This window comes from Bacillus sp. B1-b2, from assembly GCF_009183415.1.
GTDB lineage: Bacteria > Bacillota > Bacilli > Bacillales > Cytobacillaceae > Niallia.
The window spans coordinates 1-56,688 of record NZ_WEHU01000022.1; the positions used below are offsets into that span (position 1 = coordinate 1).

General features: G+C 36.9%; 71 protein-coding genes, 1 rRNA gene and 2 other annotated features. Of the genes, 70 read left to right on the top strand and 2 right to left on the bottom strand.

What is annotated here, in order from left to right:
- Positions 1–6: 6 nt before the first annotated feature.
- The 66 genes from rrf (at position 7) to rpsI (ending at position 52,419) form a co-directional block, all read left to right on the top strand.
- A 5S ribosomal RNA gene (rrf, locus tag F9279_RS18175) occupies positions 7–123 on the top strand.
- A 357-nt stretch (positions 124–480) separates the two neighbouring features.
- Positions 481–942, top strand: a complete 462-nt coding sequence (locus F9279_RS18180; protein ID WP_152115623.1) for a CtsR family transcriptional regulator — start codon at positions 481–483, stop codon at positions 940–942.
- A 32-nt stretch (positions 943–974) separates the two neighbouring features.
- Positions 975–1,523 (top strand): UvrB/UvrC motif-containing protein, encoded by a 549-nt coding sequence (locus F9279_RS18185; protein WP_152115625.1) that lies wholly within the window; start codon positions 975–977, stop codon positions 1,521–1,523.
- 1 nt (position 1,524) lies between these two features.
- A complete protein-coding gene (locus F9279_RS18190) occupies positions 1,525–2,589 on the top strand; it encodes a protein arginine kinase (RefSeq protein WP_152115627.1) in 1,065 nt (354 codons plus the stop codon).
- Positions 2,590–2,615: 26 nt separating this feature from the next.
- Positions 2,616–5,063: an ATP-dependent protease ATP-binding subunit ClpC gene (clpC, locus tag F9279_RS18195; RefSeq protein ID WP_152115629.1), complete on the top strand. Its 2,448-nt coding sequence runs from the start codon at positions 2,616–2,618 to the stop codon at positions 5,061–5,063.
- Positions 5,064–5,186: 123 nt separating this feature from the next.
- A complete protein-coding gene (gene radA, locus F9279_RS18200; protein ID WP_152115631.1) occupies positions 5,187–6,566 on the top strand; it encodes a DNA repair protein RadA in 1,380 nt (459 codons plus the stop codon).
- Positions 6,567–6,797: 231 nt separating this feature from the next.
- A complete protein-coding gene (locus tag F9279_RS18205; RefSeq protein ID WP_152115633.1) occupies positions 6,798–7,871 on the top strand; it encodes a PIN/TRAM domain-containing protein in 1,074 nt (357 codons plus the stop codon).
- Positions 7,872–7,890: 19 nt separating this feature from the next.
- Entirely contained in the window at positions 7,891–8,595 is a 705-nt protein-coding gene (gene ispD / locus F9279_RS18210; RefSeq protein ID WP_152115634.1) for a 2-C-methyl-D-erythritol 4-phosphate cytidylyltransferase, read from the top strand.
- Between the two features lie 4 nt (positions 8,596–8,599).
- Positions 8,600–9,082: a 2-C-methyl-D-erythritol 2,4-cyclodiphosphate synthase gene (gene ispF, locus F9279_RS18215; RefSeq protein WP_152115636.1), complete on the top strand. Its 483-nt coding sequence runs from the start codon at positions 8,600–8,602 to the stop codon at positions 9,080–9,082.
- A 179-nt stretch (positions 9,083–9,261) separates the two neighbouring features.
- Entirely contained in the window at positions 9,262–10,719 is a 1,458-nt protein-coding gene (gltX, locus tag F9279_RS18220) for a glutamate--tRNA ligase (protein WP_152115638.1), read from the top strand.
- Between the two features lie 48 nt (positions 10,720–10,767).
- Positions 10,768–11,022: a binding site (T-box leader), on the top strand.
- Between the two features lie 168 nt (positions 11,023–11,190).
- On the top strand, positions 11,191–11,841 hold the full coding sequence (gene cysE / locus F9279_RS18225) for a serine O-acetyltransferase (RefSeq protein WP_152115640.1): 651 nt from the start codon (positions 11,191–11,193) through the stop codon (positions 11,839–11,841).
- Entirely contained in the window at positions 11,841–13,241 is a 1,401-nt protein-coding gene (gene cysS / locus F9279_RS18230) for a cysteine--tRNA ligase (protein ID WP_152115642.1), read from the top strand. The genes cysE and cysS overlap by 1 nt, the downstream gene beginning before the upstream one ends.
- A gap of 3 nt (positions 13,242–13,244) precedes the next feature.
- On the top strand, positions 13,245–13,652 hold the full coding sequence (locus tag F9279_RS18235; protein WP_152115644.1) for a Mini-ribonuclease 3: 408 nt from the start codon (positions 13,245–13,247) through the stop codon (positions 13,650–13,652).
- A gap of 12 nt (positions 13,653–13,664) precedes the next feature.
- Positions 13,665–14,408, top strand: a complete 744-nt coding sequence (rlmB, locus tag F9279_RS18240) for a 23S rRNA (guanosine(2251)-2'-O)-methyltransferase RlmB (protein ID WP_152115646.1) — start codon at positions 13,665–13,667, stop codon at positions 14,406–14,408.
- A gap of 1 nt (position 14,409) precedes the next feature.
- Positions 14,410–14,919 carry an NYN domain-containing protein gene (locus F9279_RS18245; protein WP_152115648.1) on the top strand — a complete coding sequence of 170 codons (510 nt, stop codon included), beginning with the start codon at positions 14,410–14,412 and terminating at the stop codon, positions 14,917–14,919.
- 70 nt (positions 14,920–14,989) lie between these two features.
- On the top strand, positions 14,990–15,649 hold the full coding sequence (sigH, locus tag F9279_RS18250) for an RNA polymerase sporulation sigma factor SigH (RefSeq protein ID WP_152115650.1): 660 nt from the start codon (positions 14,990–14,992) through the stop codon (positions 15,647–15,649).
- A 95-nt stretch (positions 15,650–15,744) separates the two neighbouring features.
- Positions 15,745–15,888 carry a 50S ribosomal protein L33 gene (gene rpmG, locus F9279_RS18255; RefSeq protein ID WP_152115652.1) on the top strand — a complete coding sequence of 48 codons (144 nt, stop codon included), beginning with the start codon at positions 15,745–15,747 and terminating at the stop codon, positions 15,886–15,888.
- A 48-nt stretch (positions 15,889–15,936) separates the two neighbouring features.
- The gene (secE, locus tag F9279_RS18260; protein WP_152115654.1) at positions 15,937–16,119 is read left to right on the top strand and encodes a preprotein translocase subunit SecE; all 183 of its coding nucleotides are present in this window, start codon (positions 15,937–15,939) and stop codon (positions 16,117–16,119) included.
- Positions 16,120–16,274: 155 nt separating this feature from the next.
- Complete coding sequence (gene nusG, locus F9279_RS18265) at positions 16,275–16,808, top strand: transcription termination/antitermination protein NusG (RefSeq protein WP_152115656.1); 534 nt, start codon at positions 16,275–16,277, stop codon at positions 16,806–16,808.
- A 166-nt stretch (positions 16,809–16,974) separates the two neighbouring features.
- Entirely contained in the window at positions 16,975–17,400 is a 426-nt protein-coding gene (gene rplK, locus F9279_RS18270; protein ID WP_141434103.1) for a 50S ribosomal protein L11, read from the top strand.
- 111 nt (positions 17,401–17,511) lie between these two features.
- Positions 17,512–18,201 (top strand): 50S ribosomal protein L1, encoded by a 690-nt coding sequence (gene rplA / locus F9279_RS18275; protein WP_152115658.1) that lies wholly within the window; start codon positions 17,512–17,514, stop codon positions 18,199–18,201.
- A 57-nt stretch (positions 18,202–18,258) separates the two neighbouring features.
- Positions 18,259–18,408, top strand: a sequence feature (ribosomal protein L10 leader region).
- 33 nt (positions 18,409–18,441) lie between these two features.
- A complete protein-coding gene (gene rplJ / locus F9279_RS18280) occupies positions 18,442–18,942 on the top strand; it encodes a 50S ribosomal protein L10 (protein ID WP_152115660.1) in 501 nt (166 codons plus the stop codon).
- A 55-nt stretch (positions 18,943–18,997) separates the two neighbouring features.
- Entirely contained in the window at positions 18,998–19,357 is a 360-nt protein-coding gene (gene rplL, locus F9279_RS18285) for a 50S ribosomal protein L7/L12 (protein WP_016204548.1), read from the top strand.
- A 118-nt stretch (positions 19,358–19,475) separates the two neighbouring features.
- Entirely contained in the window at positions 19,476–20,081 is a 606-nt protein-coding gene (locus tag F9279_RS18290; RefSeq protein WP_152115662.1) for a class I SAM-dependent methyltransferase, read from the top strand.
- Positions 20,082–20,328: 247 nt separating this feature from the next.
- A complete protein-coding gene (gene rpoB / locus F9279_RS18295; protein ID WP_152115664.1) occupies positions 20,329–23,889 on the top strand; it encodes a DNA-directed RNA polymerase subunit beta in 3,561 nt (1,186 codons plus the stop codon).
- 206 nt (positions 23,890–24,095) lie between these two features.
- Positions 24,096–27,695, top strand: coding sequence for a DNA-directed RNA polymerase subunit beta' (rpoC, locus tag F9279_RS18300; RefSeq protein WP_152115666.1), 3,600 nt, complete (start codon positions 24,096–24,098; stop codon positions 27,693–27,695).
- Between the two features lie 145 nt (positions 27,696–27,840).
- Positions 27,841–28,089: a 50S ribosomal protein L7ae-like protein gene (locus tag F9279_RS18305; protein WP_152115668.1), complete on the top strand. Its 249-nt coding sequence runs from the start codon at positions 27,841–27,843 to the stop codon at positions 28,087–28,089.
- A 98-nt stretch (positions 28,090–28,187) separates the two neighbouring features.
- Entirely contained in the window at positions 28,188–28,610 is a 423-nt protein-coding gene (gene rpsL, locus F9279_RS18310) for a 30S ribosomal protein S12 (RefSeq protein ID WP_152115671.1), read from the top strand.
- A gap of 42 nt (positions 28,611–28,652) precedes the next feature.
- Entirely contained in the window at positions 28,653–29,123 is a 471-nt protein-coding gene (gene rpsG, locus F9279_RS18315; protein ID WP_152115673.1) for a 30S ribosomal protein S7, read from the top strand.
- A 47-nt stretch (positions 29,124–29,170) separates the two neighbouring features.
- Positions 29,171–31,246, top strand: coding sequence for an elongation factor G (fusA, locus tag F9279_RS18320; RefSeq protein ID WP_152115674.1), 2,076 nt, complete (start codon positions 29,171–29,173; stop codon positions 31,244–31,246).
- Between the two features lie 119 nt (positions 31,247–31,365).
- The gene (tuf, locus tag F9279_RS18325) at positions 31,366–32,553 is read left to right on the top strand and encodes an elongation factor Tu (protein ID WP_152115676.1); all 1,188 of its coding nucleotides are present in this window, start codon (positions 31,366–31,368) and stop codon (positions 32,551–32,553) included.
- Between the two features lie 435 nt (positions 32,554–32,988).
- On the top strand, positions 32,989–33,297 hold the full coding sequence (rpsJ, locus tag F9279_RS18330; RefSeq protein ID WP_009336571.1) for a 30S ribosomal protein S10: 309 nt from the start codon (positions 32,989–32,991) through the stop codon (positions 33,295–33,297).
- 39 nt (positions 33,298–33,336) lie between these two features.
- The gene (rplC, locus tag F9279_RS18335; RefSeq protein WP_152115678.1) at positions 33,337–33,966 is read left to right on the top strand and encodes a 50S ribosomal protein L3; all 630 of its coding nucleotides are present in this window, start codon (positions 33,337–33,339) and stop codon (positions 33,964–33,966) included.
- A 29-nt stretch (positions 33,967–33,995) separates the two neighbouring features.
- Positions 33,996–34,619 (top strand): 50S ribosomal protein L4, encoded by a 624-nt coding sequence (gene rplD / locus F9279_RS18340; RefSeq protein WP_152115680.1) that lies wholly within the window; start codon positions 33,996–33,998, stop codon positions 34,617–34,619.
- Positions 34,619–34,903 (top strand): 50S ribosomal protein L23, encoded by a 285-nt coding sequence (gene rplW, locus F9279_RS18345; RefSeq protein WP_152115682.1) that lies wholly within the window; start codon positions 34,619–34,621, stop codon positions 34,901–34,903. Before rplD ends, rplW begins: the two co-directional genes overlap by 1 nt.
- 31 nt (positions 34,904–34,934) lie before the next feature.
- Complete coding sequence (gene rplB / locus F9279_RS18350) at positions 34,935–35,765, top strand: 50S ribosomal protein L2 (protein WP_152115684.1); 831 nt, start codon at positions 34,935–34,937, stop codon at positions 35,763–35,765.
- Between the two features lie 60 nt (positions 35,766–35,825).
- The gene (gene rpsS / locus F9279_RS18355; protein ID WP_152115686.1) at positions 35,826–36,104 is read left to right on the top strand and encodes a 30S ribosomal protein S19; all 279 of its coding nucleotides are present in this window, start codon (positions 35,826–35,828) and stop codon (positions 36,102–36,104) included.
- Positions 36,105–36,122: 18 nt separating this feature from the next.
- Positions 36,123–36,464 carry a 50S ribosomal protein L22 gene (rplV, locus tag F9279_RS18360; RefSeq protein WP_127742413.1) on the top strand — a complete coding sequence of 114 codons (342 nt, stop codon included), beginning with the start codon at positions 36,123–36,125 and terminating at the stop codon, positions 36,462–36,464.
- A 3-nt stretch (positions 36,465–36,467) separates the two neighbouring features.
- Positions 36,468–37,124: a 30S ribosomal protein S3 gene (gene rpsC / locus F9279_RS18365; RefSeq protein ID WP_152115688.1), complete on the top strand. Its 657-nt coding sequence runs from the start codon at positions 36,468–36,470 to the stop codon at positions 37,122–37,124.
- A gap of 1 nt (position 37,125) precedes the next feature.
- A complete protein-coding gene (gene rplP, locus F9279_RS18370; protein WP_152115690.1) occupies positions 37,126–37,560 on the top strand; it encodes a 50S ribosomal protein L16 in 435 nt (144 codons plus the stop codon).
- A complete protein-coding gene (gene rpmC / locus F9279_RS18375) occupies positions 37,550–37,753 on the top strand; it encodes a 50S ribosomal protein L29 (RefSeq protein ID WP_003351417.1) in 204 nt (67 codons plus the stop codon). The genes rplP and rpmC overlap by 11 nt, the downstream gene beginning before the upstream one ends.
- A gap of 20 nt (positions 37,754–37,773) precedes the next feature.
- Complete coding sequence (gene rpsQ / locus F9279_RS18380; protein ID WP_152115692.1) at positions 37,774–38,037, top strand: 30S ribosomal protein S17; 264 nt, start codon at positions 37,774–37,776, stop codon at positions 38,035–38,037.
- A gap of 38 nt (positions 38,038–38,075) precedes the next feature.
- Positions 38,076–38,444, top strand: a complete 369-nt coding sequence (gene rplN, locus F9279_RS18385; protein WP_152115694.1) for a 50S ribosomal protein L14 — start codon at positions 38,076–38,078, stop codon at positions 38,442–38,444.
- A 35-nt stretch (positions 38,445–38,479) separates the two neighbouring features.
- Positions 38,480–38,791, top strand: a complete 312-nt coding sequence (gene rplX, locus F9279_RS18390) for a 50S ribosomal protein L24 (protein WP_152115696.1) — start codon at positions 38,480–38,482, stop codon at positions 38,789–38,791.
- Positions 38,792–38,817: 26 nt separating this feature from the next.
- A complete protein-coding gene (gene rplE / locus F9279_RS18395; protein ID WP_152115698.1) occupies positions 38,818–39,357 on the top strand; it encodes a 50S ribosomal protein L5 in 540 nt (179 codons plus the stop codon).
- Between the two features lie 25 nt (positions 39,358–39,382).
- Entirely contained in the window at positions 39,383–39,568 is a 186-nt protein-coding gene (gene rpsN, locus F9279_RS18400) for a 30S ribosomal protein S14 (RefSeq protein ID WP_009499044.1), read from the top strand.
- Between the two features lie 30 nt (positions 39,569–39,598).
- A complete protein-coding gene (gene rpsH, locus F9279_RS18405) occupies positions 39,599–39,997 on the top strand; it encodes a 30S ribosomal protein S8 (RefSeq protein WP_152115700.1) in 399 nt (132 codons plus the stop codon).
- Between the two features lie 31 nt (positions 39,998–40,028).
- Positions 40,029–40,565 (top strand): 50S ribosomal protein L6, encoded by a 537-nt coding sequence (gene rplF, locus F9279_RS18410; RefSeq protein WP_152115702.1) that lies wholly within the window; start codon positions 40,029–40,031, stop codon positions 40,563–40,565.
- Between the two features lie 32 nt (positions 40,566–40,597).
- Complete coding sequence (rplR, locus tag F9279_RS18415) at positions 40,598–40,960, top strand: 50S ribosomal protein L18 (RefSeq protein ID WP_152115704.1); 363 nt, start codon at positions 40,598–40,600, stop codon at positions 40,958–40,960.
- Positions 40,961–40,984: 24 nt separating this feature from the next.
- Positions 40,985–41,485 carry a 30S ribosomal protein S5 gene (gene rpsE, locus F9279_RS18420; RefSeq protein WP_152115706.1) on the top strand — a complete coding sequence of 167 codons (501 nt, stop codon included), beginning with the start codon at positions 40,985–40,987 and terminating at the stop codon, positions 41,483–41,485.
- Between the two features lie 13 nt (positions 41,486–41,498).
- Entirely contained in the window at positions 41,499–41,681 is a 183-nt protein-coding gene (rpmD, locus tag F9279_RS18425) for a 50S ribosomal protein L30 (protein ID WP_152115708.1), read from the top strand.
- A gap of 33 nt (positions 41,682–41,714) precedes the next feature.
- On the top strand, positions 41,715–42,155 hold the full coding sequence (gene rplO / locus F9279_RS18430; protein ID WP_152115710.1) for a 50S ribosomal protein L15: 441 nt from the start codon (positions 41,715–41,717) through the stop codon (positions 42,153–42,155).
- The gene (gene secY, locus F9279_RS18435) at positions 42,155–43,450 is read left to right on the top strand and encodes a preprotein translocase subunit SecY (protein WP_152115712.1); all 1,296 of its coding nucleotides are present in this window, start codon (positions 42,155–42,157) and stop codon (positions 43,448–43,450) included. The genes rplO and secY overlap by 1 nt, the downstream gene beginning before the upstream one ends.
- A 70-nt stretch (positions 43,451–43,520) precedes the next feature.
- Positions 43,521–44,171 (top strand): adenylate kinase, encoded by a 651-nt coding sequence (locus F9279_RS18440; RefSeq protein ID WP_152115714.1) that lies wholly within the window; start codon positions 43,521–43,523, stop codon positions 44,169–44,171.
- Between the two features lie 851 nt (positions 44,172–45,022).
- Positions 45,023–45,241 (top strand): translation initiation factor IF-1, encoded by a 219-nt coding sequence (gene infA, locus F9279_RS18445; RefSeq protein ID WP_016204578.1) that lies wholly within the window; start codon positions 45,023–45,025, stop codon positions 45,239–45,241.
- A gap of 37 nt (positions 45,242–45,278) precedes the next feature.
- Positions 45,279–45,392, top strand: a complete 114-nt coding sequence (gene rpmJ, locus F9279_RS18450) for a 50S ribosomal protein L36 (protein ID WP_000868344.1) — start codon at positions 45,279–45,281, stop codon at positions 45,390–45,392.
- Between the two features lie 22 nt (positions 45,393–45,414).
- A complete protein-coding gene (rpsM, locus tag F9279_RS18455) occupies positions 45,415–45,780 on the top strand; it encodes a 30S ribosomal protein S13 (protein WP_152115716.1) in 366 nt (121 codons plus the stop codon).
- A gap of 22 nt (positions 45,781–45,802) precedes the next feature.
- Positions 45,803–46,192: a 30S ribosomal protein S11 gene (gene rpsK, locus F9279_RS18460; protein WP_152115718.1), complete on the top strand. Its 390-nt coding sequence runs from the start codon at positions 45,803–45,805 to the stop codon at positions 46,190–46,192.
- 171 nt (positions 46,193–46,363) lie between these two features.
- Positions 46,364–47,308 carry a DNA-directed RNA polymerase subunit alpha gene (locus tag F9279_RS18465; protein WP_152115762.1) on the top strand — a complete coding sequence of 315 codons (945 nt, stop codon included), beginning with the start codon at positions 46,364–46,366 and terminating at the stop codon, positions 47,306–47,308.
- A gap of 60 nt (positions 47,309–47,368) precedes the next feature.
- Positions 47,369–47,731 carry a 50S ribosomal protein L17 gene (gene rplQ, locus F9279_RS18470; protein WP_152115720.1) on the top strand — a complete coding sequence of 121 codons (363 nt, stop codon included), beginning with the start codon at positions 47,369–47,371 and terminating at the stop codon, positions 47,729–47,731.
- A gap of 406 nt (positions 47,732–48,137) precedes the next feature.
- Positions 48,138–48,977 carry an energy-coupling factor ABC transporter ATP-binding protein gene (locus F9279_RS18475; RefSeq protein WP_152115722.1) on the top strand — a complete coding sequence of 280 codons (840 nt, stop codon included), beginning with the start codon at positions 48,138–48,140 and terminating at the stop codon, positions 48,975–48,977.
- Complete coding sequence (locus F9279_RS18480; RefSeq protein ID WP_152115725.1) at positions 48,953–49,825, top strand: energy-coupling factor ABC transporter ATP-binding protein; 873 nt, start codon at positions 48,953–48,955, stop codon at positions 49,823–49,825. The genes F9279_RS18475 and F9279_RS18480 overlap by 25 nt, the downstream gene beginning before the upstream one ends.
- Entirely contained in the window at positions 49,825–50,619 is a 795-nt protein-coding gene (locus F9279_RS18485; RefSeq protein ID WP_152115727.1) for an energy-coupling factor transporter transmembrane component T family protein, read from the top strand. The genes F9279_RS18480 and F9279_RS18485 overlap by 1 nt, the downstream gene beginning before the upstream one ends.
- Before the next feature lie 10 nt (positions 50,620–50,629).
- Positions 50,630–51,373 (top strand): tRNA pseudouridine(38-40) synthase TruA, encoded by a 744-nt coding sequence (gene truA / locus F9279_RS18490; protein WP_152115729.1) that lies wholly within the window; start codon positions 50,630–50,632, stop codon positions 51,371–51,373.
- 193 nt (positions 51,374–51,566) lie between these two features.
- Positions 51,567–52,004, top strand: coding sequence for a 50S ribosomal protein L13 (gene rplM, locus F9279_RS18495; protein WP_152115731.1), 438 nt, complete (start codon positions 51,567–51,569; stop codon positions 52,002–52,004).
- A 22-nt stretch (positions 52,005–52,026) separates the two neighbouring features.
- Positions 52,027–52,419: a 30S ribosomal protein S9 gene (gene rpsI, locus F9279_RS18500; protein WP_152115733.1), complete on the top strand. Its 393-nt coding sequence runs from the start codon at positions 52,027–52,029 to the stop codon at positions 52,417–52,419.
- A gap of 116 nt (positions 52,420–52,535) precedes the next feature.
- On the opposite strand, the gene F9279_RS18505 is transcribed toward rpsI, so the two are convergent.
- Entirely contained in the window at positions 52,536–53,687 is a 1,152-nt protein-coding gene (locus F9279_RS18505; protein WP_047943732.1) for a site-specific integrase, read from the bottom strand.
- Between the two features lie 13 nt (positions 53,688–53,700).
- Positions 53,701–54,249 (bottom strand): helix-turn-helix domain-containing protein, encoded by a 549-nt coding sequence (locus F9279_RS18510; RefSeq protein ID WP_051641032.1) that lies wholly within the window; start codon positions 54,247–54,249, stop codon positions 53,701–53,703.
- A 134-nt stretch (positions 54,250–54,383) separates the two neighbouring features.
- Between F9279_RS18510 and F9279_RS18515 the strand changes: the two genes are divergently transcribed.
- Genes F9279_RS18515 through F9279_RS18530 form a run of 4 tightly spaced genes read left to right on the top strand, consistent with a single transcriptional unit; the run spans position 54,384 to position 56,678 of the window.
- Positions 54,384–54,635 carry a helix-turn-helix transcriptional regulator gene (locus tag F9279_RS18515; protein WP_031540231.1) on the top strand — a complete coding sequence of 84 codons (252 nt, stop codon included), beginning with the start codon at positions 54,384–54,386 and terminating at the stop codon, positions 54,633–54,635.
- Between the two features lie 4 nt (positions 54,636–54,639).
- A complete protein-coding gene (locus F9279_RS18520) occupies positions 54,640–54,912 on the top strand; it encodes a helix-turn-helix domain-containing protein (protein ID WP_031540233.1) in 273 nt (90 codons plus the stop codon).
- A gap of 15 nt (positions 54,913–54,927) precedes the next feature.
- Positions 54,928–55,788 carry a hypothetical protein gene (locus tag F9279_RS18525; protein ID WP_051641033.1) on the top strand — a complete coding sequence of 287 codons (861 nt, stop codon included), beginning with the start codon at positions 54,928–54,930 and terminating at the stop codon, positions 55,786–55,788.
- A gap of 11 nt (positions 55,789–55,799) precedes the next feature.
- A complete protein-coding gene (locus F9279_RS18530; RefSeq protein ID WP_047943733.1) occupies positions 55,800–56,678 on the top strand; it encodes an ATP-binding protein in 879 nt (292 codons plus the stop codon).
- Positions 56,679–56,688: the final 10 nt, after the last annotated feature.

Genomic DNA, 56,688 nt, shown 5'->3' on the forward strand with positions numbered 1-56,688 from the left:
AAATAGTCTGGTGGCGATAGCGAGAAGGTCACACCCGTTCCCATACCGAACACGGAAGTTAAGCTTCTCAGCGCCGATGGTAGTTGGGGGCTCTCCCCCTGTGAGAGTAGGACGTCGCCAGGCTGTCAAAAAGTTCTGAAAGCAATTAAGCTTTCAGGGCTTTTTTTATATCTTTTTTTCTAAAATATATATATTTATCCTTTTTTACTACCTCAATATAATGTAACCTCTATTTTTCCCTTTTTCTTAACCTAACTCCATAGTTAAACTAAATTATTGTTAAAACTTGAAAATTATAATAAATCAGACTATAGTTAATATAATATTTTAACCCCTCTTATACTAATAAATAGCAAAAACAATATAGGTTTGGAATTGACGGAAATTGGGAAAATTAATAAAGCGTCATTCTTGCTAAACAATCTTTTTATCATGTATAATATTAGTCAAATATAGTCAAAGTCAGAAGGGGGAGGCTTGGTGAGAAATATTTCTGATATTATCGAGCATTACTTAAAAGAAGTATTAGAAATGAGCGAAAGATCATTAGTGGAGATAAAACGAAGTGAAATTGCTGATAAATTTGAATGTGTTCCATCACAAATCAATTATGTTATTAATACCCGGTTTACTATTGAAAAGGGGTATATAGTAGAGAGTAAACGTGGTGGAGGCGGCTTTATTCGAATTATGAAGGTTCAAACACATGATCATGCTCATTTAATTGACCAAATACTTTCCCTTATTCAAATACGTATATCTCAAAGTAATGCCGAGAATATGATATATCGCTTAGTAGATGAAGAAGTCATTAATAAAAGAGAAGCAAAAATAATGTTAAGTGTAATAGACCGCTCCGTATTATATTTGGAGCTGCCATATAGAGATGAACTACGTGCAAGAATTTTAAAAGCTATGCTGACTACGTTGAAATATAAATAGACATTATTTGGTTTGTAATAGAGGTGAAAAACATGATGTGTTCGGAATGTAAGGAAAGACCTGCTACTATTCATTTTTCCAAGAATATTAACGGAGAAACTACCGAGTTTCACTTATGTGAACATTGTGCAAAGGAAAATAGTGATATTAATCTATTTAATGGTTCGTCCGCTTTTTCCATAAACAACTTGTTAGCAGGATTATTAAACATAGAGCCAAGCTTTCAGCATATTAAAGAAGATTCATATAAAAAGCAGCAACACTTAAAATGTGAAGCTTGTAATATGACATTTTCCCAGTTTAGAAAATTAGGTAGGTTAGGTTGTCCTCATTGCTATGAAACGTTTAAAGAACAATTACAGCCTTTTTTCAAGAGGTTACATGGTGGCAATATAGAACATAAAGGAAAAATACCTGAACGAATTGGTGGACATTTCCTTATAAAAAAAGAGATAGATCTATTACGAAATAACTTAAGAGAATTAATTGATAATGAGGAATTTGAACAAGCAGCTGTGATTAGAGATGAAATTAGACAAAAGGAAAAACTCCTAACTTCCTTTAGCAAGGAGGTTGAATAAAATGTCGATAGAAAAATTCATGAGCAAAGCTCGCACCTCTTGGATGTGCTCAGAAGGACCAGAATCAGACATAGTTTTAACATCTCGGGTAAGATTAGCAAGAAATATTCAAAATATAAAATTCCCACTTTTGTATTCTAATGAAGAAGCAACAGAAGTATATACTCAAGTAGAAAATCAATTAATAAGTCAGACAGTAGAACCTTTTGGACAATTAGAATGTTTGCGTATGAGTGAATTAAATCAATTAGAAAAAAGAGTGTTGGTTGAAAAACACCTGATTAGTCCTCAGCTTGCTAACGACTCCTCTTATGGTGGAGTAATACTATCAGAAAATGAAGAGATAAGTATTATGATAAATGAAGAAGATCATATACGAATTCAATGTATAAAGCCTGGTCTTCAAGTGTTAGAGGCACTAGAGGAAGCTAATCAAATAGATGACATTATAGAAGAGTCTATAGATTATGCATTCCATGGAGAAATGGGCTATTTGACTAGCTGTCCTACTAATATTGGAACAGGTTTAAGAGCTTCCGTGATGATGCATTTGCCCGGCATGGTGCTTACACAACAAATGAATCGTATTATTCCTGCCATCCAACAGCTTGGTTTAGTGGTAAGAGGAATATATGGTGAGGGCAGCGAAGCATTAGGTAATATATTTCAAATTTCTAACCAAATTACTTTGGGTAGGACAGAACAAGACATTATTGAAGATTTAAAGAGTGTTGTAACCCAATTGATTGAACAGGAAAAAGTAGCAAGGAATGCATTAGTGAAAACCTCTAACATACAATTAGAAGACAGAGTTTTCCGTTCTTATGGAATCCTTCTGAATAGTCGTATTATGGAGACAAAAGAGGCAGCTAAATGCTTGTCAGATGTTCGATTAGGAATAGATCTAGGCTATATTAAAAATGTCTCTAAAAGCATACTTAATGAACTAATGATTCTTACTCAGCCTGGGTTTCTACAGTTATATGCAGGCGAACAAATGAATCCAAATGATCGCGATATTCGTCGCGCATCCTTAATAAGAGAAAGACTAAAATTAGAAAACTAATAAATGATTTTAAGGAGGATGAAAGTATGATGTTTGGACGATTTACGGAAAGATCTCAAAAGGTTTTAGCTCTATCCCAAGAAGAGGCAATGCGACTTGGTCATAACAATATAGGAACAGAACATATCTTACTTGGTTTGGTACGAGAGGGAGAAGGTATCGCTGCTAAAGCTTTACAAGCTTTAGGCTTAGAAGCTGAGAAGATTCAAGAGGAAGTAGAGAAACTGATTGGTAGAGGTCACGAGGCTACTGCAGTTCCACACTATACCCCAAGAGCGAAAAAAGTAATTGAGCTCTCCATGGATGAAGCTAGAAAATTAGGTCATTCCTATGTTGGGACAGAACATATCTTGCTTGGTTTAATAAGAGAGGGAGAAGGGGTTGCTGCTAGAGTATTAAATAACTTAGGAGTTAGTTTAAATAAAGCTCGTCAGCAGGTACTTCAATTATTAGGAAGCAGTGAGTCGGGAAGCCATCAGGGTGGTTCTGCTGCAAGTGCAAATACTCCAACTCTAGATAGTTTAGCACGCGATTTAACGGCTATTGCTAGAGAAGGTAGCTTAGACCCTGTAATTGGCCGAAGTAAAGAAATTCAACGTGTTATCGAGGTATTGAGTAGACGTACAAAAAATAACCCAGTACTCATTGGAGAACCAGGTGTAGGGAAAACAGCTATCGCAGAAGGTTTAGCACAACAAATTATTCAAAATGAGGTTCCTGAAATCCTTCGTGATAAACGAGTAATGACCCTTGATATGGGTACGGTTGTTGCAGGCACAAAATATCGTGGTGAATTTGAGGATCGTCTGAAAAAAGTGATGGATGAGATTCGTCAGGCTGGTAATATTATTCTGTTTATTGATGAATTGCATACATTAATTGGTGCTGGTGGAGCAGAAGGAGCAATAGATGCTTCCAATATCCTTAAGCCTTCTTTAGCAAGAGGAGAACTTCAATGTATAGGGGCAACAACACTAGACGAATATCGTAAGTACATTGAAAAAGATGCTGCATTAGAAAGAAGATTCCAGCCTATTACAGTAGATGAACCAACTAGTGAAGAATCTGTTCAAATTTTAAAAGGGCTAAGAGATCGTTATGAAGCACACCATCGTGTATCTATAACAGACGAAGCTATTGAAGCTGCTGTTAAATTATCTGATCGCTATATCTCTGATCGCTTTTTACCAGATAAAGCTATTGATTTAATTGATGAAGCTGGCTCGAAAGTGCGCTTAAAATCGTATACAACTCCTCCAAATTTAAAAGAGCTAGAGGTAAAACTAGAGGAAGTTCGCAAAGAGAAGGATGCTTCCGTTCAAAGTCAAGAGTTTGAAAAAGCGGCATCTTTACGTGATACAGAGCAGCGATTAAGAGAGAAGCTAGAAGAAACGAAAAAGAGTTGGAAAGAAAAGCAAGGACAAGAAAATACAGAGGTTACTGTAGAGGATATTGCTAGTGTTGTATCTAGCTGGACCGGAATACCCGTATCTAAGCTTGCACAAACAGAAACAGATAAATTACTAAATATGGAGAACATCTTACATGATCGAGTAATTGGTCAAGAAGAAGCAGTTAAGGCTATCTCTAAGGCAGTAAGACGTGCTAGAGCAGGTTTAAAAGATCCTAAGCGTCCAATAGGCTCCTTTATATTCCTTGGTCCAACTGGAGTAGGTAAAACAGAGCTAGCTCGTGCGTTAGCAGAATCTATGTTTGGCGATGAGGATGCTATGATTCGAATCGATATGTCTGAATACATGGAAAAACACTCAACTTCTAGATTAGTGGGATCACCTCCAGGTTATGTTGGATATGAAGAAGGTGGACAATTAACAGAAAAGGTAAGAAGAAAGCCATATTCTGTTGTTCTTCTTGATGAGATTGAAAAGGCACATCCTGATGTATTCAACATTCTTCTACAGGTATTAGAAGATGGACGTTTAACAGATTCTAAAGGAAGAACAGTTGATTTTAGAAATACAGTCTTAATCATGACTTCTAACGTCGGAGCTTCAGCATTAAAACAAAACAAATATGTTGGTTTTAATGTACAAGATGGAGATCAAGATTATAAAGACATGAAAGGCAAAGTGTTGGAAGAGTTAAAAAGAGCATTCCGTCCTGAATTTCTTAACCGTATAGATGAAACAATTGTTTTCCATGCTTTAGAGAAGAAGCATCTAAGAGAGATCGTTACATTAATGGCTGATCAGTTAGTGAAACGTCTGAAAGAACAGGATATTCATTTAGCAATAACAGAAGCAGCTAAAGAGAAAATTGCGGAAGAGGGATATGATCCTGAATATGGAGCAAGACCACTACGTCGTGCTATTCAAAAACATATTGAAGACCGTCTATCCGAGGAACTCTTAAAAGGCACTATTTTAACAGGACAACAGGTTGATCTAGATGTTGAGAATGGCGAATTTATAGTAAAGCTGCAGAATTCGGATGCAGTCAACCTTCAAAAATAATTATCATTACCATAAAGTGACACACGTATTTTATTTATTTACGTGTGTCATTTGTTTATTATAGAAAAATAAGAGAAAATGAAGTTATTATTTTTCTAACTAGATATAAATGGAGGTTTAAGTTTGGCTAAAAGAAAAACAAAATTTATGTGTCAGGATTGTGGATATGAATCAGCCAAGTGGATGGGAAAGTGTCCTGGTTGTGGTAATTGGAACACAATGGTAGAAGAAGTAGAAAAGAGTTCTGGACAAAGAAAAGGTGCTTTTGCTCATACAGCTACCAGTACTATTGCAGCAAAGCCAATACCTATTACGAGCATCGAAACCGTTAATGAACCACGAATATATACTGAATTAGCAGAATTAAACCGTGTATTAGGTGGAGGCATTGTACGAGGATCTCTCGTATTAATTGGGGGAGATCCAGGGATTGGGAAATCAACTTTGCTACTACAGGTATCTTCTCAGTTAGCGCAGAAGAGACATTCTGTTTTATATGTATCGGGGGAAGAATCGCAGAAACAAACCAAGTTAAGAGCAGATCGTTTAGGAGTAATGTCAGAACACCTACTTGTTTATTCAGAAACAAATTTAGAGGAAATAAGCCGAACTATTGAAAATACCAACGTAGAGTTTGTTGTCATTGATTCCATACAAACCATCTATCACCCAGAAGTCACTTCAGCGCCAGGTAGTGTTTCTCAAGTAAGAGAGTGTACAGCAGAGCTAATGCGTATAGGGAAAACCAAAGGAATTGCTATTTTTATAGTTGGACATGTGACGAAAGAGGGCTCTATTGCAGGACCAAGGCTCTTAGAGCACATGGTGGATACTGTATTATATTTTGAAGGGGAACGCCATCATACTTATCGCATTTTGCGGGCTGTAAAGAATAGATTTGGATCTACTAATGAGATGGGTATTTTTGAAATGAAGGAATTTGGTCTAGAGGAAGTAGAAAATCCATCAGAGATTTTTCTAGAAGAGCGCTCACAAGGTGCGGCAGGTTCCACAGTTGTAGCATCAATGGAAGGTACAAGGCCAGTCTTGGTTGAAATTCAAGCTTTAATTTCTCCGACGAGCTTTGGTAATCCAAGGAGAATGGCTACAGGAATCGATCATAATAGAGTTCCACTCTTAATGGCTGTATTAGAGAAAAGAGTAGGTATGCTATTACAAAATCAAGATGCCTACCTGAAAGTAGCAGGTGGAGTAAAACTAGATGAACCTGCTATTGATTTAGCCATTGCCGTTAGTATTGCTTCAAGCTTTAGAGATAAGCCAACAAGAGCTACAGATTGTATTATTGGAGAAGTTGGTTTAACCGGTGAGGTAAGAAGGGTTTCTCGCATTGAACAAAGAGTACAGGAGGCTGCTAAGTTAGGGTTTGAGCGTGTGATTGTACCAGCTAATAATATAAGTGGATTTAAACCTCCTAAAGGAGTAGAAGTGATTGGAGTAAATACAGTGGCAGAGGCATTAACTGCTGCTCTAGGTTATTAGTAGATTACCTTTTATAAAGAAAAAAGCCGTTGAAGTGGAAAAAACTATGTGTTAAAATGGATTATTTAATTATTTGACATTAACTTGTTTTGAATGATAATCTAGTTTTATCCAATGAATTCATAAATTACTTATAAAAAATTAACTTTTTCATTACAAATAAAAAATTCCTGTAATAATAGGTTTCAAATTTAGGAATTTGTTTATAATGTGGAAGAGGAGGTGGAAGTATTGTTAAAACGCATTGTTCAGGCTTGTTTCTTAATTATCGGAGGAACAATTGGATTTTTATTTATTCCTGATTTATTTTCAGTGATGTCCATTAATTATGAGTTAATTAATAACGTATATGTGTCAGCAATACTTGGAGCCATTATATTTTATTTTATTACTTTCTGGGCGATTGATCACATCGTTAACTTTATTAAGTTATTAGAAGAAAAGATAGTAAAAGCTCCTATTACCGATATTATCTTTGGTGGTGTTGGAATAGCTTTTGGTTTAACCTTGGCTTTTTTAGTAGCGTATACTTTATCTTCTGTTCCAGTATTAAATACAGTTGCTCCTATTCTTTTAGCTTTACTTTTTGGTTATTTAGGGTTTCAAGTTGGATTTAAGAAAAGGGATGAATTACTGAATCTATTTACTGCTAGACGGAAGAAGTCAACAGAAGAAGAACCAGTTAAAGTAGAGAAAAGTGATTTAAAGATATTGGATACTAGTGTTATTATTGATGGAAGAATAGCAGATATATGTCGAACAGGATTTTTAGAAGGAACAATCGTTATTCCACAGTTTGTCTTGGGCGAGCTTCAGCATATTGCTGATTCATCAGACGCATTGAAGCGAAATCGAGGTAGAAGAGGATTGGACATTCTTAATAAAATCCAAAAGGAACTAGCAATTAAGGTAGAGATCTATGAAGGGGATTTTGAAGAAATCGCTGAGGTAGATAGCAAACTAGTTAAATTAGCTAAGTTGACAAATGGCATAGTCGTTACAAATGATTTCAATTTAAATAAAGTATGTGAATTACAAAAGGTTTCCGTTCTAAATATTAATGATTTGGCAAATGCCGTGAAACCAGTAGTTCTTCCCGGCGAAGAAATGAAAATCCAAATTATCAAGGATGGGAAAGAGCATAACCAAGGTGTTGCCTATCTTGATGATGGTACGATGATTGTTGTGGAAGAAGGTCGAAATTATATAGGTAAGCATATTGATGTAGTGGTTACTAGTGTCTTACAAACATCAGCAGGTAGAATGATTTTTGCTAAACCTAAGTTGTTAGAAAAAGCATTATAAAAGGGTAGGGGTTCATGTTATGGCTTATGAAGTCATTATTCCAGCAGCAGGACAAGGTAAAAGAATGGGTGTGGGTAAAAATAAGCTATTCTTAGAAATAGACGGCATCCCAGTTTTTATCCATACATTACAAGTATTTGAAGAAGATAATAATTGTCAGGGCATTTGGTTAGTGGTTAGTCCTCAGGATAAAGAAGAAATGCATCAATTACTTGAAAAATATGAGATAAAAAAGATTCAAGCTCTGGTAGAAGGTGGAAAAGAAAGACAACACAGTGTCTACCATGCAGTGAAAAGGATAAAAAACAACTCAATAGTGCTTGTTCATGATGCTGCAAGACCTTTTATTCAAATAGAGCAATTAGAAATATTAGCAGAAACTGCTAAAGAAAGCGGAGCAGCTGTTTTAGCGGTACCTATTAAAGATACAGTGAAAAAGGTACAAGGTGATTTAGTAGTAGAAACAGTGGAGCGTTCTAGCTTGTGGGCTATTCAAACCCCACAAGCTTTTCGCATTTCTATTTTAAAAGAGGCTCATGAGAAGGCAGAGTTAGATACATATGTAGGAACAGATGATGCAAGCTTGATTGAAAGATTAGGGTTTCCTGTACGTATTATAGAGGGAAATTACGATAATATTAAGCTTACAACTCCAGAGGATTTATATTTTGCAGAGGCTATTCTTGCGAAAAAAAGTATAGAAAAAATGAAAATAAAGGAGTAAACCAATGTTTCGAATAGGACAGGGTTTTGATGTACACCAATTAGTTGAGGGAAGACCGCTTATTATTGGAGGAATTGAAATTCCATATGAAAAAGGATTATTAGGTCATTCAGATGCAGATGTTCTATTGCATACTATTGCAGATGCATGTCTAGGTGCTGTAGGAGAAGGAGATATAGGGAAGCATTTTCCAGATACAGATGCGGCATTTAAAGATGCTGATTCTGCAAAACTACTTCAGCATGTGTGGGAAATTGTAAAGCAAAAAGGGTATGAATTAGTGAATGTGGATTGCACTATAATGGCTCAACAGCCAAAAATGGCTCCGCATATTAAAACAATGCAAGAAAGAATAGCTGAATTGTTAGAAACAAGTGCGGGAAATGTTAATGTGAAAGCTACAACAACTGAAAAGCTAGGCTTTACTGGAAGGGGAGAAGGGATTGCCTCTCTTGCAGTTGTTTTATTACAGAAAAGAACAGTTTAATAGCAATCTATAAGGGAAACGCTCTTTTAAAGGAAAAAACAAAATGATAGAATAGAGAACAAAAGCGTAAGTTATTAACCTATACGGTATTAGCACTAATATAATATATCTTTTATGAGAAAGTAATGGGATACACTTGCGTATTTATTAGAACTGAATAATTAAGGAGGCACATTGGCATGTCTAAAGAAATTCGTGTTCGGTATGCACCAAGTCCAACTGGACATTTGCATATAGGGAATGCGCGTACTGCACTATTTAACTATTTATTTGCTCGAAGCACTGGTGGCAAATTTATTATCCGTATTGAGGATACAGATAAAAAAAGAAACATCCAAGGTGGAGAAGAAAGCCAGTTGAAATATTTAAAATGGCTTGGAATGGACTGGGATGAAAGCGTAGATGTAGGTGGAGAGTACGGCCCATACCGTCAATCTGAGAGAAATGATATTTATAAAAAATACTATACGGAGCTTTTAGAGAAGGGCTTAGCTTATAAGTGCTATTGTACAGAAGAAGAGATTCTAGCTGAAAGAGAAGCACAAGTGAGTAAAGGGGAGACACCTAAATATTCAGGGAAGTGCCGTCATTTAACGAAGGAACAACAAGAGAAGCTAGAAGCAGAAGGAAGACAACCTAGTATTCGTATCTTAGTTCCAGAAAATGTGGTATATGAATTTGAAGATATGGTAAAAGGTTCTGTTTCTTTTGAATCGGAAACAATTGGTGATTATGTTATTGTGAAAAAAGATGGTACACCAACGTATAATTTTGCTGTAGCTATTGATGATCACTTAATGGAAATTTCCCATGTATTACGTGGAGACGATCATATTACTAATACACCTAAGCAGTTGATGATTTATGATGCTCTTGGGTGGGAGAGACCTGTTTTTGGTCATATGACATTAATCGTAAATGAAAATAGAAAGAAGCTTAGTAAGCGAGATGAATCTATTATTCAATTTATTGAACAGTATGAAGAGTTGGGTTATCTTCCTGAAGCTTTATTCAACTTCATTACACTACTTGGATGGTCACCTGAAGGAGAAGAGGAGATATTCTCTTTAGAAGAGTTCGTTCGTATTTTTGACCCAGCAAGATTATCAAAATCTCCAGCATTATTTGATCAAAATAAATTAGCATGGATGAATAATCAGTATATTAAGAAGGCAGAGCTAGATACAGTAATAGAACTTGCATTACCTCATTTAGTAAAAGCAGGCTTAGTAAGTGAAAATCGAACAGACACAGAAAATGCTTGGATAAGACGATTAGTGGATTTATACCAGGAACAAATGAGCTGTGGAGCAGACATTGTGGAATTATCTCCGTTATTCTTTGCTGATGACATCCAATATGAAGAAGAGGCAAAGGAAGTATTGGCTGGTGAACAAGTTCCTACTGTTGTACAAGCATTTAAAGACGCGCTTTCAGAAATGCCTGAGTGGAGTGCAGATCAAATTAAATCTGCGATAAAAGCCGTACAAAAGGCTACCGGGCAAAAAGGAAAGAACTTATTTATGCCAATTCGAGTAGCAACTACGGGGCAAACACATGGGCCTGATTTACCAAAAGCAATTGAGCTTTTAGGGCAAGACAAAATTGAGAGTCGCCTAGCAAAATTAATTAGTTAACTTTTTGCATAAAATGTAATATAGTATAGGAAATAAATAATAAAATAAGATAAATCGTAGATGAGGAAAAGTAAGAAAAGGAAGCTTTTTAGAGAGAATCATCATTGGCTGAAAGTGATTTAAGCTCATCCTTTTTTGAAGTGCACCTCTGAGTCTTTTATTGAAAAATAAATAGTCCCTTTTAGAAGGGAGTATTATTAAGTAGATAGAAGCGGGTTCCTACCCGTTATAAGGTCGAGTGGAGATTATTGCTTGGGCAATAATTTAAACAGAGTGGAACCGCGCCGAAAAAGCGTCTCTGTCTTTTTAGACAGGGACGTTTTTTGCTTTAAATCTTGCGAAAATACGAGTGTGAAGCAGTAAAAGCAAAGGGGATAACACATTTAGTCATAACAGGTAGATGAAAGGTATATTGCAAGAAAGAAGAGAAGATTTCTACTTGGTAGATTGGATTATGAGGGAGGGGTAGCTATGTTTCGGCGCATGAAAGAAGATATTTCGGTAATTTTCGAGCAGGATCCTGCTGCGAGAAGTTCATTGGAAGTAATATTAACATACTCTGGTTTACATGCTATATGGCTTCATAGAATAGCTCACTATTTATTTAGACATAATCGCTTTTTTCTAGCAAGAATGGTTTCTCAATTTAGTCGTTTTGTAACAGGGATTGAAATACACCCTGGAGCAAAGATTGGTAGACGACTATTTATAGACCATGGTATGGGAGTGGTAATTGGGGAGACTTGCGAAATAGGGGATAATGTAACGATATTCCAAGGAGTAACGCTAGGTGGAACGGGAAAAGAAAAAGGAAAAAGGCATCCGACAGTTAAGGATAATGCTTTAATTGCTTCAGGCGCCAAAGTCTTAGGTTCCATTGTGATTGGGGAATATGCCAAGATAGGTGCTGGCTCGGTTGTTTTGAAAGATGTACCAGCTAATTCAACAGTAGTAGGTATTCCTGGAAGAGTGAAAGTACAAGATGGTATTAAGATTAATAAGGATCTAAATCATTGTGACTTACCAGATCCACTCAGTGACCGATTAAAAGAGATGGAGTTAGAAATGACTCAGCTTAGAAATCTTATAAAGGAATTACAAGAAGAAAGGAGTTATAAGTAATGACTATTCAAATATATAACACTTTATCGAGATCAAAGGAGGAGTTTGTTCCTCTAGAAGAAGGAAAGGTAAAAATGTATGTATGTGGGCCGACAGTTTACAACTATATTCATATCGGAAATGCTCGTCCTGCCATCGTATTTGATACAGTTAGAAGATATTTGAAATTTCGTGGTTTTGATGTACAGTTTGTTTCTAACTTTACAGATGTAGACGATAAGTTAATTAAAGCAGCTAATGAGTTAGGAGAGACTGTACCAGTAATTGCCGACCGTTTTATTCAAGCATACTTTGAAGATGTATCAGCACTAGGCTGCAAAAAAGCAGATGTTCATCCAAGAGTAACAGAGAGTATGGATATCATTATTGACTTTATTGCAGCATTGGTTGATAAAGGGATTGCTTATGAATCAGAAGGGGATGTATATTACCACACAAGAGCGTTTGAAGGATATGGTAAGCTTTCGCATCAATCTATAGATGAATTGCGTTCTGGAGCGAGAATAGCAGTTGGGGAGAAAAAACAAGATTCTTTAGATTTTGCTCTTTGGAAAAAGGCTAAAGATGGAGAAATCTCCTGGGATAGTCCGTGGGGGAAAGGCAGACCTGGATGGCATATAGAATGCTCTGCGATGGTTCGCAAATACCTAGGTGACACAATTGATATTCATGCAGGTGGTCAAGATTTAGCCTTTCCACATCATGAGAACGAAATTGCTCAATCAGAAGCATTAACAGGGAAAACCTTTGCTAATTACTGGATGCACAATGGATATATTAATATTGATAATGAGAAGATGTCTAAGTCACTTGGGAATTTCATTACTGTTAACGATATTATTAAAATTCATGATCCTCAAGTGTTAAGATTTTTCATGCTTTCTGTGCACTATCGTAATCCAATTAACTATAGTGAAGAGGTATTAGAGAATACTAGAGCAGGGTTAGAAAGAATTAGAACATCTTATGAAAACCTAAAGCATCGCAGTGTATCTAGTACAGATCTTACAGATTCAAATGATGAGTGGCTAGAAAAGATGAAGGAATTACATGAACAATTTGTTACAAGTATGGATGATGATTTTAACACAGCCAATGCTATTTCCGTTCTATTTGAATTATCTCGACAAGCTAATTATTATCTGTTGGAAAAGACAACATCACCAACTGTGATTCATGCTTTTATGAATGAGTTTGAAGCATTGTTCGAAGTTCTAGGCTTATCTTTATCCGCAAACCAAGAACTTTTGGATGAAGAAATAGAAGCATTAATTGAGAAAAGAACGCAAGCTAGAAAAGATAGAAATTTTCAGTTGGCTGATCAAATTAGAGATGAATTAAAAGCAATGAACATTATTTTAGAAGACACCGCACAAGGTATACGTTGGAAAAGAGGGTAACAGATGATCCTCTATGAAAAAAAAGTAGATGAAAAACAACTGAACAGCTTAGCTCTTGCTTATATGGGCGATGCTGTTCTTGAAATTTATGTAAGACGACATTTATTGTATAGTGGAAAAGTGAAACCGAATAATCTTCATAGAGAAGCAACTAAATATGTTTCTGCAAAAGGACAAGCTAAAGTAGTTCACCGATTGCTGGATGAAGATTTTTTCTCTGAAGAAGAAATTGCGGTATTCAAGCGAGGAAGAAATGCGAAATCTGGGTCTGTTCCCAAAAATACAGATGTGCAAACATACAGAAACAGTACGGGGTTCGAAGCTGTACTTGGATATTTATATCTGGCTAATAAAGAAGAACGATTTGAAGAAATAATTAAAGCAACTTTCTCTATCATTGAGAGTAAATAGGAGGAACAAATAGTGTCTAGTGACTATATTGTTGGTAAAAATGCAGTAATAGAAGCATTAAAATCAGAGCGAGATGTAAATAAAATATTGATAGCAGAAGGATCACAGAAAGGACAAATGCAAACAGTCATTGGCTTAGCAAAGAATGCTAATGTACTTGTTCAGTTTGTACCTAAGAAGAAGTTAGATAGTTTAATTGATGCAAATCATCAAGGAGTTGTGGCACAAGTGGCAGCTTATCAATACGCCGAAATTGATGATTTATTCGCATTAGCCGAGAAAAAGCAAGAAACCCCATTTTTTTTACTTCTTGACGAAATTGAGGATCCTCACAATTTAGGTTCTATTATGAGAACAGCTGATGCAGTAGGGGCACATGGTATTATTATCCCTCGAAGAAGAGCAGTAGGTTTAACGGCAACAGTAGCTAAATCCTCTACAGGAGCAATTGAACACATACCAGTTGCAAGAGTTACCAATATGGCGAGAACGATTGATGAATTAAAGGAAAGAGGAATCTGGATAGCAGGAACCGATGCAAAAGGAAGTGAAGATTATCGTAGATTTGATGGCACAATGCCATTGGGACTAGTAATTGGTAGTGAAGGAAAAGGCATGGGAAGATTAATTAGAGAAAAATGTGATTTTCTCATCCATTTACCGATGGCTGGAGCAGTTACATCATTGAATGCATCCGTTGCAGCAGCACTTTTAATGTATGAGGTTTATCGTAAACGCTACCCACTAGAGGGATAAGATGGATATTCTGATAGTAGACGGATATAACATTATTGGAGCATGGCCAGAGTTAAATGTTTTGAAAAATAAGGATCTTGCAGCTGCTAGGGATACTTTAGTGGAAAAAATGGCTGAGTATCAGGGCTATTCCGGCTACCGTGTGATTATTGTTTTTGATGCCCATTTTGTTCGAGGAACGCAAAAAAAGTACAAAAATTATAAGGTAGAAGTAATTTTTACGAAAGAGAATGAATCCGCTGATGAACGGATTGAAAAAATGGCGATTGAATTAAATAATAGAAAAACACAAATATATGTAGCAACCTCTGACTTTACAGAGCAGTGGGCGATTTTTGGGCAGGGAGCATTAAGAAAATCCGCAAGAGAGTTGTTAATTGAAATGCATGGAATGGAAAGAGACATTGGGAAAAAGGTAAAGAAAATCAAAGAAAGAAAACCAGTTGCAAAGATTCCACTTACAAAAGAAGTAGAAGAAATTTTCGAAAAATGGCGACGTGGAGAGAAATGAGTTGTTGACGCTTAAAAAAAGCCTAGAGTATAATGGATTTATCCATGATTGCACGGTCGGGGGGATCTGTATGAGTACTGACAACGGGACTAAGAGTAACGAAAGTATGGAAAAATATATAGAACTTGATGATGAAGTGTTAGTGGAATTGGTGCATAAAGGACATAGCGATGCACTGGATTATTTAATTCAGAAGTATCGTAACTTTGTTCGAGCTAAAGCCAGATCCTATTTTCTTATTGGTGCTGATAAAGAAGATATCGTACAGGAAGGGATGATTGGTCTTTATAAGGCAATTCGTGACTTTAAAGAGGACAAGCTTTCCTCCTTTAAGGCTTTTGCAGAGTTGTGTATTACTAGGCAAATCATTACAGCAATTAAGACAGCTACAAGGCAAAAACATATTCCCTTAAATTCTTATGTTTCTTTAGATAAGCCCATTTATGACGAAGAATCTGATCGAACATTAATGGATGTTATATCTGGTGCTAAGGTGCTAGATCCAGAAGAGTTAATCATTAATCAGGAAGAGTATGACCATATCGAGATAAAAATGTCTGAATTATTAAGTGATTTAGAAAGAAAAGTACTTGCTTTATATCTAGACGGTCAATCTTATCAAGAGATTTCGGAAGAATTAAACAGACATGTGAAATCAATTGATAATGCTCTCCAAAGAGTCAAGAGGAAATTAGAGAGATACCTAGAATTACGAGAATTTTCTCTTTAAAAAGGAATAGAACAGCTTCTTACTGATATTGACATTGAATACTTGTACATGATACAGTTTTGTCAGATATAAAGGACGTAGAAGGTGTAGGATAGATGAGAAAGAAACTTGTATTAGCATGTGAAAAATGCGGTTCTAGAAATTATTCAACTGTGAGTAACAATGGGCCAGAACGATTAGAAATAAAGAAATTTTGTCAAAATTGTAATGCTCATACCATTCACAAAGAAACAAAATAATGCGCTTATGATAAGCTACCCGGTTTAAAAATGGAGGTACAACAAAAAATGCAAAGCACTATTAATTTTTTTCGTGAAGTTGGTAGGGAATTAAGAAAAGTTAGTTGGCCAAAAAAGAAAGAATTAACTAACTATACAATCACTGTATTAGTGACTGTTACCTTTTTTGCTATCTTCTTTGCAGTAGTAGACTTAGGAATTTCTGAACTTATTCGTTTAATACTTGAATAACCCTTATTCATTCATGGTATAATGGTAAAACGATAGGAAACATTTACAAAAGCCCGTTCAACGGGTTTTTTCATTTGCTGAAAAATAAATGACGATCCTAAAGGATATTAATAATAAAAATTCGCAGGGAGGGACGGACGAAGAAGTCCTCTTTTATGGAAAAAAATTGGTATGTAGTACATACGTACTCAGGCTATGAAAATAAAGTAAAAGCAAACTTAGAAAAAAGGGTAGAAACAATGGCGATGCAAGATAAAATCTTTCGTGTTGTTGTACCTGAAGAAGAAGAAACAGAAATTAAGAACGGGAAAACAAAAACAGTTAAACGAAAAGTGTTTCCAGGTTATGTGTTAGTAGAAATCGTAATGACAGATGATTCTTGGTACGTTGTTCGAAATACACCAGGCGTAACAGGATTTGTAGGGTCAGCCGGATCAGGTTCAAAGCCAACACCTCTTTTACCAGAAGAAGTACAAGGTCTTCTGAAGAGAATGGGAGTAGAAGAACAAAGAATTGAAATTGAAATCGAATTAGGTGAAACAGTGAAAGTAAACGAAGGTCCGTTTGCTAACTTTACTGGAACTGTTGAAGAGATTGACAAAGAAAAAGCCAAAGTAAAAGTGCTAGTGAATATGTTTGGTAGAGATACCCCAGTAGAGCTCGATTTTACACAAATTGAAAAATTTTAACCAGAAAACTTGAAATGATTTTGAAAAAGTGTTACTATTTCATAGGTCAGTATATCTCGTAAAGAGATAGGATATTGTCAAATTTCTTTATTTAATATAAAGACTAAGTTGAGTGGGAGGGGAAAACCCCTATTACCACATCACGGACTTTAAGGAGGTGTGTCTCGTGGCTAAAAAAGTAATTAAAGTTGTTAAATTACAAATCCCGGCAGCTAAAGCTAATCCGGCACCACCAGTTGGTCCTGCATTGGGTCAAGCAGGTGTAAACATCATGGGATTCTGTAAAGAGTTCAACGCTCGTACAGCTGAACAAGCTGGTCTAATCATTCCTGTTGAGATTACGGTTTTTGAAGACCGTTCATTTACATTTATTACAAAAACTCCACCTGCTGCAGTATTGCTTAAAAAAGCAGCTGGTATCGAGTCTGGTTCTGGTGAACCAAATCGTAATAAAGTAGCAACTGTGAAGCGTGACAAAGTACGCGAGATTGCTGAAACAAAAATGCCAGATTTAAATGCGGCAAGTGTTGAAGCAGCTATGCGTATGGTTGAAGGTACTGCACGTAGCATGGGTATTGTTATTGAAGACTAAACCTAAATAGGTTTGTTGATTAAGGTTGTGACGACGGTAAATCTTTAGTCGCAACCTTTATTCGTGGGAGGTAATTCCGCTAAAACCACAATTCAAGGAGGAAATAAAGTTATGGCTAAAAAAGGTAAGAAGTTTTTAGAAGCTATCAAACTTGTTGATCGTACTAAAGCTTACCCAATTCAAGAAGCAGTAGAGTTAGTGAAAAAAACTAGCACTACTAAATTTGATGCATCAGTTGAGGTTGCTTTCCGTTTAGGCGTTGACCCTAAGAAAGCTGACCAACAAATCCGTGGAGCAGTTGTTCTTCCAAACGGAACTGGTAAAACTCAACGCGTTTTAGTATTTGCTAAAGGCGAAAAATTAAAAGAAGCTGAAGCAGCAGGAGCAGACTATGTAGGCGATGCTGAATATATAAATAAAATCCAACAAGGTTGGTTCGATTTCGACGTAATCGTTGCAACTCCAGATATGATGGGTGAAGTTGGTAAACTTGGTCGTGTGTTAGGACCTAAAGGCTTAATGCCAAACCCTAAAACTGGTACAGTTACATTTGATGTAACTAAAGCAGTTAACGAAATTAAAGCAGGTAAAGTAGAATACCGTGTTGATAAAGCTGGAAACATCCACGTACCAATCGGTAAAGTATCTTTCGAAGATGCTAAACTTGTTGAAAACTTCAAAACTATTTTTGATACAATGGTAAAAGTGAAACCAGCTGCTGCAAAAGGAACTTACATGAAGAACGTTTCTGTTACTTCAACAATGGGACCTGGCGTAAAAGTAGATCCTTCTACTGTTTGATAAAATTTGGTATTTGACAAAGCAAGATAGATAGAATATACTACATCTTGTTGAAAAAAATAAATAACATTTGTACCGTAGACAGTAGGTGCTATTATTAGCTTAATTTCCTACCGAGGTAATACGATAGATTAGTCAGTTGTTAATGAACAACTATTGTATACACCTCCATGTCTTATTATGATATGGAGGATTTTATTTGTCGGTATGAATGTAGAAAATTCTACAGGAGGTGTAAAGATGAGCAGCGTAATCGAACAAAAACAACAAATAGTAAATGATATTGCTGAGAAATTTAAAGCTAGTAAATCAACGATCGTTGTTGACTATCGTGGTCTAACTGTTTCTGAAGTAACAGAACTTCGTAAACAACTACGTGAAGCAGGAATCGAGTTCAAAGTTTATAAAAACTCTTTAACTCGCCGTGCTGCTGAAGCTGTTGAATTAGCAGGTTTAAACGAATCATTAACTGGTCCAAACGCAATCGCGTTCAGTAATGAGGATGTTGTTGCACCAGCGAAAATTCTTAATGACTTTGCTAAAAAGCATGAAGCATTAGAAATCAAAGCAGGTGTAATCGAAGGGAACTTAGCAACTGTTGAAGAAGTGAAAGCTCTTGCTGAACTTCCATCACGCGAAGGTTTACTTTCTATGTTACTCAGCGTTCTTCAAGCACCAATTCGCAACTTCGCTCTTGTTACAAAAGCAGTTGCAGAACAAAAAGAAGAACAAGGCGCATAATATACATTTTCGAAATGTATCCTAAAAAACCCAAAATACAAGGAGGAACAATATAATGTCTAAAGAACAAATCTTAGAAGCAGTTAAAAACATGACTGTTTTAGAATTAAACGACTTAGTAAAAGCAATTGAAGAAGAATTCGGAGTAACTGCTGCTGCTCCTGTAGCTGTAGTTGCAGGTGGCGGAGAAGCTGCTGCAGAAAAAACTGAATTTGATGTAGTTCTAGCTTCTGCTGGAGATCAAAAAATCAAAGTTATCAAAGTAGTACGTGAAATCACAGGTCTTGGTCTTAAAGAAGCAAAAGAACTTGTTGACAACACACCAAAAGCTGTTAAAGAAGGCGCTTCTAAAGAAGAAGCTGAAGAAATCAAAGCTAAACTTGAAGAAGTTGGAGCTAACGTTGAAGTTAAGTAATGTTAGTTGAAAAAAGCTCGCTACCATAGCGAGCTTTTTTTACCTTAAAATTGTAGTGGTAAAACTACATTCCTCAAGTGGTCTTCCTTATAATAATCTCCTAAGGAGGTGTTCTAGAATGACAGAACATTATTATTCCCGAACCCAAAATGTAAACAGTGATCCTAATTACTGGGATTTCACCCTAAAGGGAAATACAATACGCTTTAAAACCGATAATGGTGTTTTCTCGAAAAAAGAAGTAGATTTTGGCTCCAGAATGCTGATTGAAGCTTACCAGTTTCCAGATGTTTATGGTGATATCTTAGATGTTGGTTGTGGTTATGGGCCGATTGGTCTTTCTATTGCTAAAGTTTCAAAAGATAGGACAATTCACATGGTTGATGTAAATCAACGTGCGATGGAGTTGGCAAAAGAGAATGCAGGTAACAATCAGATAAAGAATGTTAAAGTTTATGAAAGTGATCGACTTCTGCAAGTAGAAAAAGGAAGATTTGCTTCTATATTAACGAATCCTCCCATTAGAGCAGGTAAAAAAATTGTTCATGATATATTAGAACAAAGCTATGAATGCTTAGTGAATTATGGGGAACTATGGGTGGTTATCCAAAAAAAACAAGGAGCTCCATCTGCGATAGAAAAACTAAAGCGGTTTTTTAGCGAAGTAGAGGTAGTAGAAAAGAAAAAAGGTTATTTTATTATTAAGGCAAAAAGGATTGACTAGTCCTAGTCATTGTGATAGCATTGTATAATGCCAATATAATATTTTTCTGAAACTCACAATTTTATCTTGACTATTGTATAAAAATGGTGATAGAAGGAAAAACTAACAGAATAATATTAGAAATATGAAATTGTGGTTTTTTGATTGGAAAACCCTTTTTCTTTTTGTCTTATAAAAAATAATGTTATTATCTTTTTATAAGACGTAAATAGATGTACTATAACGTTTGATTTGAGGGGTGAATCAGTTGACAGGTCAACTTGTTCAGTATGGACGACACCGCCAGCGGAGAAGCTACGCACGTATTAGTGAAGTATTAGAATTACCAAATCTTATTGAAATCCAAACCTCTTCCTATCAATGGTTTTTAGATGAGGGATTGCGAGAAATGTTTCAGGACATTTCACCAATTGAAGATTTTACAGGCAATTTATCGCTTGATTTCATTGACTACAGCTTGGGTGATCCTAAGTATTCAGTTGAAGAATCCAAAGAACGAGATGTTACATACTCAGCACCATTGCGTGTGAAGGTTCGTCTTGTTAATAAGGAAACAGGAGAAGTAAAAGACCAGGATGTGTTCATGGGAGATTTCCCTCTAATGACTGAAACTGGTACCTTCGTTATTAACGGTGCAGAACGCGTTATCGTTTCTCAGTTAGTTCGATCTCCAAGTGTATACTATAATGGAAAGCTCGATAAAAACGGGAAAAAAGGATTTACTGCAACAGTTATTCCTAACCGTGGTGCATGGTTAGAATATGAAACAGATGCTAAGGATGTCGTATATGTACGTATTGACCGTACACGTAAGCTTCCAGTAACTGTTCTTTTACGTGCTCTAGGATTTGGATCCGATCAAGAAATCATTGAATTGATTGGTGATAACGAATACCTACGTAACACATTAGAAAAAGATAATACAGAAGGCACAGACAAAGCTCTATTAGAAATTTATGAGCGTCTTCGCCCGGGTGAGCCACCTACGGTAGAAAATGCTAAGAGTTTATTAGTATCAAGATTCTTCGATCCAAAAAGATATGATCTTGCTAATGTAGGACGCTATAAAATTAATAAAAAGCTACACATTAAAAATAGATTATTTGGTCATCGTTTAGCAGAAACGCTTGTGGATCCTGAAACAGGCGAAATCATTGCTGAAAAAGGCACGCTTTTAGATCGTCGTGCTCTTGATCGAATTATCCCTAATTTAGAGAATAACATTGGTTTCAAAACACTAAACCCTTATGGTGGAGTTTTAGAAGATGATGTTATTGTTCAATCAGTAAAAATCTATTCTCCATTAGATGAAGGAGAAAAAGAGATTAATGTTATTAGTAATGCGTATGTAGAAGAAGCTGTTAAAAACATTTCTCCTGCAGATATTATTTCTTCTATCAGTTATTTCTTTAATCTTCTACATGGAATAGGTTTAACAGATGATATTGATCACTTAGGTAACAGACGTCTTCGTTCTGTTGGTGAGTTGTTGCAAAACCAGTTCCGTATTGGTTTATCAAGAATGGAACGTGTAGTTCGTGAAAGAATGTCTATTCAGGATACGAATACTATTACACCTCAACAATTAATCAATATTAGACCAGTTATTGCATCCATTAAAGAATTCTTTGGAAGCTCTCAGCTTTCTCAGTTCATGGACCAAACAAACCCATTAGCGGAATTAACGCATAAACGTCGTCTTTCTGCATTAGGGCCTGGTGGATTAACAAGAGAGCGTGCAGGGATGGAAGTTCGTGACGTTCACTATTCTCACTATGGACGTATGTGTCCAATTGAAACGCCTGAGGGACCAAACATTGGGTTAATAAACTCTTTATCATCTTATGCAAAAGTAAATCGATTTGGGTTTATTGAAACACCATATCGTCGTGTTGATCCTGAGACAGGAAAAGTATCTTCACGTATTGACTACTTAACTGCAGATGAGCAAGATAATTACGTAGTTGCCCAAGCGAATGCTCGTTTAGGTGATGATGGATCATTCTTAGATGAAGATGTTGTAGCTCGTTTCCGTGATGAAAACGTAGTAGTCAAACGTGATCGTATTGACTATATGGACGTTTCTCCAAAACAGGTTGTATCTGCTGCGACAGCATGTATTCCATTCTTAGAAAACGATGACTCTAACCGTGCACTTATGGGTGCGAACATGCAACGTCAAGCAGTACCTTTAATGCAACCAGAAGCTCCAAGAGTAGGAACTGGAATGGAATATGTTTCAGGTAAAGACTCAGGTGCTGCTGTAATCTGTAAGCATCCTGGTATTGTTGAACATGTTGAAGCTCGTGAGGTATGGGTAAGACGCGTTTCTGAAGTAGATGGTCAAGAAGTAAAAGGTAATCTTGATAAATATAAAATGCTTAAATTTGTTCGTTCTAACCAAGGTACATGTTATAACCAACGCCCAATTGTTGCTGTAGGCAATAGAGTAACAAAAGGCGAAGTATTAGCGGATGGACCTTCTATGGAACTGGGTGAATTAGCACTTGGTCGTAACGTACTAGTTGCATTTATGACATGGGATGGTTACAACTACGAGGATGCAATCATCATGAGTGAGCGTCTAGTTAAAGATGATGTATACACTTCTATCCATATAGAAGAGTATGAGTCAGAATCCCGTGATACTAAATTAGGACCTGAAGAAATTACACGTGATATTCCGAATGTTGGGGAAGATGCTTTACGTAACTTAGACGACCGAGGAATCATCAGAATTGGTGCTGAAGTGAAAGATGGAGATTTACTAGTTGGTAAAGTTACACCTAAAGGGGTAACAGAACTAACAGCAGAAGAACGTCTACTACACGCTATTTTCGGTGAAAAAGCACGTGAAGTACGTGATACAAGTTTACGCGTACCACATGGTGGCGGCGGTATTGTTCATGATGTTAAAGTCTTCAACAGAGAAGATGGAGATGAACTACCACCAGGTGTTAACCAGCTAGTTCGTGTATATATTGTACAAAAAAGAAAAATCCATGAAGGCGATAAAATGGCAGGACGACATGGTAATAAAGGGGTTATCTCTAGATTATTACCAGAAGAAGATATGCCATATCTGCCAGATGGAACACCAGTTGATATCATGTTAAACCCACTAGGGGTTCCTTCTCGTATGAATATCGGTCAGGTATTAGAATTGCACCTTGGAATGGCAGCTAGAAGCTTAAATATCCATGTTGCATCTCCAGTATTTGATGGAGCGCGTGAGGAAGACGTTTGGGAAACAATTCGTGAAGCTGGAATGGCACAAGATGCTAAGACAGTCCTATATGATGGACGTTCTGGCGAACCATTTGATAACCGTGTCTCTGTAGGTGTCATGTATATGATTAAACTTGCTCACATGGTTGATGATAAGCTACATGCTCGTTCAACTGGACCGTACTCTCTAGTAACCCAGCAACCACTTGGAGGAAAAGCTCAATTTGGTGGACAGCGTTTTGGAGAGATGGAAGTTTGGGCACTTGAGGCATATGGTGCAGCTTATACATTACAAGAGATTCTTACTGTTAAATCAGATGACGTTGTTGGTCGTGTGAAAACATATGAAGCAATTGTTAAAGGTGAAAATGTACCAGAACCAGGAGTACCAGAATCATTCCGTGTATTAATGAAAGAACTTCAAAGTTTAGGATTGGATGTAAAAATTCTATCTAGCACGGAAGAAGAGATTGAAATGAGAGATACAGATGATGATGATGATGTTCAACAAGCTGAATCTCTAACAATAGTACCTGAGACTGAAGAGACTCAATCAGAAAAGGTAGGCATGCAAGAATAAAAGGATAATGAAAAGGCCTGTCTAAAACAAAAGGGTCAGACTCCACTAGAAAAGACATCTAGATAGAAGATCCATGCGATTTCTTTTATAAATAGATTGTTAGGTGAAGTCAGACCCTTTTGTGACGGCCATTCTTTGAATATAAACAGTTTTGTGATTGTCTATGTAAGGCAAATAGCCTGAAGATCGAAAGGGAGGTAGGACCCTTGTTGGATGTAAATAATTTTGAATTTATGAAAATAGGTCTAGCTTCACCAGACAAAATCCGTTCATGGTCATTTGGTGAAGTGAAAAAACCAGAAACAATTAACTATCGTACTTTAAAACCAGAAAAAGACGGCTTATTCTGTGAGAGAATTTTTGGTCCTACAAAAGACTGGGAATGTCATTGTGGTAAATACAAGCGTGTCCGTTATAAAGGGGTAGTATGTGATCGTTGTGGTGTAGAAGTTACTCGCGCTAAAGTGCGTCGTGAGCGTATGGGGCATATTGAATTAGCAGCACCAGTTTCACATATTTGGTACTTTAAAGGGATCCCTAGCCGAATGGGCTTGGTTCTTGATATGTCACCTCGTGCACTAGAAGAAGTTATTTACTTTGCTTCATATGTAGTAACAGATCCAGGTGATACGGCACTCGAAAAGAAACAACTACTTTCTGAAAAAGAGTACCGTGCTTACCGTGATAAATATGGAGTGAAATTCCAAGCATCAATGGGCGCAGAATCAATTAAGAAATTACTTTCTGATATTGATTTAAATAAAGATGTAGAAGCTTTAAAAGAAGAATTAAAAACAGCTCAAGGGCAAAGAAGAACGAGAGCAATCAAGAGATTAGAAGTACTTGAAGCATTTCGTGGCTCAGGAAATGAACCTTCTTGGATGATTTTAGATGTACTACCAGTAATTCCACCAGAATTACGTCCGATGGTTCAATTAGATGGTGGACGTTTTGCTACATCAGATCTAAATGATCTTTATCGTCGTGTTATTAACCGTAATAACCGTTTAAAAAGATTATTAGATTTAGGTGCTCCAAGCATTATCGTTCAAAACGAAAAACGTATGCTACAAGAAGCTGTAGATGCGTTGATTGACAATGGTCGTCGTGGTCGTCCGGTTACTGGTCCTGGTAACAGACCTCTAAAATCACTATCGCATATGTTAAAAGGGAAACAAGGTCGTTTCCGTCAAAACTTACTTGGTAAACGTGTTGATTACTCTGGACGTTCTGTAATTGTTGTAGGACCTAACTTAAAAATGTTCCAATGTGGTCTACCAAGAGAAATGGCTATTGAATTATTCAAACCATTTGTAATGAAAGAGTTAGTGGAAAAGGGTATTGCTCATAATATTAAATCCGCTAAGAGAAAAATTGAAAGACTTCAACCAGAAGTTTGGGATGTACTAGAAGAAGTTATTAAGGAGCATCCAGTTTTACTTAACCGTGCCCCTACTCTTCATAGACTAGGTATCCAAGCATTTGAACCTACACTAGTAGAAGGTCGTGCAATTAGACTTCATCCATTAGTATGTACAGCATATAACGCTGATTTTGATGGTGACCAAATGGCTGTTCACGTTCCATTATCTTCTGAAGCACAAGCAGAAGCGCGTCTATTAATGTTAGCTGCTCAAAATATCTTGAACCCTAAAGATGGTAAACCAGTTGTTACTCCTTCTCAGGATATGGTATTAGGAAACTACTACTTAACACTAGAGCGTGAAGGTGCAGTTGGAGAAGGTATGGTATTTAATGATACGAATGAAGCAATCTTAGCATACCAAAACGGTTATGTTCATTTACACACTCGTGTAGCTGTTCGTGCTAGTTCATTGAATAACCAAACATTCACAGAAGAACAGAATAAACAATTACTTCTAACTACAGTTGGTAAGTTAATATTTAATGAAATTTTACCAGAATCATTCCCGTTCATTAATGAACCTACTAAAGATAATTTGGAAGAAAAAACACCAGAGAAATACTTTGTAGAAGCTGGTACAAATGTTTTAGAAGCAATTCAAGCATTATCTATTATTGAACCTTTCAAGAAGAAAATTTTAGGTAATATCATCGCAGAAGTATTTAAACGTTTCAAAATTACAGAAACATCTAAAATGCTAGATAGAATGAAAGATTTAGGGTTTAAGCATTCTACAAAAGCAGGTATTACAGTTGGTGTATCTGACATCGTTGTATTAGGTGAAAAACAAGAAATTATTGAAGAAGCACAAGGGAAAGTAGATAATGTATTAAAACAATTTAGACGTGGTTTAATAACGGAAGAAGAACGTTATGATCGAGTAATTTCTATCTGGAGTTCAGCGAAGGATGTTATCCAAGCGAAACTGATGAAATCTCTTGATAAACGAAATCCAATCTTTATGATGAGTGATTCCGGTGCTCGTGGTAACGCATCTAACTTTACACAGCTTGCTGGTATGCGCGGACTTATGGCCAACCCAGCTGGTAGAATTATTGAATTACCAATTATCTCAAGTTTCCGTGAAGGTCTGACAGTATTAGAATACTTTATTTCTACTCATGGTGCTCGTAAAGGTCTTGCAGATACAGCGTTAAAAACAGCTGACTCAGGTTACTTAACTCGTCGTCTAGTAGACGTAGCACAAGATGTTATTATTCGTGATGACGATTGTGGTACAGATAGAGGATTACTAGTTTCTGCTCTTAGAGAAGGTACAGAAATAATTGAACCACTTGATGAGCGTTTAATTGGCCGTTATGCAAGAAGAGCTATTAAGCATCCAGAAACAAAAGAAGTTATGGTTCCTGAAAATGGACTAATAACAGAAGACTTAGCTACTGAAATTCTAGAAGCTAACATTGAGGAAGTGTGGATTCGTTCTGCTTTCACATGTAATACTCGTCATGGCGTATGTAAGAAATGTTATGGTCGTAACTTAGCAACTGGTCAAGAAGTTGAAGTTGGAGAAGCAGTTGGTATTATTGCTGCTCAATCAATTGGTGAACCAGGAACTCAGTTAACGATGCGTACATTCCATACAGGTGGAGTTGCTGGAGATGATATTACACAAGGTCTACCTCGTATCCAAGAAATTTTTGAAGCTCGTAATCCGAAAGGTCAAGCGGTAATTTCGGAATTAGCAGGGGTAGTAGTGGGTATTAACGAAGGCAGAGATCGCCAACATGAAATAATTGTCCAAGGTGAACTTGAATCTAGAACTTACACAGCGCCTTACACAGCACGTCTTAAAGTTAAAATTGACGATGTAGTAGCACAAGGTCAAGAGTTAACAGAAGGTTCTATTGATCCTAAGGAATTAATTAAAGTTAAGAGTGTAACAGCAGTTCAAGAATATCTTCTACGTGAAGTTCAAAAAGTTTATCGTATGCAAGGGGTAGAAATTGGAGATAAGCACGTGGAAGTAATGGTAAGACAAATGCTTCGTAAAATCCGAGTAGTGGATGCTGGTGAAACAGATGTACTACCTGGAACATTACTTGATATTCATCAATTTACAGATGCGAATGCCAAAGCGCTTAGCCAAGGTAAATTACCTGCAACTGGAAGACCAGTATTATTAGGTATTACTAAAGCATCTTTAGAAACGGATTCTTTCTTATCAGCGGCATCATTCCAAGAAACAACTAGAGTACTAACAGATGCAGCTATTAAAGGAAAACGCGATGAATTATTAGGATTAAAAGAAAATGTAATCATTGGTAAACTAGTTCCTGCTGGAACGGGTATGCCAAGATATCGTCATGCAGAGCCTATTACTGCTGAAGAAGCAGTAGAAGAATCTGTGACAGTAGAGTAGTAAAAAACACAGAAGGTAAATAGTTTTATTTGCCTTCTGTATATAGTACTTTTAATTTTTCTAGGAAAATAATTGACATCTTATTTTATAGATGATACTATATCAAAGGTGCTCCTATTCACCTGTTACTTTGGAGGATGCATAAATGTCTTATGAAAAAGTATCACAGGCCAAAAAAGTAGTAGTAGGAACAAAGCAAACAGTAAAAGCGTTAAAATCAGGAATAGTAAAAGAAATTCTAGTTGCAGAAGATGCGGATACTTTTATTATAAAAGAGCTTTCTAAAGTAGCAGAAGAGAATAATATTCCTATTATACTTGTAGAGTCCATGAAGAAGCTTGGCGAATCATGTGGAATAGAAGTAGGCGCAGCAACTGTTGCCATAATTAATTAAAACTGTTTTTATGGATTACCATGAAAACTTTGTTTTTACCCTAATATGAACCACCTGGATGTGTGGACTTCAAAGAAAAAAGAAGGGAGGAAAAAGAAATGCCAACAATTAACCAATTAGTGCGCAAGCCTCGTCAGACTGCTGAAGAAAAGTCGAAGTCTCCTGCGTTAAACAAAGGTTATAACAGTTTCAAAAAAACACAAACTAACGTATCATCACCTCAAAAACGTGGGGTATGTACTCGTGTTGGTACTATGACACCGAAAAAACCAAACTCAGCATTACGTAAATATGCTCGTGTACGTTTAACAAACGGTATCGAAGTAACAGCTTACATTCCTGGTATTGGTCACAACCTACAAGAACATAGTGTTGTACTGATCCGTGGAGGACGTGTAAAAGATTTACCGGGGGTGCGTTACCATATCGTACGCGGTGCTCTTGATACTGCTGGTGTTAACAACCGTATGCAAGGTCGTTCTAAATACGGTACTAAGCGACCAAAAGCAGCAAAAAAATAATCTAAAAAGAACTATTTAACATAGCCGAAAGGAGGAAAATCAATGCCACGTAAAGGTCCTGTAGCAAAAAGAGACGTTTTACCTGATCCGATTTACAATTCTAAACTTGTATCTCGTTTAATTAACAAAATGATGATTGATGGTAAGAGAGGTAAATCTCAAGCTATTCTATATTCTGCATTTGAAATCGTTGCTGAGCGTTCTGGTAAAGAAGCAATCGAAGTTTTCGATCAAGCACTTAAGAACATCATGCCTGTTCTTGAAGTAAGAGCACGCCGTGTTGGTGGTTCTAACTATCAAGTTCCTGTGGAGGTTCGTCCAGAAAGACGTACTACTCTTGGTCTTCGTTGGTTAGTAAACTATTCTCGTCTTCGTGGTGAGAAAACAATGGAAGAAAGATTAGCTTACGAAATCCTAGATGCAGCTAATAACACTGGTGCTTCAGTTAAAAAACGTGAAGATACACACAAAATGGCAGAAGCTAACAAAGCATTTGCTCACTACCGTTGGTAGGATTAAGCATTACAAAAATACTTTCCTTATGAAAGGAGAAAAACCATATGGCAAGAGAGTTCTCCTTAGAAAATACTCGTAATATCGGTATCATGGCTCACATCGATGCTGGTAAAACGACTACAACTGAGCGTGTACTTTATTACACTGGTCGTATTCACAAAATTGGTGAAACTCATGAAGGTGCATCTCAAATGGACTGGATGGAGCAAGAACAAGAGCGTGGAATTACCATTACATCTGCAGCAACAACTGCACAATGGAAAGGTAACCGTGTAAACATCATCGATACACCTGGACACGTAGACTTCACTGTAGAAGTTGAACGTTCATTACGTGTACTTGATGGTGCAGTTGCAGTACTTGATGCACAATCTGGTGTTGAACCACAAACAGAAACTGTTTGGCGTCAAGCTACAACTTACGGTGTACCTCGTGTAGTTTTTGTAAACAAAATGGATAAAATAGGTGCTGATTTCCTTTATTCATTAAAAACTCTAGACGATCGTTTACAAGCAAATGCTCATGCAATTCAACTACCAATTGGTGCTGAAGATCAATTCGAAGGTATCATTGATTTAGTTGAAATGAAAGCTACATTCTATGGAAATGACCTTGGAACTGATATCCAAGTAAAAGAAATTCCAGAAGAGTACTTAGAGCTTGCGGAAGAATATCGTGAAAAATTAGTAGAAGCAGTTGCAGAACTTGATGAAGAGTTAATGGAAAAATACCTAGGCGGAGAAGAAATCACTACTGATGAACTTAAAGCTGGTATCCGTAAAGGAACTGTTAACGTTGAATTTTATCCTGTAATTTGTGGATCTGCTTTCAAAAACAAAGGTGTTCAATTAATGCTTGATGCTGTTATTGATTACTTACCATCTCCATTAGATGTACCAGCAATTAAAGGTACTCTTCCTGATTCAGATGAAGTAGTTGAAAAACATTCAAGTGATGAAGAGCCATTTGCAGCTTTAGCGTTTAAAGTTATGACAGACCCATTTGTTGGGAAGTTAACTTTCTTCCGCGTATACTCTGGTACATTGAACTCAGGTTCATATGTACAAAACTCTACAAAAGGTAAACGTGAGCGTGTTGGTCGTATTCTACAAATGCATGCTAACAGCCGTCAAGAGATTACAGAAGTATTTGCTGGTGACATCGCAGCTGCTGTAGGTTTAAAAGATACTACAACTGGAGATACTCTATGTGATGAAAAGAACCTAGTTATCTTAGAATCAATGGAATTCCCAGAACCAGTTATTGAACTGTCTATCGAGCCTAAATCAAAAGCTGACCAAGACAAAATGACAACTGCTCTAGTAAAATTACAAGAAGAAGATCCAACATTCCGTGCGCATACTAACCAAGAAACTGGTCAAGTAATCATCGCTGGTATGGGTGAGCTTCACTTAGATATTTTAGTAGACCGTATGCGTCGTGAGTTTAAGGTTGAAGCTAATGTTGGTGCTCCTCAGGTTGCTTATCGTGAGACATTCCGCTCTTCTGCATCTGTAGAAGGTAAATTCTCTCGTCAGTCTGGTGGACGTGGACAATATGGTCATGTTTGGATCGAATTCGCTCCAAACGAAGAAGGTAAAGGCTTCGAGTTCGAAAATGCTATCGTGGGTGGGGTTGTTCCTCGTGAATATATCGCTCCTGTACAAGCTGGACTAGAAGATGCATTACAAAGAGGAGTACTTGCTGGCTATCCATTGGTAGACATTAAAGCGAAATTATTTGATGGATCTTACCATGATGTTGACTCATCTGAAATGGCGTTTAAAATTGCTGCTTCAATGGCATTGAAAAATGCAGCATCAAAATGTAGCCCAGTAATCCTTGAACCTGTTATGAAAGTTGAAGTAATCATTCCTGAAGAATACATGGGTGATATCATGGGTAACATCACTTCTCGTCGTGGACGTGTTGAAGGTATGGAAGCTCGTGGTAATGCACAAGTAGTTCGTGCAATGGTTCCACTTTCTGAGATGTTCGGATATGCTACTACTTTACGTTCTAGTACTCAAGGTCGTGGAGTATTCTCAATGACTTTCGATCACTATGAAGAAGTACCAAAATCAATCTCTGAAGAGATCATCAAAAAAAATAAAGGGTAATTGTTGATTTTACCCTTTTAATGAAGTATAACTACTATTGTAAGTAATAAAGCTGTGATAAATAATCACAGCTCTATACAAATACTTAATGTTTATAAATCAAAGGAGGATTTTCCAAAATGGCAAAAGCTAAATTCGATCGTTCTAAGCCACACGTAAATATTGGAACAATTGGTCACGTTGACCACGGTAAAACTACTTTAACAGCTGCTATCACAACTGTACTTGCTAAAGCAGGTGGAGCTGAAGCTCGCGGTTATGATCAAATCGACGCTGCTCCAGAAGAGCGTGAGCGTGGAATTACAATCTCAACTGCACACGTTGAGTATGAAACAGAAACTCGTCACTATGCACACGTTGACTGCCCAGGACATGCTGACTATGTTAAAAACATGATCACAGGTGCAGCTCAAATGGACGGTGGTATCCTAGTAGTATCTGCTACTGATGGTCCAATGCCACAAACTCGTGAGCACATCCTTCTTTCTCGTCAAGTTGGTGTACCTCACTTAGTAGTATTCTTAAACAAATGTGATATGGTTGATGATGAAGAGTTATTAGAACTTGTAGAAATGGAAGTTCGTGACCTTCTTTCTGAATATGAATTCCCTGGTGATGATATTCCAGTAATTAAAGGTTCTGCTCTTAAAGCTCTTGAAGGAGAAGCTGCTTGGGAAGAAAAAATCACTGAGCTTATGGCTGCAGTTGATGAGTATATCCCAACTCCTGCTCGTGACACTGAAAAACCTTTCATGATGCCAGTTGAGGATGTATTCTCAATCACTGGTCGTGGAACAGTTGCTACAGGTCGTGTTGAGCGTGGACAAGTTAAAGTTGGTGACGTTATCGACATCATCGGTTTAGCTGAAGAGAAAAAATCAACAACTGTAACTGGTGTTGAAATGTTCCGTAAATTACTAGATTATGCTGAAGCTGGAGACAACATTGGAGCTCTTCTTCGTGGGGTTGCTCGTGAAGATATCCAACGTGGACAAGTTTTAGCAAAACCAGGAACAATCACTCCACACGTAAAATTCAAAGCTGAAGTTTACGTTTTATCTAAAGAAGAAGGTGGACGTCATACTCCATTCTTCACAAACTACCGTCCTCAGTTCTACTTCCGTACAACTGATGTAACTGGTATTTGTAACCTTCCTGAAGGTGTAGAAATGGTTATGCCTGGTGACAACATTGAAATGGACGTGGAATTAATTTCTTCAATCGCTATCGAAGAAGGAACTAAATTCTCTATCCGTGAAGGTGGACGTACAGTAGGCGCTGGCGTAGTTGCTACTATCGTTGAGTAATACCATATAAAACGACAAGCTGTTTAACAGCTTGTCGTATTTTTTATATCTACATACAGAATTTAAAAGTATGTCATGATCCTAGTTAACTGCACAAGAGATATTTCCATTTTTTATACTATATTCTTCTTATAGATAGTTTGATAGTATAGAGATACTGTGTGAGTGCACTATATCTAAAATAACTAATAAAACCGTTAATAGCTTGATATTTATATCAGCAATGGTTATAATAATCTGAGTGTAGAAAAGCAAAAAGAAATTTAATTTAACTATTGATTTCTTAGGCTGATATCTGTATAATAGACAATGTTGGTCTTTGACTGCGATGATGTGAGAGGTTGCTGACACACCCGGCCGCTTTGCCATGGCGAGTGTGTGGGAAATTCTTGCGGAGAATGTCTATTTCAAAATAGGCGAAAAGGAGGGAAAGTAATGGCAAAACAAAAAATTCGTATCCGTTTAAAAGCGTATGATCATAGAATTCTAGATCAATCTGCTGAGAAAATAGTTGAAACTGCAAAACGTTCTGGTGCTGCTGTATCAGGTCCGATTCCGTTACCGACTGAAAAGTCAATTTACACAATCTTACGTGCGGTTCATAAATATAAAGATTCTCGTGAGCAATTTGAAATGCGTACGCATAAACGTTTAATCGACATCGTGAACCCAACTCCACAAACAGTTGATTCATTAATGCGTCTTGATTTACCATCAGGTGTAGATATCGAAATTAAATTATAATTGAAATAAATATTAAAACATTCAGGAGGTGTGACTTAAATGACCAAAGGAATCTTAGGAAGAAAAATTGGTATGACTCAAGTATTTGCTGAAAACGGGAACCTTATCCCAGTAACAGTAGTTGAAGCTGCTCAAAACATTGTTCTTCAAAAGAAAACAGTTGAATCTGATGGATATACATCACTTCAAATTGGATTCGAAGACAAACGTGAAAAGTTAGCTAACAAACCTGAAAAAGGTCATGTTGCAAAAGCAAACACTGCTCCTAAGCGCTTCGTTCGTGAATTTACAGAAGTTAGCGTTGATGAGTATGAGGTTGGTCAAGAAGTCAAAGTAAGTATTTTCGCAGAAGGCGATATCGTAGATGTAACAGGTATCTCTAAAGGGAAAGGTTTCCAAGGTTCTATCAAGCGCCACGGACAATCTCGCGGACCAATGGCCCATGGATCTCGTTATCATCGTCGCCCAGGTTCAATGGGACCTGTAGCTCCAAACCGTGTATTTAAAGGTAAAGCATTACCTGGACGTATGGGTGGAGAGCAAGTAACTGTTCAGAACTTAGAAATCGTAAAAGTAGATGCTGAGCGCAACCTATTACTTATCAAAGGTAATGTACCAGGTTCTAGAAAAGCACTATTGAAAATTAAGACTGCAGTTAAAGCTAAATAAGTAATTAATCAAGAAAGGAGGAAATAAGAATGCCTAAAGTTGCATTATTCAACCAAGACGGTACTCAAAACGGAGAAATCCAGTTAAATGATGCTGTATTTGGAATTGAGCCTAACAACCATGTTTTATTTGAAGCAGTTGTTATGCAAAGAGCTTCTTTACGTCAAGGAACTCATAAAACTAAAATCCGTTCTGAGGTAAGAGGTGGCGGACGTAAGCCATGGCGCCAAAAAGGTACAGGACGTGCACGTCAAGGATCTATCAGATCTCCACAATGGCGTGGTGGTGGTACTGTATTCGGACCAACTCCACGTAGCTACAGCTACAAATTACCTAAAAAAGTTCGTAGATTAGCAATTAAATCTGCACTATCTACTAAAGCATTAGAAGAAAATGTTTTAGTATTACAAAACCTTGCTTTTGATGCACCTAAAACAAAAGATTTCAAAGCTGTATTAGGTAATCTTTCTGTTGAGAAAAAAGCACTAATCGTAACTGCTGACCTAGATGAGAATGTAGCATTATCTGCTCGTAACATTCCAGGTGTAACAGTTATCACTGCTTCTGGAATCACAGTTTTAGATGTTTTAAATCATGATAAATTAATCATGACTAAAGCAGCGGTTGAAAAAGTAGAGGAGGTGCTTGCATAATGGATGCACGCGAAACGATTAAGCGCCCCGTAATCACTGAACGTTCTACTGATTTAATGGTTGATAAGAAATATACGTTTGAAGTTGATGTTAGAGCTAATAAAACTCAAGTTAAAGATGCTGTTGAAGAAATCTTTGGCGTAAAAGTTGAAAAAGTTAACATCATGAATTACAAAGGTAAGTTCAAGCGTATGGGACGTTTCGGAGGTTATACAAACAAACGTCGTAAAGCAATTGTTAAATTAACAGCTGATAGCAAAGAAATCGAATTTTTCGAAGCTTAAAATACATTATTAAGAAGAGGAGGGAAAACAAATGGCGATTAAGAAGTATAAACCTACCTCTAATGGTCGACGCAATATGACTTCTTCTGACTTTAGTGAAATCACTACAAGTACTCCAGAAAAGTCACTATTAGCTCCTTTACACAGAAAAGGCGGCCGTAACAACCAAGGTAAGTTAACAGTTCGTCATCAAGGTGGAGGTCATAAGCGTCAATATCGTGTAATCGATTTTAAACGTGACAAAGATGGCATTCCAGGACGCGTTGCTACAATTGAGTATGATCCAAATAGATCTGCTAATATCGCGTTAATCAATTATGTAGATGGTGAAAAACGCTACATTCTTGCACCTAAAAATTTAGAAGTTGGATTAGAAGTTATGTCAGGACCTGAGGCTGATATCAAGCCAGGTAATGCATTACCACTTATCAACATTCCAGTTGGTACAGTTATCCACAACATCGAGTTAAAACCAGGTAAAGGTGGACAATTAGTTCGCTCTGCTGGAACAAGTGCTCAAGTACTTGGTAAAGAAGGTAAATACGTACTTGTACGTTTAAATTCTGGTGAAGTTCGCCTAATTCTTGCTACTTGCCGTGCATCTATTGGTCAAGTTGGTAATGAACAACACGAACTAATCAAAATTGGTAAAGCAGGTCGTTCTCGTTGGTTAGGTAAACGCCCAACTGTACGTGGATCTGTAATGAACCCTAACGACCATCCACACGGTGGTGGTGAAGGACGCGCTCCAATCGGACGTAAATCACCAATGTCTCCATGGGGTAAACCTACTCTTGGATTCAAGACTCGTAAAAAGAAAAACAAATCAGATAAATTTATTGTACGTAACCGTAAAAAATAACGGGGTTGAACTACGGTTCAATGATAGAACCGTAGCACAATCACGAAGGGAGGTTCCAATATGGGTCGCAGCTTAAAAAAAGGGCCTTTTGTTGATGATCATTTGCTAACAAAGATCGAAAAATTAAGTGATTCTGAAAAGAAACAAGTTATTAAAACTTGGTCTCGTCGTTCTACAATCTTCCCACAATTTATCGGTCAAACAATTGCAGTATATGATGGTCGTAAACATGTACCAGTATACGTTACTGAAGATATGGTAGGTCATAAGCTAGGAGAATTTGCTCCAAGTCGTACTTACAAAGGTCATGCAAGTGACGATAAGAAAACAAGACGTTAATGAGAGGAGGGCATCATAATGCAAGCTAAAGCTGTTGCAAATACAGTTCGTATTGCTCCTCGTAAAGCTCGTTTAGTCGTAGATTTAATTCGAGGTAAGCAAGTTGGCGAAGCGGTAGCAATTTTGAAGTTAACTCCAAAAGCTGCTTCACCGATCGTAGAAAAAGTGTTAAAATCTGCTATTGCTAACGCAGAGCATAACTACGAAATGGATATTAATAACCTAGTGGTTGAGCAAGCATACGTAAATGAAGGACCTACACTTAAAAGATTCCGTCCACGTGCGATGGGTCGTGCAAGTCAAATCAACAAACGTACTAGCCACATCACTATCGTTGTATCAGAAAAAAAGGAGGGGTAATTAGTGGGTCAAAAAGTAAATCCAGTCGGTTTGCGTGTCGGGATCATCCGTGATTGGGAATCTAAATGGTTCGCAGGTAAAGACTATGCTGATCTTTTACACGAAGACCTTAAAGTACGTGAGTATATTACAAAGCGCCTAAGCGATGCTTCAGTTTCTAAAGTAGAAATCGAGCGTGCTGCTAATCGTCTTAATGTTACTATCCACACTGCTAAACCAGGTATGGTTATCGGTAAAGGTGGTACAGAAGTTGAAGCTTTACGTAAAGCATTAAACTCACTTACTGGCAAACGTGTACACATAAACATTCTTGAAATTAAAAAAGCAGACATGGATGCAAAACTTGTTGCTGAGAATATTGCTCGCCAACTAGAAAACCGTGTATCTTTCCGTCGTGCTCAAAAACAAGCTATCCAACGTTCAATGAGATCAGGAGCTAAAGGTATTAAAACTATGGTATCAGGTCGTTTAGGCGGAGCAGATATCGCTCGTTCTGAATCTTATAGCGAAGGAACAGTTCCATTGCATACTCTTCGTGCTGATATTGATTATGCAACTGCTGAAGCTGATACTACCTATGGTAAATTAGGAGTTAAAGTTTGGATCTATCGTGGAGAGATCCTTCCAACTAAGAAGAAAACTGTGGAAGGAGGCAAATAATATGTTACTACCTAAACGTGTAAAATATCGTCGTGTACACCGTGGAAAAATGCGCGGTCAAGCAAAAGGTGGTACAGAAGTAGCATTCGGTGAATATGGTTTACAATCTTTAGAAGCTTCTTGGATTACTAACCGTCAAATCGAATCTGCACGTATCGCAATGACTCGTTACATGAAACGTGGCGGTAAAGTTTGGATTAAAATTTTCCCTCATAAGCCTTATACTGCTAAGCCTCTAGAAGTCCGAATGGGTTCCGGTAAGGGTGCTCCTGAAGGTTGGGTAGCAGTTGTAAAGCCTGGAAAAATTATGTTTGAAGTTGCTGGTGTATCTGAAGAGATCGCACGTGAAGCACTTCGTCTTGCAGCGCACAAACTTCCTGTTAAATGTAAGTTTGTAAAACGTGAAGAAATTGGTGGTGAATCTAATGAAAGCTAATGAAATTCGTGACCTTACCACTGCAGAAATTGAACAAAAAGTTAAATCCTTAAAAGAAGAGCTTTTCAACCTTCGCTTTCAATTAGCGACTGGTCAACTTGAAAATACAGCTCGCATTCGTGAAGTACGCAAAGCGATTGCTCGAATGAAGACAGTTATTCGTGAGAGAGAAATCGGCGTTAACAATCGATAAGTTGAGAGGAGGTTCGTAAAATGAGCGAACGTAATCAACGCAAAGTTTATACTGGTCGTGTTGTTTCTGATAAAATGGATAAAACCATCTCAGTTGTTGTTGAAACATACAAAAAGCACGCACTATATGGCAAACGCGTTAAATACTCTAAGAAGTATAAAGCTCACGATGAGCTAAACACAGCAAAAATTGGCGATGTAGTACGTATTATGGAAACTCGCCCATTATCAGCTACAAAACGTTTCCGTCTTGTAGAAGTAGTAGAAAAAGCAGTTATTATCTAATTGTTCGGAATTAAGCATCCCGAAGGGAGGTTACACACATGATTCAACAAGAATCACGTTTGAAAGTTGCTGACAACTCAGGTGCTCGTGAAGTACTTACTATTAAAGTTCTTGGTGGTTCAGGACGTAAAACTGCAAACATCGGCGATATCATCGTTTGTACGGTGAAACAAGCAACACCAGGTGGCGTTGTTAAAAAAGGTGATGTAGTAAAAGCAGTAGTCGTTAGAACTAAAAGTGGTGTTCGTCGTGCAGACGGTACTTACATTCGTTTCGATGAAAACGCATGTGTAATTATCCGTGATGATAAGAGTCCACGTGGAACTCGTATCTTTGGACCAGTTGCACGCGAACTACGCGACAACAACTTTATGAAGATCGTCTCACTAGCTCCAGAAGTACTATAATATAAATTTAATTGCCTTTAAGGAGGTGCGAACAGATGCATGTTAAAAAAGGTGACAAAGTAATGGTCATCTCTGGTAAGGATAAAGGCAAAACAGGTGTAATTCTTGCTGCATTCCCTAAAAAAGACCGTGTGGTTGTTGAAGGAATCAATATAGTTAAGAAACACGCTAAGCCATCCCAATTGAATCCACAAGGTGGAATCATGGACCAGGAAGCTGCTATTCATGTATCCAACGTTATGCCTATCGACCCTAAAACTGGTGAACCTACTCGCGTAGGATCTAAAACAGTTGATGGTAAAAATGTACGCGTAGCGAAAAAATCCGGTGAAGTTCTAGATAAATAGTCTAATGAAGAAGGGAGGTACTATGAATGAACCGCCTAAAAGAAAAATTTCTTAAAGAAACTACTCCAGCTCTTATGAGCAAGTTTAACTATAAATCAGTTATGGAAGTTCCAAAATTAGAAAAAATCGTTATTAACATGGGTGTTGGTGATGCAGTAGCTAATGCTAAAGCGTTAGATGTTGCTGTTGATGAATTATCACAAATTACTGGACAAAAACCAGTAATCACTCGTGCTAAAAAGTCTATCGCAGGTTTCCGTCTTCGTGAAGGTATGCCTATCGGTGCAAAAGTTACTCTTCGTGGAGAGCGCATGTACGAATTTTTTGACAAATTAGTATCTGTATCACTTCCACGTGTACGTGACTTCCGTGGTATTTCTAAAAAGTCTTTTGATGGACGCGGTAACTACACTTTAGGTGTAAAAGAACAATTGATCTTCCCTGAAATTGATTACGATAAAGTAAACAAAGTTAGAGGTATGGATATTGTTATCGTTACTACTGCAAAAACAGACGAAGAGGCTCGTGAACTGTTAACTCAATTTGGAATGCCGTTCCAAAAGTAATCTCTAATTAGAGGGAGGCGAAAATGTGGCTAAGAAGTCAATGATTGCGAAACAAAAACGCACGCCTAAATACAAAGTACAAGAATATACACGTTGCGAACGTTGTGGTCGTCCACATTCTGTGTACCGTAAATTTAAGCTTTGCCGTATTTGTTTCCGTGAATTAGCATATAAGGGACAAATTCCTGGTGTGAAAAAAGCTAGCTGGTAAAACCCAATATTGGGAAGGAGGTTAATACAAATGGTTATGACAGATCCAATTGCAGATTTGCTTACTAGAATCCGTAACGCGAATATGGTTCGTCACGATAAGTTAGAAGTTCCTGCTTCTAATATCAAAAAAGAAATCGCTGAAATCCTTAAGCGTGAAGGTTTTGTACGTGATGTTGAATATATCGAAGATAATAAACAAGGTATCATCCGCATTTTCTTAAAATACGGTTCAAGCAATGAACGAGTAATTACTGGACTTAAAAGAATTAGTAAACCTGGTCTTCGTGTTTATGCAAAAGCAACAGAAGTACCACGTGTATTAAACGGTCTTGGTATTGCATTAGTTTCTACTTCACAAGGAGTAATTACTGATAAAGAAGCTCGTGCTAAACAAGTTGGCGGAGAAGTATTAGCATACGTTTGGTAATAATGTTTTAAATGAATGGAGGTGCAACTAAATGTCTCGTGTAGGTAAAAAACCAATCGAAGTACCAGCAGGCGTTACAGTTACTATTGAAAACAGTACTGTAACGGTTAAAGGTCCTAAAGGTGAATTAACTCGTACTTTTAACTCTGATATTGCTATTAGTGTTGAAGAGAACGTGATTAATGTAACACGTCCTTCTGATGCGAAGGAACATCGTGCATTACATGGAACAACTCGCGCATTGTTAGCTAACATGGTTGAGGGTGTTTCTAAAGGTTTCGAAAGAGGTCTTGAACTAATTGGTGTAGGTTACCGTGCTCAAAAACAAGGAACTAAACTTGTATTGAATGTTGGTTACTCTCATCCAGTAGAAATCGAGCCAGAAGCTGGTATTGAAATCGAAGTACCATCTGCTACAAAAGTAGTTGTAAAAGGTACAAACAAAGAACGTGTTGGCGCACTTGCTGCTAACATCCGTGACGTTCGCCCACCAGAGCCTTATAAAGGTAAAGGTATTCGTTATGAAGGCGAATTTGTACGTAGAAAAGAAGGTAAAACTGGTAAGTAATGCCGCTTAGGTAAACGAAAGGAGTGACCTTAATGATTACGAAGGCTGATAAAAATCAAGTCCGTAAGAAAAGACACGCACGTGTGCGTTCTAAACTTAGCGGTACTCAAGCTCGTCCTCGTTTAAATGTGTTCCGTTCAAGTAAACACATTTACGCTCAACTTATAGATGATGTTAATGGCGTAACAATCGCAAGTGCATCTTCATTAGATAAAGAGCTTAACCTAGAATCTACTAGTAACGTAGATGCTGCTGTAGCAATCGGTGCATTAGTAGCTAAACGTGCTGTAGAAAAAGGTGTCAAAGAAGTAGTATTCGACCGCGGTGGATATTTATATCATGGTCGCGTAAAAGCTTTAGCTGATGCTGCTCGTGAAAACGGCCTAGAATTTTAATAGACAAAGGAGGGACATAAAAAGATGCGTCGTATTGATCCAAACAAACTTGAACTTGAAGAACGCGTAGTTACAGTTAACCGTGTAGCGAAAGTTGTTAAAGGTGGACGTCGTTTTCGTTTCTCTGCTCTAGTAGTAGTTGGGGACAGAAATGGTAACGTTGGTTTTGGTACTGGTAAAGCTCAAGAAGTACCAGATGCTATTCGCAAAGCTGTAGAAGATGCGAAGAAAAATCTAATTGCAGTACCAATGGTTGGTACTACAATTCCACACGAAGTAATCGGACATTTCGGAGCTGGTGAGATCCTTTTAAAACCTGCTTCTGAAGGTACTGGGGTTATCGCTGGTGGTCCAGTACGTGCTGTGCTTGAATTAGCTGGTGTTGCAGATATCTTATCTAAATCACTAGGTACAAACACACCAATTAACATGGTTCGTGCAACTTTAGACGGTTTAAAACAATTAAAACGTGCTGAAGACGTAGCGAAGTTACGTGGAAAATCAGTAGAAGAACTGTTAGGATAAGGAGGGAAATTAGATGGCAAACAAACTGGAAATTACCCTCACTAAAAGCGTAATTGGTCGTCCACAAGACCAACGCGAAACAGTTAAAGCATTAGGATTACGTAAAGTAAACCAAACAGTTGAGCAACAAGATAATGCTGCTATCCGTGGTATGATCAATAAAGTATCACATCTTGTAACTGTTACAGAAAACTAAAATACATTCTTCTTCAAATAAGGAGGTGCCAATATGAAACTTCATGAATTAAAACCTGCAGAAGGTTCTCGTCAAGAGCGCAAACGCAAAGGGCGCGGTATCGGTTCAGGTAATGGTAAGACTGCTGGTAAAGGTCATAAAGGTCAAAATGCACGTTCAGGTGGGGGTGTAAGACCAGGATTTGAAGGTGGTCAAACTCCTTTATTCCGTCGTTTACCAAAACGTGGTTTTACAAACATCAACCGTAAAGAATATGCAATCGTTAATTTAGACACTTTAAATCGTTTTGAAGATGGAACAGAAGTAACTCCAGAACTTCTAATCGAAACAGGTGTTGTAAGTAACGAAAGAGCAGGAATCAAAATTCTTGCATCTGGTAAAGTAGAGAAAAAGCTTACAGTAAAAGCTCATAAATTCTCCTCTGCTGCAAAAGAAGCTATTGAAGCTGCTGGCGGACAAACAGAGGTGATCTGATGTTTCAGACAATCTCCAATTTTATGCGCGTGGGTGAAATAAGACGAAAAATCATATTCACCCTATTAATGTTGATAGTCTTTAGAATAGGTACATTTATTCCAGTACCTTATGTAAATGCAGACTTTCTAAAAGCTCAAGATGCTTTTAGTGCTTTCGGAGTATTAAATACTTTCGGTGGTGGAGCACTACAAAACTTCTCGATTCTTGCAATGGGTATCATGCCGTATATTACTGCATCAATCATTGTAAGCTTATTACAAATGGATGTAGTTCCAAAATTTACGGAGTGGGCAAAACAAGGTGAGGCTGGGAGAAGAAAATTAACGCAGTTTACGCGTTATTTTACAATTGTCTTAGCACTTATCCAAGGTTTTGGTATGTCATATGGTTTTAATAATCTGGCTGGTGGGTCATTGATTACAAAACCTGGATTTACTTCGTACTTAGTTATTTCTATAGTACTAACAGCAGGAACAGCCTTTTTAATGTGGTTAGGTGAACTAATAACATCTAAAGGTGTTGGAAATGGTATATCCATTATCATATTTGCAGGTATTGCTGCAGGTATTCCATCTATTGCTAACCAAATCTATGCACAGCAGTTTGACAACCCAGGTGATCAATTATTCCTTAGAATAGCAACAGTTCTTTTAATCATTATTGCAGCAATTGCAATTGTGGTAGGAGTAATTTTCATTCAGCAAGCTATTAGAAAGATACCTATTCAATATGCAAAAAGAGTGGCAAATGGTAATAACAGTACAGGTGGACAATCGACTCATCTACCGTTGAAAGTTAACTCTGCTGGTGTTATTCCTGTTATTTTTGCAGTTTCCTTCTTGGTTACTCCAAGAACAGTTGCGTCATTCTTTCCATCAAACAACGTAACAACATGGATACAAACAGTATTTGATTATACGCATCCAGTTGGAATGATATTATATACAGTACTAATTCTTGCGTTCACATACTTCTATGCTTTCATTCAAGTGAATCCTGAACAAGTGGCAGAGAACTTGAAAAAGCAAGGTGGATATATACCAGGTATTAGACCAGGTAAAAGTACGCAGGAATATTTATCACGTGTTCTATCTCGTTTAACATTAGTTGGTGCATTATTTTTAGCTGCAATAGCGATACTTCCAGTTTTCTTCATCAAGATTGCAGGTTTACCTCAATCAGTGCAGATTGGTGGAACTAGTATCATTATCGTAGTAGGTGTTGCATTGGAGACGATGAAACAACTAGAATCACAACTAGTTAAACGTCACTATAAAGGTTTTATTAAATAGCATAATTTCAGGGACGTATGTCCCTTGAATTTTATGCAAAGAGACTATAGAGACTATAGGGGGAATACGCATGAATTTAGTCTTAATGGGACTCCCTGGTGCAGGTAAAGGTACACAAGCCGAGAAGATTGTCGAGAAATATGGCATCCCTCATATCTCAACTGGTGACATGTTCCGTGCTGCAATGAAAGAAGAAACAGAACTTGGACTAAAAGCAAAATCTTTTATGGATAAAGGCGAATTAGTTCCTGATGAAGTTACCATTGGGATTGTTCGTGAAAGACTTAGTAAAGCTGATTGTGAGAAAGGTTTTCTATTAGATGGTTTTCCTCGCACAGTTCCTCAAGCTGAAGCTTTAGAAGATATTTTGTCTGGTTTAAGCAAAAAACTTGATTATGTAGTGAATGTACAAGTAGATCAAGAGATATTAATGGAACGTTTAACAGGTCGTCGTATTTGCAAAAGCTGCGGAGCTACGTATCATTTAGTATTTAATCCACCAACTACACCTGATACTTGTGATCGTTGTGGTGGGGAATTATACCAACGTGCTGATGATAACGAAGCAACTGTTAAGAATCGTTTAGAAGTTAATATTAAGCAGTCACAACCATTACTTGATTTTTACGAATCAAAAGGCTATCTTCGTAATATTGATGGTCAACAAGATATTGAAAAAGTATTTTTAGATCTTGATGAGTTACTAAGCACTTTAAACTAATCAAATCATATAAACTTTTGCTTTGACTAATCTGTTAACTAGCATGGAATTGAATCAGAGTTAATAAATAGAAGAATTGGGATGAAATGGCTAAGGAGTTTATTCCTAAACATGATGCATTTCCTTTTTTCAAAAGGTATAATAATTTTCATGGTTATATCTGAAACAAAAAAAGCATAACCATGTTATTTTAACATGTTTATCTTCGTTATAAGATTAATCAATTTAGATAATTGGTGCAGAGTATTTTGGATTTCATGGTAACTCCGCTTGAATTGCTTTTTTATCTATTAGTGATAAGGTAATGTAACTATTATTCTTTCTATTATGGACATAAGGTATTAGACCAGGTGTGCGTTATCGATAACTCCAAAAAAATTCCCTTGAATGCGAATCCTTGGCTTTTCATGTGAAAGAGAGTATGTGTTAACATATTTAAGGTTAGACTCATGAAAGACATCCTCTTTTTTGTTTAGAACTAGCATGGACCATATAAATCTTTTATTCACTAAATACGATTAGACAAAAGCTACTGATAGTGTGCAGTTATGATAAGAATGATAGATATTCATTCTTTTTAGAATTGTATATCTAACAATGGGCCGAGTTTGGTGATATTCAACTCAAATGAAGATTGTTTTGCCTTAATTATAAATTTTTATGATTAATAGCGGACGAAAGTCTACTCATATGTTATAATCAATTAGTTGCAGTTAAATGCATACTTATTATATTATATGAGCAGTTCAGAGTAGTTTTATTTTCACCTGTCGTGTGACAAAGAAGAGCTACACTTTGCTATATTAGTTAAGTTGGATCTCGTATTTTTTAAAGGAAAGGAGCGATATTCGATGGCTAAAGACGATGTAATCGAAATTGAAGGCACAATCACTGAAACTTTGCCGAACGCCATGTTTAAGGTAGAATTAGAAAATGGTCATACTGTATTGGCTCACGTTTCTGGTAAAATTCGTATGCACTTCATCCGTATTTTACCTGGTGATAAAGTAACGGTTGAGTTATCTCCATATGACTTGACTCGCGGAAGAATTACTTACCGCTTCAAATAATCTGATTGCACTCCGTACTATCAAGGAGGTTAGGATAATGAAAGTTAGACCATCTGTTAAACCAATCTGCGAGAAATGTAAAGTTATCCGCAGACGTGGAAAAGTTATGGTTATCTGTGAAAACCCTAAACATAAACAAAAACAAGGTTAATAACAAGGAGGTGCGCATATAGATGGCACGTATTGCTGGTGTGGATATTCCACGTGAAAAACGCGTAGTAATATCTTTAACATACATTTACGGTATTGGTAAAATTACTGCACAAAAAGTATTAGCAGAAGCTGGTGTTTCTGAAGATACACGCGTTCGTGATTTAACGGAAGATGAATTAAACAAAATCCGTGATATCATTGATCGTTTGAAAGTAGAAGGAGATCTTCGTCGTGAAATCTCTCTTAATATTAAGCGTCTAATGGAAATTGGTTGTTATCGTGGTCTTCGTCACCGTCGTGGCTTACCAGTTCGTGGACAAAACACGAAAAATAATGCTCGTACACGCAAAGGTCCTCGTAAGACTGTAGCTAACAAGAAAAAATAATCGGTAAAGGAGGTACAATATAATGGCACGTAAAACTAATACACGTAAACGTCGTGTTAAAAAGAATATTGAGTCAGGTATTGCTCATATTCGTTCAACTTTCAATAATACAATCGTAACTATTACTGACGTTCATGGAAATGCTCTTTCATGGTCAAGTGCTGGTGCTCTTGGATTTAGAGGTTCTCGTAAATCGACTCCATTCGCTGCTCAAATGGCTGCTGAAACAGCTGCAAAAGCTTCTATGGAACACGGTATGAAAACTTTAGAAGTAACAGTTAAAGGACCAGGTGCAGGTCGTGAAGCTGCAATTCGTTCACTTCAAGCTGCAGGTCTTGAAGTTACTGCTATCAGAGACGTAACTCCAGTTCCTCATAATGGTTGCCGACCACCTAAACGTCGCCGAGTTTAATTTTTCTGTATAATTTTTGTATCCTTGTCTATAATGGGATATGACTAAAACTTTTTAGAAGCCCGTACAGATTTATTAACCCAGTTGTTGTGCACATGCGGGAACGTAAACATGGGGAATTTCGGTTAAGCTTAACCGAGGTTTCGACGTTTTGAAGGAGGGTATATTTTGATGATCGAAATAGAAAAACCAAAAATCGAAACGGTTGAGATCAACGATGAAGCCAAATACGGTAAATTTGTCGTAGAGCCACTTGAGCGTGGATATGGTACTACTTTGGGTAACTCCTTACGTCGTATTCTTTTATCCTCACTGCCAGGTGCCGCTGTCACATCCATTCAAATTGATGGAGTACTTCATGAGTTCTCAACAATTGAAGGCGTCGTAGAAGATGTTACAGCTATCATATTGAACATCAAAAAACTAGCATTGAAAATATACTCTGATGATGAAAAAACTTTAGAGATTGATATGCAAGGTGCTGGGATAGTAACTGCAGCTGATATTACACATGATAGTGATGTAGAGGTCTTAAATCCAGATCTTCATATCGCAACTTTAGGTAATAACGGAAACTTCCGTATGCGTTTAACAGCTAAGCGTGGTCGTGGATATACACCTGCTGAGCAGAATAAACGTGAAGATCAACCTATTGGTGTAATTCCTATAGATTCTATCTATACACCAGTTTCTCGTGTTAATTATCAAGTAGAGAATACTCGTGTTGGTCAATTGACTAATTATGATAAGTTAACTTTAGACGTGTGGACTGACGGTAGTACAGGTCCTCAAGATGCTATTGCACTTGGTGCAAAGATTTTAACTGAGCATTTGAATATCTTTGTTGGTTTAACTGATGAAGCACAAAATGCTGAGATTATGGTAGAAAAAGAAGAAGATCAAAAAGAGAAAGTTCTTGAGATGACAATTGAAGAGTTAGATCTTTCTGTTCGTTCTTATAATTGCTTAAAACGTGCTGGCATTAATACAGTACAAGAATTGGCTAGTAAGACGGAAGAAGATATGATGAAGGTTAGAAACTTAGGTAGAAAATCTCTTGAAGAAGTAAAACATAAATTAGAAGAGCTTGGTTTAGGCTTAAGAAAAGATGACTGATAAAGTTATCGTTTGAATGCTTAATAGGCTCATATTTTCAACAAAAGGAGGGAATCTCACATGGGTTACAGAAAGTTAGGACGCACAAGCGCACAACGTAAAGCAATGTTACGTGACTTAACTACAGACTTAATCATTAACGAGCGTATTGAAACAACAGAAGCTCGTGCTAAGGAACTTCGTTCAACTGTAGAAAAAATGATTACACTTGGTAAGCGTGGAGATCTACATGCACGTCGTCAAGCTGCTGCTTATGTACGTCACGAAGTTGCTAACGCTGAAACTAACCAAGACGCTGTTCAAAAGTTATTCAGTGATGTTGCTGCTCGTTATAGTGATCGTCAAGGTGGTTACACTCGTATTATGAAAGTCGGTCCTCGTCGTGGAGACGGTGCACCAATGGTAATTATCGAGTTAGTATAATAGGATTCCAAGAAACAGGGGTGCAGGACAGTTTATAAGCTATGAAACTTGTTCAGGTACCCTTTTTCTTTCATTATCCTCGTTATGTTTCAAGGCCAAAGTAGAGCGTTACGATGAGCATTCTTAGAAATTATATGTAGTGACTCGTCTAGCTCGTGCACCTCATTATTATTTTATAATAGAGGTGCGGGCTTTTTTCATTATTAAGTTACTGTTAGGGTGCTAAGAATGGAATACCATAAGATATTTCAGCAATTATAGAAATTACCTTTATTCGGGTTATTCAAAGAACATAAGAAGATTATCTTATGCTAACCAATTCAAAGCTCGCCCAATTGGCGAGTTTTTCTTTTTGGTTAGTTTTATCTCTTTTGAAAGCCGGATAGAAAAAGTGGTGGGATTAGTTATGGACCAAAAGGTTTTAGTCAAAGTGAACAATATTTCTTTCCATTATGAAAATCAAATGGAGAAAGCTCTAGATAACGTTTCATTTAATATCTATGAAGGTGAATGGGTAGCTATTGTTGGCCATAATGGATCAGGTAAGTCTACATTAGCAAAACTATTAAATGGACTTCAATATTCACAAGAAGGTTCAATAGAAGTGGATGAAACAGTTATATCAGAGGATACGATATGGAATGTTAGAAAGAAAATCGGAATGGTATTTCAAAATCCAGATAATCAGTTTGTGGGGACTACTGTACAAGATGATGTGGCTTTTGGTTTAGAAAATAATGCTATTCCAAGGTCAGAAATGTTGACTAGGGTAAAAGACTCTCTTAGTAGGGTAAAGATGTTATCTTTTCTTGATCAAGAGCCGCACCATCTATCTGGGGGACAAAAGCAAAGAGTGGCCATTGCTGGTGTTATTGCTTTAAAGCCAGCTATCATTATTTTAGATGAAGCTACTTCTATGCTGGATCCTGAGGGTAGAGAAGAGGTTTTTGACATTATGAGAGAGTTACAAGGTGATAAAATGACAATTATTTCTATTACTCATGATTTAGAAGAAGCTAGTAAAGCAGATAGAATGATAGTAATGAATAAAGGTAAGGTTTATAAAGAAGGAACACCGCGGGAAATTTTTAATATGCAAGATGAGCTTGTTGAGATTGGACTAGATATACCATTTGCCATTAAGGTTAGTCAAAGCTTAAGGGATAAAGGTGTCAAAATGAATGAAATATATTTAACAGAAGAAGAGTTGGTGACAGGTATATGGACATCTCACTTCAAAAAGTAGAATATCGCTATCAGTCAAACTCACCTTTTGAACGTCTTGCAATAGAAGATGTGAGTCTTGATATATCGTCAGGTAAATATTTAGCGATTATTGGCCATACTGGTTCTGGGAAATCTACTATTTTACAGCATTTAAATGCGCTAATAACCCCTACTAAAGGGAAAGTCATTATAGGCAATAGAACGATAATAGGTGGTAAGAAGAATAAAGATTTAAAGGAAATTCGTCAAAAGGTAGGAATAGTATTTCAATTTCCTGAGCAACAGTTATTCGAGGAAACGGTTGAAAAAGATATCTGTTTTGGTCCGCTTAACTTTGGGATTTCCCAAGAGGATGCGAAAAATAGAGCGGTAAAAGCCTTAAGTGAAGTCGGGTTATCGGCAGAATACCTAGATAAATCACCATTTGATTTATCAGGTGGTCAAATGAGGAGAGTGTCCATCGCTGGTGTTCTTGCAATGGAGCCAGATGTATTAGTATTAGATGAACCAACCGCAGGTCTTGATCCTAAAGGAAGAAAAGAGATTATGGAGATGTTTTATCGACTTCATAAAGAAAGAAATTTAACCACCATATTGGTAACACATAGTATGGAAGATGCTGCTCTATATGCAGATGAAATAGTAATTATGAATAAAGGGAAACTTTTCAGAAAAGGTAGCCCACTAGAAGTATTCTCTCATGCTGTTGATCTGAAAGTAATAGGGTTGAATGTGCCAGAGGTGATTCAATTACAGCATAGGATTGAGAAGAAATTTAACGTGAAAATGTCAAAAGTACATTTAGACATGGATAGTTTTACTACTGAGCTAGCCGAGTATCTAAACAGGAAAGTAGGTAGTGAGTAATGGGAAAACTTATTATTGGACGATTTATTCCTGTAGACTCTCTATTACACAGACTAGATCCTCGCTCTAAACTAATACTTATCTTTTTATTCATATGCATTGTTTTTTTAGCAAATAATGTTTGGTGTTATTTAATTCTAATAGCATATGTATCTTTCATGGTGACATTGTCCAATGTTCCTTTGAAATATATATATATTGGATTGCGCCCTATATTGTGGTTAATTATCTTCACTTTTCTTCTTCATATCTTTTTTACAAGAGAAGGCAGTGTATTATTGGATTTTGGTTGGATTAAAGTCTATGAAGAAGGACTTCGAATGGCCATACTTATCTCCATACGATTTTTGCTTTTAATTATCATGACTTCTTTATTAACTCTAACTACAACACCAATCGAGCTAACAGATGCAATGGAAACATTGTTTGCTCCTTTGAAAAAATGGAAGTTACCAGTCCATGAATTAGCATTAATGATGTCTATTGCTCTTCGATTTATTCCTACATTGATGGATGAAACAGAAAAGATTATGAAAGCTCAAATGGCTAGAGGTGTAGAGTTTTCCAGTGGCCCTATAAAAAGTCGAATTAAAGCAATAGTTCCACTACTGATACCACTATTTATTAATTCTTTTAAACGTGCTGAAGAGCTAGCTATAGCCATGGAGGCACGTGGTTATCAGGGTGGAGAGGGAAGAACTAAATATCGCCAATTAGTATGGAAATCTATGGACTCTATCATGATTATAGGAATTTTAGCTCTATCTGTTATTCTATATTTATTAAGATCATAGTGGAGGAAGTATGCAAAGATATAAATGTACCGTAAGCTATGACGGTTCTAGTTACTGTGGTTTTCAAATTCAGCCAAAAGATCGAACAGTTCAAGGTGAGATTGAAAAGTCATTAAGAAAGCTTCATAAAGGAAAAGAAGTAAAAATACAAGCCTCTGGAAGAACAGATGCTGGGGTTCATGCAAAAGGACAAGTTATCCATTTTGATTCATCTCTTGAAATTCCTGCTGAGAAATGGCCGGTTGCTCTGAATACCTTATTACCACATGATATTGTTATACAAGATGCAGAGGTAGTTTCTGAATCATTTCATGCGAGGTTTCATGTCAAGTCAAAGGAGTACAGATACATTATTCAATTAGGTGAAAGAAGAGACCCTTTTAGACGTTCCTTTACTTATTATTATCCTTATACCTTGGATGTAGAAGCAATGAAAGAGGCTATAAATCATTTTGTTGGGGAATACGATTTCACTAGCTTTTGTTCTGCGAAAACAGATAAAGAATTAAAAGTAAGAAAGATTACATCTGTTCATTTAGAAAGGGAAGAGGATACTCTTATTTTCTCATTTAAAGGAAATGGTTTCCTCTATAATATGGTTCGTATTATGGTAGGCACCCTATTGGATGTCGGAAGAGGAAGAAAATCACCACAGTCTATTCCGACGATTATTGAAAAGAGAGATAGAATGGCAGCAGGAAAGACTGCATCTGCAAATGGGTTGTATTTATGGAAGGTAGATTATGAGGATTAATAATTTTTTCCATAACAACTAAACCTGGTGTAACATTTCCTTGACATATACATTTATAGGATATATCATAATATGGTATGTATTTTAATCCCACATTAAGCCCCGGAACTTAATTGTGTGAACATATAGACGTAAGAAGTAAACAACTTTCATTTAAAAACAAATTTTAAAAACATTTTAGGAGGGTATCTCAATGCGTACAACGTTTATGGCTAACTCAAGCAATATCGATCGTAAATGGTACGTGATTGATGCTGAAGGCCAAACTTTAGGTCGTCTTGCTAGTGAAGTAGCATCAATCCTACGTGGTAAACATAAACCAACTTTCACTCCACATGTGGACACTGGTGATCATGTTATTATTTTAAATGCTTCAAAAATTGAATTGACTGGTAAAAAATTAACAGACAAAATTTACTACCGTCATACAATGCACCCAGGTGGATTAAAACAAAGAACGGCTTTAGAAATGCGCACTAACTATGCTGAGCAAATGTTAGAGCTTGCAATCAAAGGAATGCTTCCAAAGAATTCTCTTGGTCGTCAAATGTTTAAAAAATTACATGTATATGCTGGTAGCGAACATAAGCACCAAGCTCAACAACCAGAAGTTTACGAACTTCGCGGATAATTAATAAAGGGAGGTAAAAATAATGGCACAAGTTCAATATATCGGTACTGGTCGTCGTAAAAGTTCAGTTGCTCGTGTACGTTTAGTTCCAGGTGACGGACAAATCATCATCAATGGTCGTGAAATCGAAAGCTATATTCCGTTTGCAGCTTTACGTGAAGTTGTTAAACAACCATTAGTAGCTACTGAAACTACTGGAAGCTACAACATCTTAGTAAACGTAAGTGGTGGAGGTTACACTGGTCAAGCTGGTGCTATCCGTCATGGTATCGCTCGTGCTCTACTTCAAGTAGATCCTGAATACCGTCCAACTCTAAAACGTGCTGGATTATTAACTCGTGACGCTCGTATGAAAGAACGTAAAAAATACGGTCTTAAAGGCGCTCGTCGTGCACCCCAGTTCTCAAAACGTTAATTATCAATGTTTCAAAGGCTCTCAACCGATTTGGTTGGGGGTCTTTTTTATGTCTGAAAAGTGCTTTTGACCACACTTTGACCACGAAAATATTTTTGACCACATCTGACCACATCTCATAACTCAATATATCTTTGAAACTTTTGTGCAGTTTGCTCTTTTAGCGTATCTGTTACGTGTGTATAGATGTTCATCGTCATTTGTATATCAGAGTGGCCTAACCGCTCCTGAACCTCTTTTATACTGGCTCCTGCTTCGAATAAAAGGGAAGCATGAGTATGACGTAAACCATGTATTGTAATTTTGTGTAGGTTATGTTTTTTGATTAAAGCGGCCAGCTTTTCGTTTGGATAGGCTAACCGCATCGGAGAGCCATCATCCCTGTCAAAAACCACCTTGTTATTATTCAAATAACCTTTCCCGGCTAAATAAGCTTCATTTTGCTTTATACGCCATTTATTAAGCAGAGAGAGGGTTAGAGGATCCAAGCTAATTAAACGCTTAGATTCCCTTGTTTTGGACGTTTGGAAGATGAATTTACCATCATGATGAAATAACGTTTTGTTTAACCGTATGGAGCCAGCTTCGAAATCAATATCATCCCATGTAAGGGCTAAAATTTCTCCCTTGCGTGCACCGGTATAGATTAACAGATGAAAAAGTACATGATCTCGAAAATCTAATTCATGTTTCGTTATTGAAAGGAAATTACGTATCTCATCCTTTTTCCAATAATTCCGCTCATCCGTTTCATTATCCTCATTAATAATTTCATTTTGCTGTCTTGGTATGGTGACATGCTCTAATGGATTCCTTTCAATAATCTCCATTTTTAAAGCATATTTGAATACTTGGTTAGCCTGTATTTTTATGTCATTTACCGATTTAATTAATTGAGCGATTTCATTGATCATTTTTTGGCAATATGGTCTTGTTATTTCTTTTATTTTCAATTTGCTGAAGCGGGGCAATATATGCCTATTGAATTTGGATTCAATGGCTTTCTTTGTGCTTAATTTAATCGTTTTCGAATGATTGGAAAACCATTGATCGTATACATTCTGAAAAGTCAGGTTGTCATTCTTTATTGATCTTCCGCTCGCTATTTCTTGTTCAAGCTTGGCAGCAGCTATTTGTGCTTCTTTTTTGGTTTTAAAGCCCCTTCGGGTTGTAGTTTGTCTTTTTCCTGTTTCGGGATTAATTCCAGTGTCCGTCTTAAATAACCACATTTGACCTTGTTTGGTTGTGTATTTTTGAAATGATGCCATTTTTTCACCTCATTTAACCGTTTTTCTTATTAGCGTAAATTTCACATAAGTTATTTAAGTTCATATCTAATGTGGGTTTGTGCTCTAGATATAGTTTTATACATTCATAAGGTGTTGAAGGGTCTTGCCCGTAATTATACTTAAATCCCATTTTCATACTAAAAATAAAATCCACAACTTGGAATAGATGCTCAAATGTTTTAGATGTTTCTCTTACATCTGTTGCTTCTAGTTCATCCCCAATGATTATAGTCAACTGGTTAATGATGTCTTCTGCTTTTTTCCTAATATCAGGAGTAGCTTGTTTCAGTAGATCTTCAAGCAGGCTAAAATCCCTTTGGAAACCATATTGATCTGATGTTCTTATGTCTTGTTTTCCGGTTAAATAATCGACGCTTACATCGAAGAAATCAGCCAATGCTAAAAAGGTTGAAACATTCGGTTCCCGGTCTTCCCGCTCGTAATTTCCTAATGTAGTAAAGGGAATATTCAACTTGTCGGCTAAGTCTCTTAAAGTCATATTCTTTTCCCTTCGTAACGTTCTAATTCGTTCTCCAAACATAATTTATCAACCTCCAATGAGTAATTACAAATCAATATTACACATAATGAATACAAATATCAACTTGAATTTCTCAAAACGGGATGATATTGTTTATTTGTACCCAATATGAGTAATTAGGAGATGTTTAAAAGATGAAATGTACAAAACTAATAAAACAAGAGCATCACCTGAAAATTGACAGTAAAAAAATTAAACTTGCTCGAGCGGAAATGGGGTGGACAATCACTAAATTGGCTGATGTATCTGGTGTAAATAGAAAAACCATTGGTGAAATCGAAAAGGGGACTAAAAAAAAGGTACGGTTTTCTACAATCAAACAGATTGCTGAAAACCTAAATAAAGAAGTAGAGGATCTTTGTACTCAAGTTGAAAAAGGGGGATAAATAAATGAATATAAAGCTAGAATTCCCAGAAGAAACGCTAATCATAAATCGGACAGATTTAAAAAATGCATTACAGGAGCTTCTAATGGAATTACAAGAAGAAAACGGGCATGATCAAATATTAACCATAAAAGAAGCTGCCGATTATTTAAAGGTCAGTGTACCCACAATTCGAAACATGATTTCAAGCAAAGAAATTCCTTTTTTTCAAAGAGGGCAAATCATTCGTTTAAATCGCTGGGATGTACAGAAATGGTTGCGAAATAATTCTGGCTGAAGCGGGTGAAGTGTGATGTTAGGATGGGTTAAGCTTTATCGGGATTTATTGCATAAGCCTATTTGGATAGAATCCACACCGGAACAAAAAACCATTCTAATAACACTTCTTTTGATGGTTAATCATCAAGAAAAACAATGGGAATGGCAAGGGGAACCTTATAACGTTACCGCTGGCCAGGTAATTACAAGCTTGGAATCCATTGTTGAAAAATGCGGTAAGGGGATTTCAATTCAAAACGTAAGAACTGCAATAAAGCGGTTTGAAAAATTCGGTTTTCTAACAAATGAATCAACAAACAAAAATAGGCTTATAACCATTAATAATTGGGAGGATTATCAGAATAATGGAGATGGATTAACAAGCAACTTAACAGGCGGCCAACAATCAATTAACAATCGACTAACAACTAACAAGAATGATAAAAAATTAAAGAATGATAAAGAAGTAAAAGATTCTTATTGTCGCAAGTCAAAAACTTACGACGAAAAAAGCATACCGTATCAATTAGCATTAAGACTTTTAAATAACATTAGGGAAAATAATCCGGGATTTAAAGAACCAAATCTTCAAAAATGGTCGGATGACTTTCGTTTAATGATAGAAAGGGACAATCGTTTACCAGAAGAAATATCCACCGTGATTGATTGGTGTCAGCAAGATTCCTTTTGGAAGACAAATATACTTTCTCCATCAAAATTAAGAAAACAGTATGATCAATTGGTTCTGAAAATTCAAACAAGCAGAAATGTAATAAGGAAAAAGAGCCAACAGCATTTTTCATTAGATCGCCCTAGTCATTGGGAAGAACCAAAACCAATTACAAAAGATGAATTTGAGAAAATGAAAGAATGGGAAGATGAACTCCCATTTTAGGAGGTTAAACTATGAGAGTTGCGAGTAGCTTTCTACCTGAGGATGAGAATAACATTTACAAAAAGGCTGTTTTTAGACTCATGCCAGAATTAGAAGGGCATGAGCTAGAAGCGGATTTTCTTAAAAAACTTGTATGCCCGCAGTGTGGACAAGAAAGTGCATCCGCTTTGGTTTACCGCCTAAATAATAATGACAGTTGGAAGCAGTTAGGTGAAACATTCAAATGTTGTAGATGTAGGGATAGGGATATGCTTAATCTTTCTATGGAAAAAGGTTTAAAGGAGCAAAGTCAGCTCATATCTGAAAGGCTTATGAACGACTATTTTCTTCTCCCCGAAAAATTAAAGGGTTCAGGTTTTAAGGATTACCATGAAACTAATCCCGTTACTACTGTTGCAAAACAAAGGGCAATTTCCTATGTGAAAACATTTTTAGCTTCCGAACAAGATCGCTACAACCTTTTAATTCAAGGCAATCCGGGAACAGGAAAAACACATTTGTGTGTAGCTATTGCCAGAACGCTAAAAGAAAAAGGTTTTATAGTTGGGTTTTTAACCACAGGACAATTACTTTCAAAAATTAAATCTACGTATAACAAAGCATCTATCATAACAGAAGAAAATATCTTTAAGGATTTAAAAAAGCTAGATTTATTGATTTTGGATGACTTGGGTGCGGAAGCATCGGGAGGAAATGATGATTGGAGAAAGAGTATAATTTTTGAAATAGTAGAAAGTCGGAGTGGTAAACCGACAATCTACACGAGTAATTTGACGGATCAAGACTTACCTATGGTCGTAGGAGAAAGAGTCTTTAGCCGTCTATACGATAATACAAAATTCATTGACTTATTTACAGAAGATTACCGAAAAAAACTTCGGATAAAATAATTATTTCGTG

Coding starts and splice junctions, on each gene's coding strand:
- F9279_RS18185 (WP_152115625.1), top strand. CDS start 975: ATGATGTGTTCGGAATGTAAGGAAAGACCTGCTACTATTCATTTTTCC.
- F9279_RS18190 (WP_152115627.1), top strand. CDS start 1,525: ATGTCGATAGAAAAATTCATGAGCAAAGCTCGCACCTCTTGGATGTGC.
- clpC (WP_152115629.1), top strand. CDS start 2,616: ATGATGTTTGGACGATTTACGGAAAGATCTCAAAAGGTTTTAGCTCTA.
- ispD (WP_152115634.1), top strand. CDS start 7,891: ATGGCTTATGAAGTCATTATTCCAGCAGCAGGACAAGGTAAAAGAATG.
- ispF (WP_152115636.1), top strand. CDS start 8,600: ATGTTTCGAATAGGACAGGGTTTTGATGTACACCAATTAGTTGAGGGA.
- gltX (WP_152115638.1), top strand. CDS start 9,262: ATGTCTAAAGAAATTCGTGTTCGGTATGCACCAAGTCCAACTGGACAT.
- cysE (WP_152115640.1), top strand. CDS start 11,191: ATGTTTCGGCGCATGAAAGAAGATATTTCGGTAATTTTCGAGCAGGAT.
- cysS (WP_152115642.1), top strand. CDS start 11,841: ATGACTATTCAAATATATAACACTTTATCGAGATCAAAGGAGGAGTTT.
- F9279_RS18235 (WP_152115644.1), top strand. CDS start 13,245: ATGATCCTCTATGAAAAAAAAGTAGATGAAAAACAACTGAACAGCTTA.
- F9279_RS18245 (WP_152115648.1), top strand. CDS start 14,410: ATGGATATTCTGATAGTAGACGGATATAACATTATTGGAGCATGGCCA.
- sigH (WP_152115650.1), top strand. CDS start 14,990: ATGAGTACTGACAACGGGACTAAGAGTAACGAAAGTATGGAAAAATAT.
- rpmG (WP_152115652.1), top strand. CDS start 15,745: ATGAGAAAGAAACTTGTATTAGCATGTGAAAAATGCGGTTCTAGAAAT.
- secE (WP_152115654.1), top strand. CDS start 15,937: ATGCAAAGCACTATTAATTTTTTTCGTGAAGTTGGTAGGGAATTAAGA.
- nusG (WP_152115656.1), top strand. CDS start 16,275: ATGGAAAAAAATTGGTATGTAGTACATACGTACTCAGGCTATGAAAAT.
- rplA (WP_152115658.1), top strand. CDS start 17,512: ATGGCTAAAAAAGGTAAGAAGTTTTTAGAAGCTATCAAACTTGTTGAT.
- rplJ (WP_152115660.1), top strand. CDS start 18,442: ATGAGCAGCGTAATCGAACAAAAACAACAAATAGTAAATGATATTGCT.
- rplL (WP_016204548.1), top strand. CDS start 18,998: ATGTCTAAAGAACAAATCTTAGAAGCAGTTAAAAACATGACTGTTTTA.
- F9279_RS18290 (WP_152115662.1), top strand. CDS start 19,476: ATGACAGAACATTATTATTCCCGAACCCAAAATGTAAACAGTGATCCT.
- F9279_RS18305 (WP_152115668.1), top strand. CDS start 27,841: ATGTCTTATGAAAAAGTATCACAGGCCAAAAAAGTAGTAGTAGGAACA.
- rpsL (WP_152115671.1), top strand. CDS start 28,188: ATGCCAACAATTAACCAATTAGTGCGCAAGCCTCGTCAGACTGCTGAA.
- rpsG (WP_152115673.1), top strand. CDS start 28,653: ATGCCACGTAAAGGTCCTGTAGCAAAAAGAGACGTTTTACCTGATCCG.
- fusA (WP_152115674.1), top strand. CDS start 29,171: ATGGCAAGAGAGTTCTCCTTAGAAAATACTCGTAATATCGGTATCATG.
- tuf (WP_152115676.1), top strand. CDS start 31,366: ATGGCAAAAGCTAAATTCGATCGTTCTAAGCCACACGTAAATATTGGA.
- rpsJ (WP_009336571.1), top strand. CDS start 32,989: ATGGCAAAACAAAAAATTCGTATCCGTTTAAAAGCGTATGATCATAGA.
- rplC (WP_152115678.1), top strand. CDS start 33,337: ATGACCAAAGGAATCTTAGGAAGAAAAATTGGTATGACTCAAGTATTT.
- rplD (WP_152115680.1), top strand. CDS start 33,996: ATGCCTAAAGTTGCATTATTCAACCAAGACGGTACTCAAAACGGAGAA.
- rplW (WP_152115682.1), top strand. CDS start 34,619: ATGGATGCACGCGAAACGATTAAGCGCCCCGTAATCACTGAACGTTCT.
- rplB (WP_152115684.1), top strand. CDS start 34,935: ATGGCGATTAAGAAGTATAAACCTACCTCTAATGGTCGACGCAATATG.
- rpsS (WP_152115686.1), top strand. CDS start 35,826: ATGGGTCGCAGCTTAAAAAAAGGGCCTTTTGTTGATGATCATTTGCTA.
- rplV (WP_127742413.1), top strand. CDS start 36,123: ATGCAAGCTAAAGCTGTTGCAAATACAGTTCGTATTGCTCCTCGTAAA.
- rplP (WP_152115690.1), top strand. CDS start 37,126: ATGTTACTACCTAAACGTGTAAAATATCGTCGTGTACACCGTGGAAAA.
- rpmC (WP_003351417.1), top strand. CDS start 37,550: ATGAAAGCTAATGAAATTCGTGACCTTACCACTGCAGAAATTGAACAA.
- rpsQ (WP_152115692.1), top strand. CDS start 37,774: ATGAGCGAACGTAATCAACGCAAAGTTTATACTGGTCGTGTTGTTTCT.
- rplN (WP_152115694.1), top strand. CDS start 38,076: ATGATTCAACAAGAATCACGTTTGAAAGTTGCTGACAACTCAGGTGCT.
- rplX (WP_152115696.1), top strand. CDS start 38,480: ATGCATGTTAAAAAAGGTGACAAAGTAATGGTCATCTCTGGTAAGGAT.
- rplE (WP_152115698.1), top strand. CDS start 38,818: ATGAACCGCCTAAAAGAAAAATTTCTTAAAGAAACTACTCCAGCTCTT.
- rpsH (WP_152115700.1), top strand. CDS start 39,599: ATGGTTATGACAGATCCAATTGCAGATTTGCTTACTAGAATCCGTAAC.
- rplF (WP_152115702.1), top strand. CDS start 40,029: ATGTCTCGTGTAGGTAAAAAACCAATCGAAGTACCAGCAGGCGTTACA.
- rplR (WP_152115704.1), top strand. CDS start 40,598: ATGATTACGAAGGCTGATAAAAATCAAGTCCGTAAGAAAAGACACGCA.
- rpsE (WP_152115706.1), top strand. CDS start 40,985: ATGCGTCGTATTGATCCAAACAAACTTGAACTTGAAGAACGCGTAGTT.
- rpmD (WP_152115708.1), top strand. CDS start 41,499: ATGGCAAACAAACTGGAAATTACCCTCACTAAAAGCGTAATTGGTCGT.
- rplO (WP_152115710.1), top strand. CDS start 41,715: ATGAAACTTCATGAATTAAAACCTGCAGAAGGTTCTCGTCAAGAGCGC.
- secY (WP_152115712.1), top strand. CDS start 42,155: ATGTTTCAGACAATCTCCAATTTTATGCGCGTGGGTGAAATAAGACGA.
- F9279_RS18440 (WP_152115714.1), top strand. CDS start 43,521: ATGAATTTAGTCTTAATGGGACTCCCTGGTGCAGGTAAAGGTACACAA.
- infA (WP_016204578.1), top strand. CDS start 45,023: ATGGCTAAAGACGATGTAATCGAAATTGAAGGCACAATCACTGAAACT.
- rpmJ (WP_000868344.1), top strand. CDS start 45,279: ATGAAAGTTAGACCATCTGTTAAACCAATCTGCGAGAAATGTAAAGTT.
- rpsM (WP_152115716.1), top strand. CDS start 45,415: ATGGCACGTATTGCTGGTGTGGATATTCCACGTGAAAAACGCGTAGTA.
- rpsK (WP_152115718.1), top strand. CDS start 45,803: ATGGCACGTAAAACTAATACACGTAAACGTCGTGTTAAAAAGAATATT.
- F9279_RS18465 (WP_152115762.1), top strand. CDS start 46,364: ATGATCGAAATAGAAAAACCAAAAATCGAAACGGTTGAGATCAACGAT.
- rplQ (WP_152115720.1), top strand. CDS start 47,369: ATGGGTTACAGAAAGTTAGGACGCACAAGCGCACAACGTAAAGCAATG.
- F9279_RS18475 (WP_152115722.1), top strand. CDS start 48,138: ATGGACCAAAAGGTTTTAGTCAAAGTGAACAATATTTCTTTCCATTAT.
- F9279_RS18480 (WP_152115725.1), top strand. CDS start 48,953: ATGGACATCTCACTTCAAAAAGTAGAATATCGCTATCAGTCAAACTCA.
- F9279_RS18485 (WP_152115727.1), top strand. CDS start 49,825: ATGGGAAAACTTATTATTGGACGATTTATTCCTGTAGACTCTCTATTA.
- truA (WP_152115729.1), top strand. CDS start 50,630: ATGCAAAGATATAAATGTACCGTAAGCTATGACGGTTCTAGTTACTGT.
- rplM (WP_152115731.1), top strand. CDS start 51,567: ATGCGTACAACGTTTATGGCTAACTCAAGCAATATCGATCGTAAATGG.
- rpsI (WP_152115733.1), top strand. CDS start 52,027: ATGGCACAAGTTCAATATATCGGTACTGGTCGTCGTAAAAGTTCAGTT.
- F9279_RS18505 (WP_047943732.1), bottom strand. CDS start 53,687: ATGGCATCATTTCAAAAATACACAACCAAACAAGGTCAAATGTGGTTA.
- F9279_RS18510 (WP_051641032.1), bottom strand. CDS start 54,249: ATGTTTGGAGAACGAATTAGAACGTTACGAAGGGAAAAGAATATGACT.
- F9279_RS18515 (WP_031540231.1), top strand. CDS start 54,384: ATGAAATGTACAAAACTAATAAAACAAGAGCATCACCTGAAAATTGAC.
- F9279_RS18520 (WP_031540233.1), top strand. CDS start 54,640: ATGAATATAAAGCTAGAATTCCCAGAAGAAACGCTAATCATAAATCGG.
- F9279_RS18525 (WP_051641033.1), top strand. CDS start 54,928: ATGTTAGGATGGGTTAAGCTTTATCGGGATTTATTGCATAAGCCTATT.
- F9279_RS18530 (WP_047943733.1), top strand. CDS start 55,800: ATGAGAGTTGCGAGTAGCTTTCTACCTGAGGATGAGAATAACATTTAC.